Annotated in this window: 51 protein-coding genes and 2 pseudogenes (2 of these 53 running past the window's edge); 19 read left to right on the forward strand and 34 right to left on the reverse strand. The window is 64.7% G+C overall.

The genetic code is table 11. The features are described from left to right. Positions 1-1,014, reverse strand: the 5' end (the start) of a protein-coding gene (gene ligD, locus MTX21_RS17250; protein WP_280965972.1) for a DNA ligase D. The gene continues 1,680 nt to the left of window position 1, outside the view; the window shows 1,014 of its 2,694 coding nt (coding positions 1-1,014); it begins with the start codon at positions 1,012-1,014; its stop codon lies beyond the left edge, outside the window. Between the two features lie 121 nt (positions 1,015-1,135). Between ligD and MTX21_RS17255 the strand changes: the two genes are divergently transcribed. Continuing rightward, entirely contained in the window at positions 1,136-2,020 is an 885-nt protein-coding gene (locus tag MTX21_RS17255; RefSeq protein ID WP_280965973.1) for a Ku protein, read from the forward strand. A gap of 178 nt (positions 2,021-2,198) precedes the next feature. Here the strand turns inward: MTX21_RS17255 and MTX21_RS17260 are convergent, their stop codons facing one another. The 6 genes from MTX21_RS17260 to MTX21_RS17285 all read right to left on the reverse strand — a co-directional run bounded on the left by MTX21_RS17260 (position 2,199) and on the right by MTX21_RS17285 (position 10,496). Continuing rightward, a complete protein-coding gene (locus MTX21_RS17260) occupies positions 2,199-2,888 on the reverse strand; it encodes a response regulator transcription factor (RefSeq protein WP_280965974.1) in 690 nt (229 codons plus the stop codon). Next, entirely contained in the window at positions 2,885-5,608 is a 2,724-nt protein-coding gene (locus tag MTX21_RS17265) for a sensor histidine kinase KdpD (protein WP_280971082.1), read from the reverse strand. Before MTX21_RS17265 ends, MTX21_RS17260 begins: the two co-directional genes overlap by 4 nt. A 124-nt stretch (positions 5,609-5,732) precedes the next feature. Then, positions 5,733-6,338: a K(+)-transporting ATPase subunit C gene (locus MTX21_RS17270; RefSeq protein ID WP_280965975.1), complete on the reverse strand. Its 606-nt coding sequence runs from the start codon at positions 6,336-6,338 to the stop codon at positions 5,733-5,735. A gap of 110 nt (positions 6,339-6,448) precedes the next feature. Beyond that, entirely contained in the window at positions 6,449-8,566 is a 2,118-nt protein-coding gene (gene kdpB / locus MTX21_RS17275; RefSeq protein ID WP_280965976.1) for a potassium-transporting ATPase subunit KdpB, read from the reverse strand. 24 nt (positions 8,567-8,590) lie between these two features. Then, complete coding sequence (gene kdpA / locus MTX21_RS17280) at positions 8,591-10,294, reverse strand: potassium-transporting ATPase subunit KdpA (protein ID WP_280965977.1); 1,704 nt, start codon at positions 10,292-10,294, stop codon at positions 8,591-8,593. A 112-nt stretch (positions 10,295-10,406) separates the two neighbouring features. Then, positions 10,407-10,496 carry a K(+)-transporting ATPase subunit F gene (locus MTX21_RS17285; RefSeq protein ID WP_280965978.1) on the reverse strand — a complete coding sequence of 30 codons (90 nt, stop codon included), beginning with the start codon at positions 10,494-10,496 and terminating at the stop codon, positions 10,407-10,409. Positions 10,497-11,017: 521 nt separating this feature from the next. On the opposite strand from MTX21_RS17285, the gene MTX21_RS17290 reads away from it, so the two are divergent. The 4 genes from MTX21_RS17290 (at position 11,018) to MTX21_RS17305 (ending at position 14,080) form a co-directional block, all read left to right on the forward strand. After that, positions 11,018-11,476 (forward strand): hypothetical protein, encoded by a 459-nt coding sequence (locus tag MTX21_RS17290; RefSeq protein ID WP_280965979.1) that lies wholly within the window; start codon positions 11,018-11,020, stop codon positions 11,474-11,476. A gap of 100 nt (positions 11,477-11,576) precedes the next feature. Next, positions 11,577-11,705, forward strand: a complete 129-nt coding sequence (locus MTX21_RS17295) for a hypothetical protein (protein WP_280965980.1) — start codon at positions 11,577-11,579, stop codon at positions 11,703-11,705. A gap of 131 nt (positions 11,706-11,836) precedes the next feature. Next, positions 11,837-12,472, forward strand: a complete 636-nt coding sequence (gene upp / locus MTX21_RS17300) for a uracil phosphoribosyltransferase (protein WP_280965981.1) — start codon at positions 11,837-11,839, stop codon at positions 12,470-12,472. A 33-nt stretch (positions 12,473-12,505) separates the two neighbouring features. Continuing rightward, positions 12,506-14,080, forward strand: coding sequence for an AMP-binding protein (locus tag MTX21_RS17305; RefSeq protein WP_280965982.1), 1,575 nt, complete (start codon positions 12,506-12,508; stop codon positions 14,078-14,080). 6 nt (positions 14,081-14,086) lie between these two features. On the opposite strand, the gene MTX21_RS17310 is transcribed toward MTX21_RS17305, so the two are convergent. From MTX21_RS17310 to MTX21_RS17360, 11 genes are all read right to left on the reverse strand, one after another. After that, positions 14,087-14,998 carry a flagellin gene (locus MTX21_RS17310; RefSeq protein WP_280965983.1) on the reverse strand — a complete coding sequence of 304 codons (912 nt, stop codon included), beginning with the start codon at positions 14,996-14,998 and terminating at the stop codon, positions 14,087-14,089. A gap of 11 nt (positions 14,999-15,009) precedes the next feature. Then, on the reverse strand, positions 15,010-16,785 hold the full coding sequence (gene flgK / locus MTX21_RS17315; protein ID WP_280965984.1) for a flagellar hook-associated protein FlgK: 1,776 nt from the start codon (positions 16,783-16,785) through the stop codon (positions 15,010-15,012). A gap of 22 nt (positions 16,786-16,807) precedes the next feature. Continuing rightward, positions 16,808-17,269 (reverse strand): flagellar protein FlgN, encoded by a 462-nt coding sequence (locus MTX21_RS17320; protein WP_280965985.1) that lies wholly within the window; start codon positions 17,267-17,269, stop codon positions 16,808-16,810. 9 nt (positions 17,270-17,278) lie between these two features. Beyond that, a complete protein-coding gene (locus tag MTX21_RS17325; protein ID WP_280965986.1) occupies positions 17,279-17,539 on the reverse strand; it encodes a hypothetical protein in 261 nt (86 codons plus the stop codon). A 3-nt stretch (positions 17,540-17,542) separates the two neighbouring features. Further along, the gene (flgE, locus tag MTX21_RS17330) at positions 17,543-18,808 is read right to left on the reverse strand and encodes a flagellar hook protein FlgE (protein WP_280965987.1); all 1,266 of its coding nucleotides are present in this window, start codon (positions 18,806-18,808) and stop codon (positions 17,543-17,545) included. A gap of 30 nt (positions 18,809-18,838) precedes the next feature. After that, the gene (locus MTX21_RS17335) at positions 18,839-19,504 is read right to left on the reverse strand and encodes a FlgD immunoglobulin-like domain containing protein (protein WP_280965988.1); all 666 of its coding nucleotides are present in this window, start codon (positions 19,502-19,504) and stop codon (positions 18,839-18,841) included. A 394-nt stretch (positions 19,505-19,898) separates the two neighbouring features. After that, positions 19,899-20,171 (reverse strand): hypothetical protein, encoded by a 273-nt coding sequence (locus MTX21_RS17340; RefSeq protein ID WP_280965989.1) that lies wholly within the window; start codon positions 20,169-20,171, stop codon positions 19,899-19,901. Between the two features lie 173 nt (positions 20,172-20,344). Continuing rightward, positions 20,345-20,773, reverse strand: coding sequence for a flagellar export chaperone FliS (locus tag MTX21_RS17345; protein ID WP_280965990.1), 429 nt, complete (start codon positions 20,771-20,773; stop codon positions 20,345-20,347). Further along, entirely contained in the window at positions 20,773-22,464 is a 1,692-nt protein-coding gene (gene fliD, locus MTX21_RS17350) for a flagellar filament capping protein FliD (RefSeq protein WP_280965991.1), read from the reverse strand. The genes MTX21_RS17345 and fliD overlap by 1 nt, the downstream gene beginning before the upstream one ends. 78 nt (positions 22,465-22,542) lie before the next feature. Continuing rightward, positions 22,543-23,367 (reverse strand): flagellin, encoded by an 825-nt coding sequence (locus MTX21_RS17355; RefSeq protein WP_280965992.1) that lies wholly within the window; start codon positions 23,365-23,367, stop codon positions 22,543-22,545. A 141-nt stretch (positions 23,368-23,508) separates the two neighbouring features. Next, a complete protein-coding gene (locus tag MTX21_RS17360) occupies positions 23,509-24,204 on the reverse strand; it encodes an RNA polymerase sigma factor (RefSeq protein ID WP_280965993.1) in 696 nt (231 codons plus the stop codon). Positions 24,205-24,932: 728 nt separating this feature from the next. On the opposite strand from MTX21_RS17360, the gene MTX21_RS17365 reads away from it, so the two are divergent. The 3 genes from MTX21_RS17365 to MTX21_RS17375 all read left to right on the forward strand — a co-directional run bounded on the left by MTX21_RS17365 (position 24,933) and on the right by MTX21_RS17375 (position 29,067). Continuing rightward, entirely contained in the window at positions 24,933-27,131 is a 2,199-nt protein-coding gene (locus MTX21_RS17365; protein WP_341510023.1) for a hypothetical protein, read from the forward strand. Between the two features lie 66 nt (positions 27,132-27,197). Next, on the forward strand, positions 27,198-28,517 hold the full coding sequence (locus MTX21_RS17370; protein WP_280965995.1) for a hypothetical protein: 1,320 nt from the start codon (positions 27,198-27,200) through the stop codon (positions 28,515-28,517). 13 nt (positions 28,518-28,530) lie between these two features. Next, positions 28,531-29,067: a hypothetical protein gene (locus MTX21_RS17375; protein WP_280965996.1), complete on the forward strand. Its 537-nt coding sequence runs from the start codon at positions 28,531-28,533 to the stop codon at positions 29,065-29,067. Here MTX21_RS17375 and MTX21_RS17380 read toward each other — a convergent pair. The 6 genes from MTX21_RS17380 to dctP are packed head-to-tail and all read right to left on the reverse strand — an operon-like array spanning position 29,047 to position 36,012. Continuing rightward, on the reverse strand, positions 29,047-30,291 hold the full coding sequence (locus MTX21_RS17380; RefSeq protein WP_280965997.1) for an acetyl-CoA hydrolase/transferase C-terminal domain-containing protein: 1,245 nt from the start codon (positions 30,289-30,291) through the stop codon (positions 29,047-29,049). The genes MTX21_RS17375 and MTX21_RS17380 overlap by 21 nt on opposite strands. 6 nt (positions 30,292-30,297) lie before the next feature. Next, entirely contained in the window at positions 30,298-31,851 is a 1,554-nt protein-coding gene (locus MTX21_RS17385) for an AMP-binding protein (RefSeq protein WP_280965998.1), read from the reverse strand. A gap of 31 nt (positions 31,852-31,882) precedes the next feature. Next, on the reverse strand, positions 31,883-33,049 hold the full coding sequence (locus MTX21_RS17390) for an acyl-CoA dehydrogenase family protein (RefSeq protein WP_280965999.1): 1,167 nt from the start codon (positions 33,047-33,049) through the stop codon (positions 31,883-31,885). 42 nt (positions 33,050-33,091) lie between these two features. Continuing rightward, the gene (locus MTX21_RS17395) at positions 33,092-34,381 is read right to left on the reverse strand and encodes a TRAP transporter large permease (RefSeq protein WP_280966000.1); all 1,290 of its coding nucleotides are present in this window, start codon (positions 34,379-34,381) and stop codon (positions 33,092-33,094) included. A 12-nt stretch (positions 34,382-34,393) separates the two neighbouring features. After that, positions 34,394-34,948: a TRAP transporter small permease gene (locus MTX21_RS17400; RefSeq protein ID WP_280966001.1), complete on the reverse strand. Its 555-nt coding sequence runs from the start codon at positions 34,946-34,948 to the stop codon at positions 34,394-34,396. A gap of 32 nt (positions 34,949-34,980) precedes the next feature. Continuing rightward, positions 34,981-36,012, reverse strand: coding sequence for a TRAP transporter substrate-binding protein DctP (gene dctP / locus MTX21_RS17405; RefSeq protein ID WP_280966002.1), 1,032 nt, complete (start codon positions 36,010-36,012; stop codon positions 34,981-34,983). 227 nt (positions 36,013-36,239) lie between these two features. On the opposite strand from dctP, the gene MTX21_RS17410 reads away from it, so the two are divergent. The 4 genes and pseudogenes from MTX21_RS17410 to MTX21_RS17425 all read left to right on the forward strand — a co-directional run bounded on the left by MTX21_RS17410 (position 36,240) and on the right by MTX21_RS17425 (position 39,568). Next, positions 36,240-37,442, forward strand: coding sequence for a CoA transferase (locus tag MTX21_RS17410; protein ID WP_280966003.1), 1,203 nt, complete (start codon positions 36,240-36,242; stop codon positions 37,440-37,442). 24 nt (positions 37,443-37,466) lie between these two features. After that, positions 37,467-37,937, forward strand: a pseudogene (locus tag MTX21_RS17415) (MaoC family dehydratase); the annotation flags it as partial. Next, positions 37,937-38,788 carry a CoA ester lyase gene (locus MTX21_RS17420; RefSeq protein ID WP_280966005.1) on the forward strand — a complete coding sequence of 284 codons (852 nt, stop codon included), beginning with the start codon at positions 37,937-37,939 and terminating at the stop codon, positions 38,786-38,788. The pseudogene MTX21_RS17415 and the gene MTX21_RS17420, both read left to right, overlap by 1 nt. Positions 38,789-38,824: 36 nt before the next feature. Next, positions 38,825-39,568 carry an IclR family transcriptional regulator gene (locus MTX21_RS17425; RefSeq protein WP_280966006.1) on the forward strand — a complete coding sequence of 248 codons (744 nt, stop codon included), beginning with the start codon at positions 38,825-38,827 and terminating at the stop codon, positions 39,566-39,568. A 10-nt stretch (positions 39,569-39,578) separates the two neighbouring features. On the opposite strand, the gene MTX21_RS17430 is transcribed toward MTX21_RS17425, so the two are convergent. The 6 genes from MTX21_RS17430 to MTX21_RS17455 form a co-directional block, all read right to left on the reverse strand. Continuing rightward, complete coding sequence (locus MTX21_RS17430; protein ID WP_280966007.1) at positions 39,579-39,995, reverse strand: hypothetical protein; 417 nt, start codon at positions 39,993-39,995, stop codon at positions 39,579-39,581. Positions 39,996-40,151: 156 nt separating this feature from the next. Further along, entirely contained in the window at positions 40,152-40,943 is a 792-nt protein-coding gene (locus MTX21_RS17435) for a fumarylacetoacetate hydrolase family protein (protein ID WP_280966008.1), read from the reverse strand. 59 nt (positions 40,944-41,002) lie between these two features. Continuing rightward, positions 41,003-43,162, reverse strand: a complete 2,160-nt coding sequence (locus MTX21_RS17440) for a carboxypeptidase-like regulatory domain-containing protein (protein WP_280966009.1) — start codon at positions 43,160-43,162, stop codon at positions 41,003-41,005. Between the two features lie 318 nt (positions 43,163-43,480). Further along, the gene (locus MTX21_RS17445; protein WP_280966010.1) at positions 43,481-44,935 is read right to left on the reverse strand and encodes an MmgE/PrpD family protein; all 1,455 of its coding nucleotides are present in this window, start codon (positions 44,933-44,935) and stop codon (positions 43,481-43,483) included. Further along, positions 44,925-45,959, reverse strand: coding sequence for a 4-hydroxythreonine-4-phosphate dehydrogenase PdxA (locus tag MTX21_RS17450; protein ID WP_280966011.1), 1,035 nt, complete (start codon positions 45,957-45,959; stop codon positions 44,925-44,927). Before MTX21_RS17450 ends, MTX21_RS17445 begins: the two co-directional genes overlap by 11 nt. 6 nt (positions 45,960-45,965) lie before the next feature. After that, positions 45,966-47,258, reverse strand: a complete 1,293-nt coding sequence (locus MTX21_RS17455) for a cation:dicarboxylase symporter family transporter (protein WP_280966012.1) — start codon at positions 47,256-47,258, stop codon at positions 45,966-45,968. A 158-nt stretch (positions 47,259-47,416) separates the two neighbouring features. On the opposite strand from MTX21_RS17455, the gene MTX21_RS17460 reads away from it, so the two are divergent. From MTX21_RS17460 to MTX21_RS17470, 3 genes are all read left to right on the forward strand, one after another. Next, complete coding sequence (locus MTX21_RS17460) at positions 47,417-48,379, forward strand: LysR family transcriptional regulator (protein WP_280966013.1); 963 nt, start codon at positions 47,417-47,419, stop codon at positions 48,377-48,379. Between the two features lie 170 nt (positions 48,380-48,549). After that, a complete protein-coding gene (locus tag MTX21_RS17465; protein ID WP_280971083.1) occupies positions 48,550-48,768 on the forward strand; it encodes a hypothetical protein in 219 nt (72 codons plus the stop codon). Then, positions 48,765-48,941 (forward strand): hypothetical protein, encoded by a 177-nt coding sequence (locus MTX21_RS17470; RefSeq protein WP_280966014.1) that lies wholly within the window; start codon positions 48,765-48,767, stop codon positions 48,939-48,941. The genes MTX21_RS17465 and MTX21_RS17470 overlap by 4 nt, the downstream gene beginning before the upstream one ends. A gap of 106 nt (positions 48,942-49,047) precedes the next feature. On the opposite strand, the gene MTX21_RS17475 is transcribed toward MTX21_RS17470, so the two are convergent. From MTX21_RS17475 to MTX21_RS17485, 3 genes and pseudogenes are all read right to left on the reverse strand, one after another. Then, positions 49,048-49,380 carry a hypothetical protein gene (locus MTX21_RS17475; protein ID WP_280966015.1) on the reverse strand — a complete coding sequence of 111 codons (333 nt, stop codon included), beginning with the start codon at positions 49,378-49,380 and terminating at the stop codon, positions 49,048-49,050. Positions 49,381-49,469: 89 nt separating this feature from the next. After that, positions 49,470-49,958, reverse strand: a complete 489-nt coding sequence (locus tag MTX21_RS17480) for an Hsp20/alpha crystallin family protein (protein ID WP_280966016.1) — start codon at positions 49,956-49,958, stop codon at positions 49,470-49,472. A gap of 81 nt (positions 49,959-50,039) precedes the next feature. Then, positions 50,040-50,491 (reverse strand): annotated as a pseudogene (locus tag MTX21_RS17485) (Hsp20 family protein). Positions 50,492-50,781: 290 nt separating this feature from the next. Here MTX21_RS17485 and MTX21_RS17490 point away from each other — a divergent pair. Then, positions 50,782-52,314: a hypothetical protein gene (locus tag MTX21_RS17490; RefSeq protein WP_280966017.1), complete on the forward strand. Its 1,533-nt coding sequence runs from the start codon at positions 50,782-50,784 to the stop codon at positions 52,312-52,314. Positions 52,315-52,320: 6 nt separating this feature from the next. On the opposite strand, the gene MTX21_RS17495 is transcribed toward MTX21_RS17490, so the two are convergent. Then, on the reverse strand, positions 52,321-53,622 hold the full coding sequence (locus tag MTX21_RS17495) for an MFS transporter (RefSeq protein ID WP_280966018.1): 1,302 nt from the start codon (positions 53,620-53,622) through the stop codon (positions 52,321-52,323). A gap of 213 nt (positions 53,623-53,835) precedes the next feature. On the opposite strand from MTX21_RS17495, the gene MTX21_RS17500 reads away from it, so the two are divergent. The 3 genes in view from MTX21_RS17500 to MTX21_RS17510 are tightly spaced (at most 23 nt apart) and all read left to right on the forward strand, a layout consistent with a single transcriptional unit that may run on beyond the window. Further along, complete coding sequence (locus tag MTX21_RS17500; protein WP_280966019.1) at positions 53,836-55,050, forward strand: ABC transporter substrate-binding protein; 1,215 nt, start codon at positions 53,836-53,838, stop codon at positions 55,048-55,050. Between the two features lie 7 nt (positions 55,051-55,057). Next, positions 55,058-56,791 (forward strand): FAD-dependent oxidoreductase, encoded by a 1,734-nt coding sequence (locus tag MTX21_RS17505; protein WP_280966020.1) that lies wholly within the window; start codon positions 55,058-55,060, stop codon positions 56,789-56,791. Between the two features lie 23 nt (positions 56,792-56,814). Continuing rightward, positions 56,815-57,476, forward strand: partial view of an IclR family transcriptional regulator gene (locus MTX21_RS17510; RefSeq protein ID WP_280966021.1) — the 5' portion only. It continues 133 nt past the right edge of the window; the window shows 662 of its 795 coding nt (coding positions 1-662); it begins with the start codon at positions 56,815-56,817; the stop codon falls past the right edge of the window.

The raw sequence follows: 57,476 nt of genomic DNA on the forward strand, positions 1-57,476 counted from the left end.
GCCATTGTGGTCGAGCGCGACGATCTCGCCGTCGATCATCACGTCCGGCAGCGCACCGGCCTCCTTGACGATCGAGGTGAACTTGTCGCTCCAGTCCAGGCCCTTGCGGGTCTTCAGCGTCGCCTTGCCGTCCTCGACCCGAAGCTGCACGCGATAGCCGTCGAACTTGATCTCGTGACACCAGCCTTCGCCGGCCGCCGGACGCTCGACCGGCGTGCAGAGCTGCGGCGCGACGAAGTCCGGCATCTCCGAAACTTTCCTGACGTCCGCCGTCGTCGCCTTCCTTGCAGCCTTGCCACCTTTCAACGCCGTGCGGGGCGCCGGTTTGACGGTACGCCCCCTGGTTTCTTCGGCACGGTTGGAGTGCCACACCGCATCAGCCTTGCCTTTTGCGACCTTTGCGCCCTTTGCCAGCATGAACGGCTTGGGCGCGCGGCCCTTGCCTTCCGCAATCTGCTCCATGGCGCGCCCGGAAGCGACCGACTTGTCCTCGTCGAGGATGTCGTTGTCGGCACCCTCGCGGACATATTCGTCGCGGTGCTTGATCAGCAGCCAGTTGGTGCGCTTTCCGCCGGTGCGATCGTTGCGCATGCGCACGAGAACCCAGCTCCCGTGCAGCTTGTCACCGTGCAGGGTGAATTTAAGGTCGCCCTTCTTGAAGCCGCCCTCGGGATCTTCGGATTCCCAATAGCCGCGGTCCCACAGCATGACCGTCCCGCCGCCATACTGGCCTTCCGGAATCGTGCCTTCGAAATCGCCATAGTCGAGCGGGTGATCCTCGACCTCGACCGCCAGCCGCTTGTCGTGGGGATCGAGCGATGGTCCCTTGGTCACCGCCCAGGACTTGAAGACGCCGTCGAATTCGAGACGAAAGTCGTAGTGCAGCCGCGTCGCATCGTGCTTCTGGATCACGAACCGCCGTTGCTTCGACGGCGCGACCGCCGTTTCACCCGACGGCTCCGGCGTGATCTCGAAATCCCGTTTCTTTCGGTAGGTGGAAAGGTTTCTCAGCACGACCTGTCCCGCATGTTTCTCAGGCGCATTCAAGCCTATCACGACCTGTGTCCCACCCGGAACCAAAACCCGAAGCACGGGTTGGAGTTCCGAAAAAGCCCTGAAAACGCCGGAGATTGGAATGGCTCCCCGCGCCTACTGGAAAGGGTCGTTGAAACTGTCGCTGGTCAGTTGCCCAGTCGCGCTCTATCCGGCCGCGACTGCAGCCCAGAAGACGCGGTTTCACCTTATCAACCGGGAGACCGGAAACCGGCTCAAACAGCAGATGGTCGATGCCGAGACCGGCGACGTCGTCGAAAGCGATCAGAAAGGGCGCGGCTACGAGCTGCGCAAGGGCAAGTATGTCGAGATCGAGCCGGAGGAGCTCGAGGCGGTCCAGATCGAAAGCAATCACACCATCGACATCGAGAGTTTCGTGCCGAGCGACGAGATCGACCAGCGCTACCTCAACCATCCCTATTACATCGCGCCCGACGGCAAGGCCGCGATCGACGCGTTTGCCGTGATCCGCGACGCCATGGAGAATCAGGATCGCGTCGCGCTCGCCAAGATCGTGCTTACCAACCGCGAGCATGTCATGGCGATCGAGCCGCTCGGCAAGGGCCTGCTCGGCACCACGCTGCGCTACCCCTACGAGCTGCGCGACGAGGACCAGTTCTTTGACGACATCAAGAGCCCCAAGATCACCAAGGACATGGTCGAGCTCGCCGGCCACATCCTGCACACCAAGACCGCGCATTTCGACCCAAGCAAATTCAAGGACGAATACGAGGACGCATTGAAGGCGTTGGTGAAGCGGAAGGCCGCGGGCAAGAAGATCGAACTTCCAGAGCCCGAGGAGCGGCCGAGCAACGTCGTGAGCCTCATGGATGCGCTGAAGCAGAGCTTGAAGGGGCGCGGTGGAGGACGGACGAGAGCCAAGTCCCATGCACGCCGCACCACCGGACGGCATCGCAGCGCGAAGAAAGCGCACCGATCCACGGCCAGGCATCGCAAGGCGAGCTGATAGAATCGTCATTGCGAGCGCAGCGAAGCAATCCAGAATCGTTCCGCGGAGGGACTCTGGATTACTTCGCTGCGCTCGCAATGACGATGTTGAAGGAGATTCGCGCTCCAACCTCAGTCGTCATGCCCGAGGCTTGACCCGGGCATCCATGTCCATCCCCGCGCGGTGACGGCTCGCCTCAGTCCCCCGCCTTCAACCGATACCCGATCCCCGTCTCTGTCAGCACGTATTGCGGACGCTCCGGGTCGGCTTCGATCTTCTGCCGGAGCTGACGGACATAGACGCGCAGGTATTGTGCATCGGTCAGCTCGTCCCAGAGCTCCTTAAGGAGAAGGCGATGGGTGAGCACCTTGCCGGCGTGCTGGACCAGCACGCGCAGGAGGTCGTACTCCTTCGGTGACAGCTTCACCTCGCGCTCGCCCAGCTTGACGATGCGGCGCACGAGATCGACGGAGAGATCGCCGGTGCGGAACACCGGGCGCTCGCCCTTGACCTGGAGCTGGTGGCGCAGCGCCGCACGCAGGCGCGCCAAGAGCTCGTCCATGCCGAACGGCTTCGTAAGGTAGTCATCGGCGCCGAGATCGAGCGCCTGCACCTTGCCGGCCTCGTCGCCGCGGCTCGACAGCACCACGATCGGAACGTCCTCATTGCGGGCGCGAATGGTGCGCAACAGCTCGTGGCCCTGGATGTCGGGCAGGCCGAGGTCGAGGATGATCAACGCCGGCCCTTCAGTGAGCTTTTCCAGCGCGATTTTCCCGTTCGATGCCTCCAATATCTCATAGCCCTGCGTCGCAAGCCCCATCCGCAGCAATTTACGGATCGGCGGCTCGTCGTCGATGACCAGGACCTTGATCGAGGCAGCACTCATGCGGCGGTATCCAATGCGTGGGCCTGTGCCGGAACAGGCAGACGGATGGTCAGGACGGCGCCGCTCCGGTCGCTGCGGTTGGCGGCCGAGATCGTGCCGCGCATCGCCTCGACGAAGCCGCGTGAGATGGCCAGGCCAAGCCCGGTGCCGGGACGGACATGATCCCCCTTCTGCACGCGATAGAACTTGTCGAATACACTCTCGAGCTCGTCGGGCGGGATGCCGGCGCCTTCGTCGGCGACCTGGAGGAGCACCTGATCCGTGTCGCGTTGGCTCCTGATCAAGATCGTGGTGTCCTGTGGCGAATATTTGGCTGCATTATCGAGCAGGTTGAACAGCACCTGCTCGAACAGCACCGCGTCGAGCTCGAGCATCGGCAGATCGGCGGCCAGCAGCAGCTCGACTTTGTGCCCGGTGAGGATCTTGGCTGCCCGCCGCAGCGCACTGCCGACGATCTCGCCGAGATCGTGCAGCGCCGTGTTGGGCACGATGGCGCCGGATTCGAGCTTGGTCATGTCGAGGAGGTTGGCGATGAAGCGGTTGAGCCGCTCGGACTCGTCGATCACGGTGGCGAGCAGATCGCGCTTCTCGGTGGCGGAGAGCGCGCCGGCGAGATCGCGCATGGTCGAGGCCGCGCCCAGCACCGAGGCGAGCGGTGTCTTGAGATCATGCGAGATCGAGGTTAAGAGCGCCGAGCGCAGCCGCTCGGACTCGATGGTGCGCTTGACCCGGTCCATATCCTCGACCAGCAGCACGCGCTCGATCGCGAGCGCGCCCTGGTCGACCAGCGCGTCGAGCAGCCGACGCTGGTCCGGCGTCAGCAGCGGGCCGGTGCGGTCGTCGTCGATGCCGATGACGCCGATCGGCGCGCGCCCGGTGCGCATCGGCAGGAACAGCCGCCTGGCGCCCGGCAGCGTATCGGAGCCGCGGCCGGCGGGACGGTCGTTGCTCCAGGCCCAGTTGGCCGCCGCCAGATCGGCCTGGTCGAGCTGATCCTCGGGCGGATAGCCGGATTTCACCGCGAGCAGACCATCCTCCGGCAGCAGCAGCACCACGCGCACCTTCAGCATCAGCGCAGTCTGGTAGGCGGTGGCCCACAACACGTCGTCGAGCGTGCCGGTGCCGGCGAGCTTGCGGCTGAAGGCATAGAGCTGCTCGGTCGTCCTGATCCGCCCGATCGCGGTGTCGGCCTGCGTACGCACCCGTCCCGCAACGTTCGATACCAGCACCGCAATCAGCATGAAGAAGAAAAATGCCGCAACATTGGTCGGATCGGTGATGGTGAAAGTGTAGACCGGCGGCAGGAAGAAGAAATTATAGGCGAGCGAGGCCGCGATGCTCGCCAGCAGCGACGGCCACAGGCCGTAGCGCACAGCGACCGCCACCACCGCGGTCAGGAACACCAGGTCTACGTTTTCGACTCCAAACCGCGGCTTGATGACAGCCGCCACGGCAAGGCCGAGCGCAGTGATGCCAAGTGCCTTGAGATAGGGCAGCGCTTCGAATTGCTCGACGCGCGCCGCGGTCTGCACCGCCGTTTTCGGCGCGGGCCCGCCGGCGAGCTCGTCGCCCGGAATGACGTGAACGCTGATGTTGCCGGCTCGGCGGACGAGATCATGCACGACGGAGCCGCGCGTCATCTCGAACCAGCGCGAGCGCGTCGACTTGCCGATCACGATCTGGGTGACGTTGTTGCTTTGCGCGAAGTTGATGACGTCGTCCGCGATGCGACGGCCGACGGCGGGAATGGTCAGCGCCTCGCCACCCAGCGATTCGGCAAGCCGAAGCGTATCTGCCAGCCGGTCGCGCTCCTCGTCGGCGAGCTGCAGCGAGCGCCGGGTCTCGATCGAGATGGCGGTGAACGGCGCGTGCAGCCGGTCGGCCAGCCGCTTGGTGTAGCGCACGAGCCCGGCTGCGCGCGGATCCTCGCTGACGCAGACGAGGATGCGCTCGCCCGCAGCCCAGGGGCCAGCGATGGCATTCGCCTGCATGTGGGTGAGCAACTGCTCATCGACCCGCTCGGCCGTGCGCCGCAGCGCCAGCTCGCGCAGCGCAGTCAGGTTGCCCGGCGAGAAGTAATGCTCCAGCGCCCGCTCGGCCTGTTTGGGCACATAAACCTTGCCTTCCTTCAGCCGCTGGATCAGGTCGTCAGGCGTGAGGTCGATCAGCTCGATCGCGTCCGCACGGTCGAACACCGAATCCGGCACCGTCTCGCGCACCCGCACATGGGTGATCTGGGCAACGACGTCGTTCAGGCTCTCGATGTGCTGGATGTTGACGGCGGTGTAGACATCGATGCCGTGGGACAGCAGCTCCTCGACATCGAGGTAGCGCTTGGGATGACGGCTTCCGGCCGCATTCGTATGGGCGAGCTCGTCGACCAAAGCGAGCTGCGGCCGTCGCGCGATAACGGCGTCGAGGTCCATCTCCTCGATCATCTGGCCGCGATAGTCGAGCGTCTTGCGCGGGATCACCTCAAGCCCGCGCAGCAGCGTCTCGGTCTCGGCGCGGCCATGGGTCTCGACGAAGCCGACCACGACGTCGATGCCCGCCTTGCGCTTGGTGTGGGCGCTCTGCAGCATCTCGTAGGTCTTGCCGACGCCGGGGGCGGCGCCGACGAAGATCTTCAGCTTGCCGCTCGCGCTCTCCTCGCGGCGCGCGGTTTCCAGCAGCGCCTCGGGCGAAGGACGTTGTTCGGGATCACGGCGCTCTCGGACCATCAGGCGGCTTGCTATCAAATTACCAGTGCGCCCGCTCATCCCACCCCTCTCCCCGCAAGCGGGGAGAGAGAGCAACGGGCATCGCCTAGAATTATAATCATCAGAGCACCGCGAGCCTAGACCACTACTTCGCGGCAGCACGATCCAGTGAGAGATTCAGCGCCAGTACGTTGACCCGGGGCTCGCCGATCAGGCCGAGCAGGCGGCCCTCGGTGTGGGACGTCACGAGCTGCGTGACCTGATCCTCGGACATATTCCGCGCCTTCGCCACGCGCGGCACCTGGAATTGCGCCGCTTCCGGCGAAATGTTCGGATCGAGCCCGCTGGCGGAAGTCGTCACCAGGTCGACCGGCACAGCAGCCTTCGGGTTCTCCGCCTTCAGCTTCGCCACATCTTCCTTCAGCCGGTCGGCCAGCGCCTTGCTGGTCGGGCCGAGGTTGGAGCCGCCCGAATTGGCAGCGTTGTAGGGCGCTGGCACCGTCTTGGTCGCATCGTTCGGGTCCGGCGCCAGCGTCGCCGAAGGGCGGCCATGGAAATATTTGTCGTCCTTGAACTTCTGCCCGATCAGGGCGGAGCCGACCACCTTGCCGTCCTTCTCGATCAGGCTGCCCCGCGCCTGCGCGGGAAAGAGCGCGCTGGCGATGCCGGTGATCGCGAGCGGATAGGCGAGGCCCGTGATGGCGGTCAGCGCCAGCAAGAGGACGATGGCGGGGCGGATTTCTCTGAGCATGATGTCTCTCCCAATTCTTTCGTCATTGCGAGCGAAGCGAAGCAATCCAGAAATCTCTCCGGTGGCGGCAGTCTGGATTGCTTCGTCGCTTCGCTCCTCGCAATGACAGTTCAAGCCAAATGCAGCGCAGTCACCACAAGGTCGATCGCCTTGATGCCGATGAAGGGAATGACGATGCCGCCCAAGCCGTAGACCAACAGGTTGCGCCTCAGAAGCGCGCCGGCGCCGACGGCACGATAGGCCACGCCCTTCAGCGCAAGCGGAATCAACGCGATGATGATCAGCGCGTTGAAGATGATCGCCGACAGGATGGCGCTCTGCGGGCTCGCCAGGTTCATGACGTTGAGCACGTTGAGCTGCGGGTAGAACGCCAGGAACATCGCCGGGATGATCGCGAAGTATTTTGCGACGTCGTTGGCGATCGAGAACGTCGTCAGCGCACCACGTGTCATCAGGAGCTGCTTGCCGATCTCGACCACCTCGATCAGCTTGGTCGGGTTGGAATCGAGGTCGACCATGTTGCCGGCTTCGCGGGCGGCCTGGGTGCCGGTGTTCATGGCGACGCCGACGTCGGCCTGCGCGAGCGCCGGCGCGTCGTTGGTGCCGTCGCCGCACATGGCCACCAGCTTGCCCCTGCTCTGCTCGTCGCGGATCAGCTTGAGCTTGTCCTCAGGCGTTGCCTGAGCCAGGAAGTCGTCGACGCCGGCTTCCGCCGCGATCGCGGCGGCTGTCATCGGGTTATCGCCGGTGATCATGATGGTACGGATGCCCATGCGGCGCAGCTCCGCGAAACGCTCGCGGATGCCGCCCTTGACGATGTCCTTGAGCTGGATGACGCCGAGCAGCTTGCCGTCCTTAGCCACCGCGAGCGGCGTGCCGCCGGCCTTGGCGATCTCGTCGGCGATGGCCTGGATCTCACGGCCGATATCGGAAAGCGCCGCAGGCTGGATCGCCCGCGCTACATTGCCGGAGGCGATCGCCAGCGGCGCACCGCCACCGACATAGTTCAGCATGGCATCGACCGCCCCCTTTCGTACCGACGAGCCGCCGGCATCGACGCCGCTCATGCGAGTCTGCGCCGTGAACGGGATGAAGCTCGCACCCAGCTCAGCCATGTCGCGGCCGCGGATGCCGTATTTCTCCTTCGCCAGCACGACGATCGAGCGGCCTTCCGGCGTCTCGTCGGCGAGCGAGGCGAGCTGGGCGGCATCCGCAAGCTCGTGCTCGGTCACGCCGCGCACGGGGCGGAACGCGGTCGCCTGCCGGTTGCCGAGCGTGATGGTGCCGGTCTTGTCGAGCAAGAGCGTATCGACGTCGCCGGCCGCCTCGACCGCTCGGCCGGACATCGCCAGCACGTTGAAGCGCACCAGGCGGTCCATGCCTGCGATACCAATCGCCGACAAGAGCGCGCCGATCGTGGTCGGGATCAGGGTCACGAACAGCGCCACCAGCACGACCACCGAGATCGAGCCGCCGGCATAGGCCGCGTAGCTCGGAATGGTGACGGTAGCGAACACGAAGATGATGGTCAGGCCGGCGAGCAGAATGTTGAGCGCGATCTCGTTCGGCGTCTTCTGCCGCTCGGCGCCCTCGACCAACTTGATCATGCGGTCGATGAAGGTCGCCCCCTGCGCGGCCGTGATGCGGACGCGGATCCAGTCGGACAGCACCTGCGTGCCGCCGGTCACGGCCGAGCGGTCGCCGCCGGATTCGCGAATGACCGGCGCGGACTCGCCGGTGATGGCGGCTTCGTTGACCGAGGCGACACCCTCGATCACCTCGCCGTCGGAGGGAATGGTGTCACCGGCCTCGACCAGCACGATGTCGCCGACCTTGAGGCTCGTGCCCGACACGAGCTTGAACGTTCCGCCGGAGCCGGTCAGGAGCTTGGCCTGGCTCTCGGTGCGCGTCTTGCGCAGCGACTCGGCCTGCGCCTTGCCGCGGCCTTCGGCCACCGCCTCGGCGAGGTTGGCGAACAGCACGGTGAACCACAGCCAGAGGATGATCTGGAAGGTGAAGCCGAGATTCGCACTGCCGCTGACGAGGTCGCGCAGGAAGATCACCGTGGTGAGTGCAGCCACGATCTCGACCACGAACATCACGGGATTCTTGACCATGACGCGCGGATCGAGCTTGGTAAACGCCGCGCCGACGGCCGGCACCACGATCTTGGGATCGAGCATCGCCGAGACCGGCATGTGCTTGTTGGGTTTATGAACTGGTTCCATGGAGGTCACTCCGAAAGAGCTGGCTCAGAAGACGTTGCCGGCATTCATCGCGAGATGCTCGACGATCGGGCCGAGCGCGAGCGCCGGGAAGAAGGTCAGGCCGCCAATGATCAGGATCACGCCCACGACGAGGCCAACGAACAGCCCGCCCGTGGTCGGGAAGGTACCAGCCGAGGGCGGGATAGACTTCTTGCCGGCCAGCGAACCGGCGATCGCCATGGCAGGAACGATCATGAAGAAGCGGCCCACGAACATCGCGCTCGCGAGCGTCAGGTTGTAGAACAAGGTGTTGCCGGTCAGGCCCGCGAAGGCGGAGCCGTTGTTGCCGGTGGCCGACGTGAAGGCGTACAGCACTTCGGTGAAGCCATGCGGGCCGGCATTCGCCATCGAGGCGGCCGCCGCAGGATACACCACGCCGACCGCGGTCCAGCCGAGATACATCAACGGCAACACCAGGATCGCGAGCATTGCCATCTTGACCTCGCGGGCCTCGATCTTCTTACCGACATATTCCGGCGTGCGGCCGACCATGAGCCCTGCGACAAAGATCGCGAGGATGACGAACAGCAGCATGCCGTAGAGGCCGGCGCCGACGCCGCCGACGATGATTTCGCCAAGCTGCATGTTGATCAGCGGGATCATGCCGCCAAGTGCGGTGAAGCTGTCGTGCATGGCGTTGACCGCGCCGCAGGAGGCCGCCGTCGTGATCACGGCGAACAGGGAAGACGCGACGATGCCGAAGCGGACCTCCTTGCCTTCCATGTTGCCGCCGGTCAAACCAAGCGCCTGGAGCGTGGACGTGCCATCGGCTTCCGCCCAATAGGTGACGGTGACGCCGGCGACGAACAGCACACCCATCGCGGCCAGGATCGCCCAGCCCTGGCGCTGGTTACCGACCATACGGCCGAACACGTTGGTCATGGCTACGCCGATCAGGAGGATCGACAGCATCTGCACGAAGTTCGACAGCGCGGTCGGATTCTCGAAAGGATGCGCCGCATTGGCGTTGAAGAAGCCGCCGCCATTGGTGCCGAGCATCTTGATCGCGACCTGAGAGGCGACCGGGCCGACCGCAATGGTCTGCCTGGCGCCCTCGAGCGTGGTCGCCTCGACAGAGTCACCAAGCGTCTGCGGCATGCCTTGCCAGACCAGGAACAGCGCGTAGACAACGCAGATCGGCAGCAGCACATAAAGCGTGGTGCGGGTGACGTCGACCCAGAAATTGCCGATCGTCCGCCTCGAGGCGCGCGAGAAGCCGCGGATCAAGGCCACTGCGAGCGCGATGCCGGTCGCCGCCGACAGGAAGTTCTGGTGCGTGAGGCCGAGCATCTGCGCGAGATAGGACACCGTGCTCTCGCCACCGTAATTCTGCCAGTTGGTGTTGGTGATGAAGGAGATCGCCGTGTTGAATGAGAGGTCTTCGGCGACCGCGGCCTGCCCGGCCGGATTGAACGGTAGCATGGCCTGAACCCGCATCACGCCGTAGATGATGAGAAAGCCGCCGACATGGAACAGCAGCATGGCGACCGTATAGGTCAGCCAATGCTGCTCGCGCTTCTCGTCAACACCGGAAATCCGGTAGAGTCCGGCTTCGATCGGACGCAGCACCGGCGACACGAACGTCCACTCGCCGTTGAACACGCGCGTCATGTACCAGCCGAGCGGCTTGGCCAACGCGACGATGATGGAGCAATAGAGAATGATCTGGAGCCAACCGATCGCAGTCATGGAAATCAACCCTTCAGGCTTGGTGCCCGGCATAGCAACGGCAGCAGCACCGCGAGCAGGCAGGCGACGAGCACGGCATCCGCCAGCAACAATTTCACGACGAGCAGCACGGTCAGAACTGCTCGGGCCGCAGCAGCGCGTAGGTGAGGTAGATCAGGAGGCCGAACGAGACGGCGCCGGCGAGCGTATAATCGAAGATCATGATCCGCTCCGTCACAGCCGTTCGCAGGCGTAGGTGTAGCCGATCGCCAGCGCGAAGAAGGCCGCAGCCAGCGCCAGCATCAGGACGTCCATCATTGGATTGCTCCTCGTTGCGCCCTGACGTTGGACGCAACCGCTTCTCGGGGATCCGGCCGGTGGCGGAAAGCGGAAGGGCTCCGCGATACAAGGCGTACAAGCCGGATTTTCACCGCGCTGAAGTGCCATCGCGGACATAGGTTTTCGAGATGGGGGCTATGGCGAAGTTATAGGAATTTCATAAAGCTTGCGCCACAACGACGGCCTGGGGGTATGGGTCCCGGCCTTCGCCGGGACGACAGTGGAGAATGGGCGCGGCCGGTGCCTCCTTCCAGCACAATATTCGCACCTACGACACGACGCCCCATCCCACACTTATGAAATCCCTATATCTTCCGCCCTTCCCTCATCTCGTTTTCAAATGCCCATCCAGCCATCTTGGAGAGGCCGGCCGACTGACCGACGCCGAATTCCAGGAGGCCTGACATGACCACCGCTCTCCGACACTATGATCCGCTCGCGCTGAGCGAGGGGCTGCATCGTGCACATGCGATGACGCGGCCCTTGATGCTCGAAATCATCGACCACGCGTGCCGGCGCTTTCCGTCGCTCGGGCAGAGCGAGCGCATGATGCGGCTGATCGATGCGGAGGCCTGGGCCGACGCTGCGTTGGCACTGATGGCGCTCGAGCTGCCGCTGTGGCAGGTCCGGCGCGTCGCCTATGACGATGGCGAATGGTACTGCGCTCTGTCGCGCGAACGCGAGTTGCCGGATTGGCTGGACGCCGCGATCGAAGCCCGTCACGCCGACCTGTCGCTCGCACTGCTCTCTGCTTTCGTCGAAGCGCAGGTATCGGCTGCGGACGTGCCGCAGCCCAGCGTTCCCTTGGTGCGCCCTGCGCCGGATCTACGGTATCAACCTCTCGTCTGCGACAATTTCGGCTAGGCCAACATGATCGCGCTCAAGATCATCATGCTGGTCGCGTTGATGGGCGCGTTGCAGCTCGGCCTGCGCATCACCGCGACCCCGACCCCGGACGCCTAGCATGCAGCTCCTCAAGGGAAATCTGGAGCACGCGATCACGGTCACCATCCTGACCATGACGCTGACCTTGATCTGGGGCGCCGTCCTGACGCTCGTGATCATGCTTCTGGCACGCGGGCTCGGGGTTTAGCCCCCCTCACCTCTTCGCTTCCAAGCAATCGGGCACCACCCGCTGTCGCGATACCGGCGTGAACCACCTATCCGGCGGAAAAGACCCGGCCGATCTGGCGCAACTTCACGGAACCGTGTAGAGCGGTTTCCATGAGCAGCAGCAACGTCAACGTCGTCACCCACCCCCTGGTCCAGCACAAGCTCTCGCTGATGCGGGAGAAGGACCGCTCGACCAAGAGCTTCCGCGAAATCCTGAACGAGATCGGGATGCTGCTCTGCTACGAGGTGACGCGCGACCTGCCGCTGGAGCTGGTCGAGATCGAGACGCCGATCGCGCCGATGCAGGCGCCGAAGATCGCCGGCAAGAAACTCACGCTGGCGCCGATCCTGCGCGCCGGCGTCGGCTTCCTCGACGGTATGCTGGCGCTGATGCCCTCGGCGCGCATTGCTCATATCGGGCTCTACCGCGACCCCGATACGCTGCAGGCAGTCGAGTATTACTTCAAGGCACCGCAGGATCTGTCCGACCGCACCGTGATCCTGATGGACCCGATGCTCGCGACCGGCAACTCGGCCTGCGCCGGGGCCTCCCTGCTCAAGGCGCGCGGTGCCCGCGACATCCGCTTCGTGTGCCTTCTTGCAGCACCGGAGGGCATCGCCAAGTTCCAGCGGGAGCACGCCGACGTGCCGATCTGGACCGCCGCGATCGACGAACGACTCAACGACCATGGCTACATCGTGCCGGGCCTCGGCGATGCCGGCGACCGAATGTTCGGCACCAAGTAGACAGGTTTGCGCGATCGGGTTACTGCGGTAGCCATGCGCCAGAATGATCGATCGCTGCAATCGCTGATCGGCACCGGATCCGCCGCCGATGCCGCCTTCGTGTTCGACGGCACGCCGGTTTCGCGCGCGGAATTGTCCCGCAGGATTGACCAGACCGCTTCCTGGCTTGCGGCTCAGGGCATCGGCAAGGGCGACGTGGTCGCGGTCTGGCTGGTCAACCGGATCGAATGGGTCGCGCTTCTGTTCGCCGCCGCCCGCCTCGGCGCGATCGTTGCCGCCGTCAATACCCGCTACCGCAGCGCGGAGGTCGCCCATTTGCTCCGCCTGTCCGGCGCGAAGCTGATGGTCGTCGAGTCCGCCTTCCGCTCGATCGATTTCGCTTCCATTCTCGCCGATGTCGCCAAGGCCGACGTGCCCGAACTGCAGAAGCTTGCAGTGGTCGGCGCGGACGCGATCTCCGCGCAGTGGTCATGCGCGCGGTTCGATGCCTTCGACAAATCCTATCCGCCGATAGTGGCGCCGCAGGACGATGTCAATCTGCCGGTGCTGCTCTATACGACCTCGGGCACGACCAGGGGGCCGAAGCTGGTGGCGCATTCGCAAGCGACGCTCGCCACGCACGCGGTCTCCGTTGCCAAGGCGCTGGCGCTCTCGCCGCAGCGCCATTCGATGCTGGCGATGCTGCCGTTCTGCGGCACCTTCGGCATGACCGGCCTGCTCGCCTTCCTCGCCGGCGGCGTGACCATCCATGTACTCGACGCCTTCGAGGCGGCGCCGGCGTTGACGATCCTGGGCGAGCACGGCATCACCCACGCCTTCGGCTCCGACGAGATGTTCCGTCGCATCCTCGCGCTGACTGATGTGCCCCGGCCCTTCCCGCGCGTGGAAGTTCTCGGCTTCGCCGCGTTCCAGCCGGGCTGGCGTGAGCTCGCCGCGGAGGCCGAGGCGCGCGGGCTGCCGCTGTTCGGGCTCTACGGCTCGAGCGAGGTGCAGGCGCTGTTCTCGATCGGCCGCCCGAGCGACACTTTCGCCGACCGCATCGAGGGCGGAGGCTGGCCGATGTCGCCGGAAGCTTTGGTGCGCGTGCGCGACACCGAGACCGGCGCGCTCGCCACTCACGGCGTCTCCGGCGAGATCGAGATCAGCGCACCATCGCGGTTCCTCGGCTATTTCAACAATCCGGAGGCGACGCGCGATGCGATCACGGCGGACGGCTTCTTCCGTACCGGCGACATCGGTCGGCTGCGCGGCGACGGTTCGTTCGTCTATGAGACCCGCGCCGGCGATGCCATGCGGCTCGGCGGTTTCCTGGTCGCGCCGGGCGAGATCGAGGACGAGCTCAAGGCCTGTGCCGACGTCGCCGATGCCCAAGTGGTCGCGGTCGATCTGAAGGGCCAGGCGCGTTGCGTCGCCTTTGTCATTCCGGCCGGAGAGCCGCCACAGCACGACGCACTGGTGGCGCGCCTGCGCGAGCGGCTCGCCGGCTACAAGGTCCCGGCACGGATCTATGTCGTGGATGCGTTCCCCGTCACCGACAGCGCCAATGGCGTCAAGATCCAACGCACCCGGCTTCGCACCATGGCGATGGAACGGATTGCTTCCGAATAGGGCCGACTATTTCAGATAGCTTGCGAGATTCATGCTGAGAATCTTGGAGATGGCCGAATAAGACGCGGTGAGCTGCGCCTGATAGGTCGAAAGCTGCGCCGTGATGGCGGCGACGTCGACGCCGGTGAGATCGCCCGACAGCGTCTCGGCGTAACTCTTGTAGTCGCTCTGGCGGGCGCTTGCGGTCTCGATCGAGGATGCCGCGCTGGACAGCCTTGCCTGTACCGCCGCAGTGTCGTCGAGCGCCGTGCCGGCGAGATCGAGCGCGCTGGAGATATCGGAGGATGACAGCGAGGTGCTGTTGGCCACGAACTTCAGGACCCGCATCACCTCCTCGAACGCGGAGTTGTCCGCGGTGACGCCGTAGGACACGGTTTCATCAGCGGCGACGCGTACCGAGGCAACCTCGTCATCACCATTATAGTAGCTGGTATCGGCCGTGGTCGTGGAGCCCGCGCCGGACGAGAAGCTCGTGAGATCGACCGGCGCGGTGTCCGACTTGCCACCGGCGAAGACGTACTGGCCGTCATACTGAGTGTTCATGAGCGAGCCCATCTCTTCCAGCATCTGCTGCGCCGAAGAGATCACCGAGCTTGTCTCGGTCGCGCTGCCGGTCGAGGCGGCGCTGAGCTGGGAGCGGAGCTGGGTGATGATATCGGTCATCGAACCGACGGCCGAATACATCACCTGCACCTTGCTGTCGGCGAGCGTCGCCGCGTCGATATAGGATTGCGCGCGCGTCACTGAGACTTGAAGGTTGACGACGTGCTGCGCGGTCGAGCCGTAACCGCCGAAGTCCGTCGAGATGACGCCGGAGGATTCCTGGATCTGCTCGTTGGCCATTACCGACTGCACGCGCAGCGCGTCGGCGATCATCGCGTTCGACTGGGCGAAGGTGGCGACACGCATCGCGACCATGGCGCGGCTCCTTATGTCGACTGAACGGCGGTGAGCAGCGCCGAATACATGGAGTTGATGGCCTGGATCAGCGCGGAGGCCGCCGAATACTTGTTTTGCAGCGTGCTCAGCCGTGCCGATTCCTCGTCGAGGTTGACGCCAGATTGCGAGGACAGCGAGTTCGCATAGGTCGACTGCACAGTCTCCTTGGCCGTGTAGTTGGAGGACGCCTGCGACGACTTGCTGGCGACGTCAGCCACGATGGCCGAGGCGTAGTCGGCGAATGACCCGGTGGTGGCGGCGAGCCCGCCGGTCGAGGTAAATGTCCGGGAGGCCGTCAGCGCGTTGTAGAAGGCGTTCACGACGCTGGCCGAGCCCGACGACAGCACCGTGCTGCCGACGGTCAGGCTCGACGAGGAGTCCAGCGTCGCGAGCTGCAACCCGTTGGTGCCGGACAGGATGCTGCTGTTCACGGCGACGTCGGATGCGCTCGTCCCCGTCACCAGGTCGTTGAGGCCAAAATATTCCGAAAACCCCTCGCCCGAGCTGCCGACCGAGCTCGTCATCTCGTTGATCGCGACGCCGTTGCCGGAACCAGTCGCGGTGACCGAGAGATGGCCATTTGCATCGACCGAAGCGGACAATCCGGATATGCCGTTGATGGCGGTGACGAGATCGCCGACCGTGGAATAGGACGACAGATCGAGATCGCCATAGGAGACGAGATTACCGCTCTGGTCGGTGACGGCGATACGCACCGTGCCGGTGGCGGAAAGCGCCGAGGCGCTAGTGACGTCGGTCGTCCCGGTCAGGCTGGTCGGCGCCGGCACCGAGGAGGCACTGTTGGAGACGCTGTTCATCGCAGACGCGAGCTGCTGCGCGAGTTGGTCGAGCTGGGATTGCGCCGCCGGCAGCGTCTTGTCACGCAGCGTGACCAGCGCTCCGATGTCGCCGCCTGTGATCTGCGAGGTTACATCGACGCCATTCACGGTGATCGCGCTGAGCTCGCTCGACGACGAGCCCGCCGTGTAGGTGGTCGACGCCGTGACGTTGGCCGCGGCCGTGTAGCTGATCGTATGCGCCGTGCTGTCGACCAGCGCCTGGCCCGAGGTGGTGTAGATCTGGAGATCGCCGTTCGAGGCCGTGAAATAGCTGATGTTCATCTTGGAGGCTATGTCCTGGAGCGCCGTATTGCGCCGGTCCTCCAGGTCCGCGGTCGACTGGCCCGCCGCCGCCGTCTGCTTGATCTCAGCGTTGAGGTCCGCGATCTGCTGCAGGTCCGCATTGACGTCGTCGATCGAGGACGCGATGTCCTGGTCCGCGTTGGCGCGCAGCTTCTGGATGCCGCTCGAGGTCTCCCGTAGCTGGCTCGCGACGTCGTCGAGCGCGCTGACGACGTTGGATTGCAGGGACGCGCTGCTCGGCGTGCTCGCCAGCGACGACAGGGCCGATTCCAGCGAAGCAATGCTGTTGGCGAGCGAGGTCCCGGTCGAGGAGCTGTCGGAGCTGGAGGTCGAGCCGTAGAGTTTTTCGAGCGACGTCAGATAGGTGTTGGTGGTGTCGGCCGCACCGAGATCGAAGGTCGCGCCGATCAGCGACTTCAGGAGCAGCTTGTCGACGGTCGAGGTGATGCCCGTCACGGTGACGCCGGTGCCGACGCCATTGGTAACGCTGCTCGACTGCGTTGCGGTCTTCTCGGTATAGCCTGTCGTGTCGGCGTTCGAGATGTTCGACGACGTCACGCTGATCTGCACCTGCGTGGCCGAAAGCCCGCTGAAGGCGATCAACCGTGCGATGTCGAGCGACACGACGTGACTCCTCCCCGGCTCGTCAGGCGCTGCGGCTGGTACCGCTGGAGACGGCACGCGCCGCGACGCGGCCGGAGGCGCCGTAAGGCGACACCGCCGCGATCTGCTCGCGGATCGCCTGCATGACGGCCTCGATCCGACGATTGCTCGCCTCGATCGCGGCGCGCAGGCGCGCCAAATTCTCGTCCATCGCCACGCGCAGCTTCAGGATCCGCTCCATGAGCTGTTCGCGCAGGAGTCGGTCGCGCACGTGAAGGCTGGTCTGCCCCGCTGCACATTCGGCGACCGTACGCTCGAACACCTCCGCCAGCCGGTTCTTCTCGTCGACCTGCTTGAGGCGCGAGGCTGGCAGGCCCTTGGCGAGCTCCGCATTCTCCTCCGCGACCAGCATGGTCAGGGTGTCGATGAGTGCGATCAGCGATTTGATCCGCGCGTCGCCTTCGACGGCGTTGATCCTCTTGGTTTGAGCTAGGGTCATGGTCATCGCCTTCTTCTAATTGTGCCGCCGGCCACGGCTGGTCTGCGCGTTGCGCAGGTAGGCGCCGATCGCGGTCGTCCGGACGCTTGCCTGCCGCATCTCGCCCTCGATCGCCGCGCATTCCCTGAGCAGGCCATGGCGGGTGGTCTCGATATCGTCGAGCAGCGCGAGAAGCTCCTTGCGGTCGCTGCCCTCCACGGTGGCGGCGCGCGCCACCAGCCTGCGCAGCCGCCGCAGCAATGCTTCGCCCGCGGCCTTTGCCATCTCACCGCGCATCGCTCACCTCATCGCCGAGATCAAGGTGTCGTACATCTTGTTGACGGTCGAGATGACCTGGGAGGCGGCGGAATAGGCCTGCTGCGCCGAGATCATGCTCGAGAACTGGCTGCTGGTGTCGGTGGTCGATGATTCCAGCTCACTGCCGTAGATCGTGCCAGCACCGTTCTCGCCCGACGCCTGCAACGCGGCGTTGCCCGACGTCACGGTCGCGGAGTAGATGCCGTCGCTGGACGCGGAGAGCCCATTCGGGTCGGCAAAGGTCGCCACCGCGATCTTGTAGATCGCGATCGTCTCGCCGTTGGAGTAGGTGGCGTCGACCACGCCGTTCTTGCCGATCGAGATGCTGGACAGCTTGCCGTAAGACAGGCCGTCCGAATCGATGCTGGTGACGCTGACGGACGGCGTCGTCTCGCCCGAGGCATATTGCGTCAGGCCGTCGGTCTTGCCGGCGGTGCCGAGATCGAGCGTGATCGTGCTATCGGCGGCGCCGTCGATCCAGCCCGTCACCGCGACGGTGGCCGGATCCGGACTGGTGCTGGCGATCGAGCCGTCGCTGTTGAAGGTGATGTCGATGCTGCCGGAGGCGGTGCCCGTGGCGGTCGTCGTGTCTGAAGACGAGGTCAGATTGGCGAAGCTGGCGCTCCAGGTGTTGGAGCCGGTCTTGGTCCAGGTGATCTGCATCGTATTCGCCGCGCCGAGCGAATCGTAGACCGTCATCGAGCTGGTATAGGTGTCGCCGGTTGCGGCATCCGATGGCAGGTTGGCCGCGATCGTGGTCTTGGTGGTGGCGCTGCCGCTGGTCGAAGCGACCTGGGTGTTGATGGCCTCGAGATTGCTCGCCGACTGGCTGCCGACGACGTTGCCGTCCGCATCGGTGCGCCAACCCTCGAGGTAATAGCCGTTGTTCTCGAGATAGCCGGCATTGTTGATCGTGAAGGCGCCGTTACGGGTGTAGGACACGGTGCCGCCCGAGGTGGCGCTGGTCACGACGAAGAAGCCCGAGCCCTGGATCGCGACGTCGGTGGCGTTGGAGGTCGTAGCCAAGAGGCCCTGCTGGGTGATGTTGGCGCGGCCGGAAACGGTGACGCCGCCCGAGGCATAGGAGGTCGTGTTGCTCGAGGCGGTGACGAGCGCGTCGAACATCGCCGACGTGGTCTTGTAGGCGGTCGTATCGGAATTGGCGATGTTGTCGCTGATCATCGACAGGGACTGACTCTGGGCGCTGAGCGCCGAGATCGCCGAGGACAATGCACCGGTGAGACTCATGATGAACTCCGAGGAAATCAGGACGTAAAATCAGGAGGTGACGCCGATGATGTCGGCGGCGCTGACCGAGACGCCGTTCACGGTGAGCGATGGCGTCGAGGTCGAGGTGTCGATGCCGGTCACCGTGCCGGTGACGGTCGTGTAGTTGAGGACCGAGTTGCCGGCGGAATCCGTCGCGGTCACCGAGATGGTGTACTGGCCGCCGTCGGAGAGCTGGTTGCCGGCGGAGTCCTGGCCGTCCCATGTGAAGCTGTTGGATCCGGCATCCCCCGTTCCGGTGCCGGTCCACACCGTACTGCCGGAAGAGTCCTTGACGCTGATCGAGACGTTCGAAGCGGCAGAGGACAGCGAATAGCCGAACGTCGCCGAGCCGTTGCTCAGCGTGGAGGTGTCGGTCTTCGCCTCGACGGTATGGCCGATATAGTTCACCGAGTTGAGCGTCACGAGGCTCGAGAACGAGCTCGCCAGCGAAGAGAGGTTGGTATTGATCGACTGCTGCTGGCTGAAATTCGCGTAGGAAGTGAGCTGATTGATGAAGTCGGTGGTCGAGGTCGCGTTCAGCGGATCCTGGTTCTGCAGCTCGCTGACGAGCAGGCTCAGGAAGTCACTCGACGTCAGCGCAGACGCAGACGACGTGCTCGACGAGGACGTCGTGGTGGTAGCAGTCGAGACGGAGCTCGTTGCGGAAACGGTCATCAAGCACTCCGGTTCTCGTGCGCCCGGTCGTGACGATGTCGGCGGGCGGCACTTGAAATCTGTGTGCTGATGAAACGCGTGGGCCCGCAAATTCAGGCGCGGATTTGCGTAACGGATGCGAGCTGCACGCGATGCCTTCTCCTCGTCGTCCCGGACAAGCGCAGCGGAGCGGAGCGCCGATCCGGGACCCATAGCCACAGGATGCAGTTTTGGCGACGACTCGTGGTTACCAACCTCGCGCAACAACTGTGCCGTGTGGGTATGGGTCCTGGCTTTCGCCAGGACGACAGCGAGGACGAGTGGCCGTCGCGTCTCACTACGCGCAGGCGTGCGCGCGCATTCGATCGTTAAGGCGGGACGGCGATCTGTGCATAGTCAGGACACGCCGGAACCTTTAGCTCCCGGCCGTCTCGCCCTCGGTGCGCGGCTCGGCGGCGTCGCTGTTCAATCTCTTCGCAGCGGCGACGACGCGATCGGCGAGGCCTGCGGGGGCCCGCACGGGGGACGCTTCGAGCGCGCGGCGTAAGGTGCGCGCCTCTTCCAGAAGCGCCTGCGCGGCGGCAGAGCGGGCGAGCAGTTCCTCTGCAGGCAGACGCCGGTCGTCGGGCCAGAGCGAGAGATCCTCGCCCAGCCGATCAATCAGGTCCTCAAACTCGATGACGTCCATCGCCTGCCGGTCCCGTCTTCCGCGGCGCCCGTCATAAAGCATTGCGGGCGCGGCGGAAACCGGATTCCCGCGGGGCCCAGGCGCCAAAAGCGCCGGATGCACTGCGGAAAGCGTCCGAAACCGCGGCCCCAAACGACGGCCCTGCCCTTTCGGGGCCGGTGAGACCAGTGGCTTCAGCGCTTGCCGGCCGAATCGACCGGGCCCGCCTTGGCGCCCCGCACGGTCGCATCGACATGCTCCCAGGCCTCGCGAAGCTCTGTCAAGCCGGCAATGATGCGCCGGAAACTCTCGCGCGCATGCGGCCGGCCATAGGCCTTCAGGCTCGCCATGATGAGGGCGTTGTAGGTCTGGAACAGCCGCTCGGCCACCGCCCCGCCCTTGGCGAAATCGAGATTGTGGCTGAGCCCGCGCAGGATCGCGGTCGCCTTCATCAGGTGCTCGTGCCCCTCCTCGAAGCGCCGCGCCTCCTGCGCCGCAAGCGACTTCTGCAGGAAGGTGATCGTGCCACCGAGCAGCATCGACACCGCCTTCAGCGGCGGCACGGTGGTCGCGATTCCCCGATAGGCCTGATTGGCCATGTACGCCATCGGATTATGCATCATCAGTCACTCGAGCTGGAGTTGAGCAAGGCCTTGAGATAGGTGAGCGTGTTGTTGGCGCTCTCGATCGCGGCCTGATAATTCGCGTATTGCGTCTGGAGCTGCGTCTGGTAGGCGGACGCGGCGCTTTCGATATCGTCGACCTTCTGCTGGAGCTCGTTGTCGCGGTCCTGCAGGTTGGTGATCAACGTCTGCAATGCGCCCGTGCTCGACGAATAGGTCTTGGCGATCTGGTAGAGCTGCGTCGCGATGCCCGAGGTCGAGGTCACCGTGATCGATTGCGACGTCGTCCCCGAATAGGTGAAGGCCATGCCGGCATAGGCCGTTCCGGCGTTGCCGATGATCGTGGTGCCGCTGACCGTAAACAGCGAGGAATCGCCGCCGACCGAGGCCGAGGTGAGATTGCCGGAGGAATCGACGGTCAGGTCGAGCGTGAAGGATTGCGGCGAGGTTCCGGTGTTGACGACGCTGAGCTGGCTCGACGAGGTCTTGGTCTGCGCCGACAGCAGCGTGGTGACGCCGCTCAAATTGGTGTCGAGGATTTCCGACAGCGTCGAGGTGTCGAGCTCGAGCTCGTTTTTCTCGTTGAAGGACAGGCCGAGGTCGGCCATGGTCAGCCCGCCCACGGTGCTGTTGAGCGCGTTCTGGAGCGCATCCATGATGTCGCGCATGGTGCCATCGCCGAACAGCACGGCGCTCGATGACGCCGTGCCGTCCGAATCGGTCGCCTGCTGGGCTATCACCGCATCACGAAAGGTGTTGTAGTTGGTGACGAAGGTCTCGACCGCAGATTCGATCTGGCTGGTGTCGGGCTCGATGCTGATGTTCAATGTTGCTCCGTCGGGTGTCGCCTGGAGCAGGTTGAAGGTCACGCCGGTGAGCACGTCGGTGATGTCGTTGGTATCCCGGGTCATCGAGATGCCGTCGAGGGAGAATTCGGCGGCCTGCGCTTCCTGCAGCACATCGGTGAAGGCACCAGAGCTGTCGGTGACCCCGAGCTTGTTCAGGATGTCGTCGCCGGACGAGCTGGAATAGGTGATGTCGGCGGCATCCTCGGTTCCCGTCAGCACCATCTCGTAGGAACCGCTCGACACCTGGACGATCGAGGCCTGGACATTGGTGGTCGCGGTCTGGGCATTGATGGCATCGACGATGTCCTGGAGCGACATCGTGCTGGTGATGGTGATGTCGGCAGTGCTTCCGCCCTCGAGGCCGAGCGAAAAGGCTCCGGAGTAGCCGAGCTCGGCGGTCTGGCTCGACTGCGAGGTCCCGACCACCTTCTGCGCGGTGGCGATCTGGCTGATCGTCAGCGTATGGTCGCCGGTCGCAGCACCGTTGCCGACCGACATCGACAGCGCGGAGGACGCACTCACATCGCCGGTCGAACTGATCGTTGCCGCGCGAGTGGCAAAGGCGTTGGTCGCTAGTGAATTGACGACCGAGGTCGCGAGCGAGGAAAGCCCGCTGGACAGTGTCGAGAGGTCGGTCTGCAGCGCCTCGTAGGCGGAGACCTTGGCCTCGTTGTTGGTGATCGTGGTCGAGATCGTGGTCGCCTGGGCCAGCTTGGCATTCACCGCCGAGGTGATCAGCGCGCTCCAGTCGATGCTGGTCGACGTGGTGGTGCCGGTCGTGGTCACCGAGGAGGCGGTCGAACTGGTCGCCGCCGTGCTGGTACTTGAACTGACGCTGGTCACTTTGCTGCCCGCTTCATCCCAGTGAGAACCGGGCCGGCCTCAGGCCGGCCCGGCATGACGGTCGCTAGGCCAAGGGCCTTAGCCAAGCAGCTTGAGCAGATATTGCGGCATCTGGTTCGCTGCGGATTCGGCCGACACCGCCGCCTGGGTCTTCACTTCGGCCGAAGACAGCTTGGCCTGCTCGGCCGCGATGTCGACGTCCTTGATCGCGGAGTTCGCGGCCTGCAGGTTCTGGGTCTGGGTCGAGATCGAGTCGGAGGAGAAATTGAACCGCGACTCCTGCGCGCCGATGCTGGCGCGGGCGGCCGAGACCGTATCGATCGCGGTGTCCAGCGCGGTCAGCGCCGAGGTCGCATCCGACAACGTGCTGACGTCAAGCGAGGACACGCCGAGCGAGGACGCCGTGAGGCTGGTCAGCGTGATGGTGATGGTGTCCGAGCCGGAGGAGCCGACCAGCACCGAGACGCCGGAGGCGAACACGCTGGAGCCGTCGAGCAGGCTCTGGCTGGAATAACGCGTGCCGCTCGCGATCGAATCGATTTCGCTCGTAAGCTGCGAGAATTCCGAGTTGATGTAGGCGCGGCTGGAATCGGTCGTGGTGCCCGAGGCGGACTCCGAGGCCAGCGACTTCATGCGGGCCAGGATGTCGGAGATGTTCGAAGCGCCGCCGTCGGCGGTCTGGAGGATCGCGGTCGCCTGCGAGGCGTTGGTCGCGGCCTGCTGCAGCGTGGTGACGTCAGACGAGATGCGGGTGGAGATCGCAAGGCCTGCGGCGTCGTCGGAGGCCGAGGTGATGCGCGAACCGCTCGACAGTTTTGCGAGCGAGCTGCTCTCCTGCGCGGAATTGATGTTGAGATAGCGGACCGCGGAGTTCGCGGCGGTGTTGGTATTGATTGCAGGCATCGAAGGCTCCTGTGCTGATGGGCAAGACGTGCCGCATCGTGGAAGACGATTGACGACGCGGACCGCAGCCCCGTCCGTTCGCTCAAACGACAGAGCGCAACCAGATCAGGCGGGAAAACTTTCTAGGGCGCGATTTTATGGTTAGCAGTCGGTAAACGCGGTGCGGATGTCGCGTTCGTGCCTGCGCAGGAGTTGACGAAGCTGCTGGCGGCCGCGCTTGAGCAGCGACTCCACCGCGGCCACCGTCGTCTCCATCACCTGCGCGATCTCGCCGTTGCTCATGTTCTCGTGGTACGACAGGATCACTGCGATGCGCTGCTGCTCGGGCAGGCGCTGCATTGCCAGCTCCAGCATGTCGTTCAGCTCGTTGCGCTCGATGATCTCTGCGGCATCGGGCTGGCCGTCGGCGACTTCCGGCACCGTCTCGACATTCTCGGTGCGCGGCTTGCGGCGCAGGTCGATGCAGCGGTTGGAGATGACGCGATAGAGCCAGGTCGAGAATTTTGCGCGGCCGTGCTGCCAGCGGCCGCGATGGCTCCAGACCTTGAGCATGGTGTCCTGCACGACATCTTCGGCGTCCGCTACGTTGCCGATGATGCGCAGCGCGATCGCGTAGGCGCGATCGATATGCCGCTCGACCAGCATGCGGAACGCCGCCTCATCGCCGGTGGCAAGCCTGTCTAGGAGCTCGCTGTCCTCGTCGAAGATGATGTCTGCGACCGGCGGGTTGTCCGGCGCGAGCGTCGCTGATGGCATCACCGGCACGATCGCATCAACCGGCACCGTCGTCGCGACCTCGGCCTCGGCGGGAGCCCAGACATCCGCAATGTAACTCATCCCGCAATCTCCAACCCGCAATGCCGGCGGCGCACATGCCACGCGGCTTCCACGCGTTGAACGCGGCACGAAAGCAATCCAGGCGGAACATTTTCATTATTTTTCAAGATGTTATCAGGAATCTTTTGCCGGGCGACGGGCAATAATTGCCGACAGCGCGAGTTTTTCGCGTTCGTCCTGCAATCATCGACTTCGTCTCGCACCATTGCGGATCATCCATCCCGAACAGATGTGCTCTTTTGAAAACGCTGACATTACGCGGCACCAGGTGATCGAGCGCAGCACGCGCATCGCGCGCTAGGGGATCAATTGTGTCCGAGTGTGAATGAACGCGAGACCGCTTTCGCACTCGGCAATTTTTTCCGAATCACCTTTTTCGAACCTAGCGATTTTTTTGAATCTGTCAGTCGCGGCGAGCGCGATTTTGAATCGCGCGTGAACTTTTTTCATCGTCGCGGCGCCTGAGTTCGCTTGCGCGCACGTTAATCGCGTATTGGGCGGGGAATCTTGACATGACGATCGCGACGGCCGACGCAAAATGTCGGACGCAAAATGTTTCTGCTTGGTCATTCGATGTTTTCGATACGTTTCTCGTTCGCGCCTGTGCGACACCGGATGGCGTATTTGAAAGGACTTACCAGCTATCGAGCGTTTCGCGATCTTGTCCGAATGTTTCCGCGAGTTTCGTTCAGCATCGAATCCAGGCCGAAGCGCGGGCACGCAAGGCAGTGAAGGACAAGCGCGGCGCGAGCGAAGTCCACATCGGCCAAATCTATTCCTTTTTTCCGTTCAGGCTGTTCGGGCTCGCGCGCCGCGACCTGAACGCTCTGGTCGAGGCCGAGTTCGACGCGGAGCTCGAGCTCTGCCGCGCCAATCCCGACATGTTGCGGCAATATCTGGACATGAAACGTGCCGGGCACCGCGTCGGATTCATCTCCGACACGTATTGGGACTCCGACCGGCTGGCGCGGCTGTTGCGGGCTTGCTGGCCCGGCCTGACATGGGACTTCCTCTACGCCTCCTGCGACCATGGCAGCAGCAAGAGCGAAGCCCTGTTCGCAATATATCTGTCCGAGCAGGGCGTCGACGCCGCCACCTCCTTTCACGTCGGCGACAACGAGCAGGCCGACATCAAGGGCGCTCGGCGCCACGGCATTCGCCCACGCTACTATCCGCAGGCCACGCCGCAACTGGCGTCGACGTTTCAACGTGAGACCGCGCTGCTCGATTTGCTCTGCCAGAGCGCGCCGTCACGGTTAGATGATGGTGCGCGCACCTTGCGCCGCATGGTGGCCGCGCGCAGCGCCGAAAAGTCGCTCGCCTTCCATCTCGGGCTCACCGTCCTCGGACCGGTGATGACGGCTTTCGACGCCTTTGTGGCGCGGCGTTGCGAAGAGGTCGCGGGCCCCGGCCGGCAGGTTGCCCTCGGCTTCCTCGGCCGCGACGGCTTTCTGTCGCACCGGATCTGGCAGAACCTGCACGGCGCGGCTTCTACCTATCTCGAGATCAATCGCCGCGTCGGCCTGATCGCCTCGGCCGACACGATACAGCCGCTCATCGATCTCCTCAGCAAGGTCTTCAAGATCGACGCGCCGACCTTCCACGACATGATGAGGATCACGTCACCGAAAGTCGCGACGTTCTTTGCAAACTTTCCCGGCGGGATCGCCACCGGCGAAGAGCTCGCAGCCGCCCTTCCCGACCTGATGGACGCCGATGAAATCGTCGCGCTCGCTGCAGCCCTGCGCGCACGGCTACTCGCCCATCTCCGTCATGCGATCCCCGGCTTCGACGATTGCACCGATCTCGTGCTCGCCGATCTCGGCTATTCCGGCAGCGTGCAGAAGGCGCTGCGCCACGTCTTCGACCAGGAGAGCATCAACATCCGCCTGCACGGCGCCTATCTGATCTCACTCGACGATGCCTTCGACGATGTCGCCGAGAACGACAGCGCGCAAGGCTTCATCTCCGACCTCGTGGTCACGCCGCATGTCAAGCGCATGCTGATCCGCAACATTGCGCTGCTTGAGCAGGCCTGCTGCTCGGCCGATGGTTCGGTGCGGGACTACGAAGGCGGCACGGTGCTGCGCGAGATCAATCCGCGCCCCGCGAGCCAGATTGCGCTTGCCGCGGAGGTCCAGGCCGGCGCGCTGGCCTTTGCGCAAAACGCCGCGGGCGTCGCGGCCGACTATGGCTTGCATCCGTACGCCACGCCCAACGTCGCAGCGCGCTGGTCGGCGGCGACGCTGGCGCGGCTTCTGCTTCTGCCGGACGAGGACGAGCTGGCGCTGCTCGGCGGATTCAAGCACGACGTCAATCTCGGCACGCATGCGCTTGCACCGATGCTCGACGCCGGCTTCGTCCGCGACCAGATCACCGCGCGCGGCCTCTCCGCCGCCTGCACGTCGGCCGCGCCGCCGATGTGGCTCGCGGGCAGCTTTGCGCACCTGTCGCCGTCCTACGGCTATCTCTATGTGCTGTTCGGCGCCAACCGCCTGCCAGCCGACGTCTTCGAGGAAAGCCCCTGCGGCTCGGTTCAGATTGGACTGTTTCGCGCCGGCGGCGATGCGGCGCTGGAGACGGTGACCATCCATCGCACCGGCCTCGGCGAGTTGCGGCTGCGCATTCCCCTCTCGCGCGCCATGGCGATCGCCATGATCGCACTGCCGCTGGGGAAATTCGCAGCCCAAGGCCTTCTCCACGGCGTGACCGTGCAGCAGGGCGACGATGTTCGCGACGCCGCCGAGAGCCAGGACGTAGTCGGCATCGCCGACGCCAGCCTGGTCTATGCCGGCATGCGGCGGACCGGCGCGCACTATCGCGCCGAGACCGAGGACGGCTGCCTGCTGATCCCGGTCGTCCCGATGACACAGGACTTCGCGGTCTATTCCGTTGCGATCACGCCGCTCGGCACCAGCCTGAAATAGTGCGCCTGATCGCGCCTCCCCGGCCGTTGAAAACCAGGGGCCGGCACGACGCGAGGGGGCACGGAATTGACCGACGAGACGCACGCAAACCTTGATCGTCTGCTGCAATCCGGCGGCATCCGGCTTGGCCGAGCCCAACGCGATCGCCTGATCTGGCTGGTCGGCCAGTACGGTACGCCAACGCTGGATGCTAGCCCTGGGGGACGACACAGCGGCGTCGTCATCCTGAAGGAGCCGCCCAGCGGCGCGGCGGCCGAGCTGTTCTACCGTGCGCTCACCCCTAGCTGCGCCGTCGTCATACCCAGAAGCGAAAATCCGGGCTTCGATTTCCTCAAGTCCAAGCTGACCGAATTCGGCACAGTCGGCCCCTGCGGTGCGGACGGTCCGCACGAGATGTGGTGGGGCGGTATCGGCTGGTCGAAATTCCTGACCGCTGCCGATGCCTCCGCCGTCCAGCCGCGCATCGTTTCCTGCTATCCGCGCGGCACCGACGAGAACCGATCGCTCGCCCTGAGGCAGTCGCTCGAGCGCTTGCGGCTCGACAGTCATATCGAAGCAATCGAGACCCAGCTCGACGACCGCATCCTCTGCTTCGAGAAGGCCGAGTTCATGGTGCGGATGTGGAACAAATATCGCGAGCCGCTGCTGCTCATCGAGGCGGACGCCATATTGCGCGAGACACCGCTGCTGCCGTCCTTCCTCGGCTGCGACGTCGCGCTGCATAAATGGAACCGCTGGGAGATGTCGGCACGCACGCTCTATCTCGGCCGCACCAATCACGCCGAGCGCCTGCTCCGCACCTGGCAACACCTCGCCGCGTCCTATCCCGCGATCTGGGACGGCTATCTGCTCGACCAGGCCTGGAGCCTCACCTCGTCGCAGGTGCCGCTCGACACCGTGTGGCTGCCGCGGTGCTATCACGCGCTCAAGGGCGATCTCGGCGCGAGCCGCGCCGTCATCCTGCACGACCGGCAGACGACGACGCTGGAGCTCGGGCCCGATCCCGGCTTCGCCGGCCTCGTGCGCACCGCTCGCCGCGCCGGCCGCACCGGCGCCCGCGACGCCTTTATTGTGATGACCTCGAAGGCCGAAGCCGGCAACGGCATCGCCGTGATCCTGCGCGACATCTCAGCCACCGATGCGACCGCAGTTGCGGCGACGGTCGAAGCGGTGACTGGCGCCTACGCCGCCGATTGCGGCGGATACGGTCGGCTCGAGCTGTCGCTGTGCGCCTGGCAGGAGGACGTCGGCGCCGCGCGCGAAGCCGCCGCTCAGGCGCGCTACCGCATCCTGGAGATCTCGCCGGGCCAGCGCATCGCCAACGATTTCTTCGCCGCCCACACCTCCGACGATGCGGTCATGACCGCGCGCCACCTTTTCCCCTGACGGACGACACACGATGCTGAACACCATCATCCTGCTCACCAACACCGTGCAACAGCAGCAGCCGCTCGCCAACCTGCTCCGCGAGCACAATCTCAATCTGTCCTTCTGTTCGGCGCTGCGCGCCCGGGACCTCACCGCAATCTCGCCTGAAGTCCTGCGCAACGCGCGCCTGGTGTCCTTTGCCAACGATATCGCCGTCTCCGAAAAGTTCCTACTCCGGCTCGGCCATGGCGCCTACAGGTTCTACACGGCGCCGACGCAATATCCGGGCTTGCCGCCAGCGCCCGACGAGAGCGACGACGATCCGCGCTGCATCTCCGTGATCGCGCAGTCGATGACGATCTGGCCGGATTTCAGGAAGGTGGTCGGGCTCGAGACCGTGACGATTCCGGAAGGAACTGATATCGCCGAGCGCGACCGGCTGGTCTTCTCGCGGCTTGCCCATCTGTTCTGGCGGATGTCGGGCATGATCGCGGTCGAGGCCGCGGATCTTCCTGGCATCATCGACGCCGGCGAGAGCCAGCGGCCATCACTCGCGATGATGAACTGACGCCGCCAACGCGTCGCGGTGCTCGGGGGCGGCGATCGCGATCATGCGGCGCGCGCGCTCGGCAAGGCCGCAGCCGCGCAGCTCGGCAATGCCCCATTCGGTGACGATGGCATCGACGTCGGCGCGCGGCGTCGTCACCGTCTCGACATTGGCGACGATGCGGCTGGTGCCGTCGGACGCGGTTGCCGGCAGCGCGATGATCGCCCTGCCCCCAAGAGACGCGTTGGCGCCGCGCACGAAATCGAGCTGCCCGCCGATCGCGCCGATCGCAACGCCATTCAGCGTCTCGGAATTGACGGCGCCGTCGAGCCCGACCTGAAGAGCCGAGTTGATCGCGACCAGCCGGTTGATCCGCCCCAGCACGCTCTGGCCGTGCGTGTAGGACGTCGGCCGTACGGCGACCTCCCGGTTCTGGTGAACGAAGCGATAGAGCCGCGCTGTCCCGATCACCTGGTTGGTGACGGTGATCCCGTCATCGATGCCCTTCTCCGCATTCGTCACCGCACCGCGCTCGATCAAATCGACCACGGCGTCGTTGATCAGACCGGAATGAATGCCGAGGTTGCGTGCATGGGAGAGCGAGGACAGGATTGCGTCCGGGATCCGCCCCACCCCGAACTGGAGCGTGCTGCGGTCGGAAATCAGGCTCGCCGCATGCGCCGCAATCCGCCGCGAGACGTCGTCGAGCGGTGTTGAGGGCAGTTCGACGGGAGGGCGGCGGGCAGCCACGCGCACATGGATCGGCACGTTCGCTGGCCAGTCCGCGCCGAGTGTGAAGGGCGCATCCGGATTGATCTCGGCGATGACGAGGCGCGCCCCGCGCGCGGCGTCGATGACATAGTCGTTGGAGAGGCTCGCGCTCAGCCCGCCGTCGGCGGCTTCGGCGAGCTGCACCAGCACCACATCGGCTCGGTGACGGCGCGCGGCGAAATCGGCGCAGAAGGCACTGTAGTTGCCCGGGATCACATCGAGCCGCCCGGCTCTCGCGAGCCGCCGCGCATTGCCAATCACGCCATAGCTCAGGAACGACACGTTGGGCGTGCAGGCCGAAAAGGTTTCCGAGAACAGCGGGCCGACCATCATGCGAAAGGCCGGAAGCTGCGCAGCCTGCGCGACGAATGCTTCGGTCAAGGTGACGGGCTCCGCGGTCGCCTGCCCGCACACCACGAGGTCGCCGTCTTGGATCAGGCCGGTAAAATCGATCGGCGCTGGTTCTGCCGGCATTTTCGGCTAGTCCATCGGCGCAAGGCGCGCGGAGGACTCGTTCAGGAGCGTGCGTAGCTCCGTCTTCACGATCTTGCCGTAGCTGTTCTTCGGCAGCTCGCCGGTGACGTAATAATGCTTCGGTCGCTTGAAACGCGCGATCCAGGCATTGCAGATCTGATCGAGCTCGCTCCGCGTTACGCTCTTGCCTGTCACGGGAACGACGACGGCCACGACCTCCTCGCCCCATTCCGGATGCGGCCGGCCGATAACGGAGACCTCGGCAACGGCCTCGTGCCGCAGCAATACCTCCTCGACCTCGCGCGGATAGATGTTGGTGCCACCGGAGATGATGACGTCCTTGGAGCGGTCCTTCAGCGTGAGGAATCCGTCCGCATCGAACGCGCCCATGTCGCCGGTGTAGAGCCAGCCGTCGCGCAGGGTGTTCGCGGTGGCCTCCGGATTCTGCCAGTAGCCGGACATCACGGTATCGCCCCGTACGATGATCTCGCCGATCTCGCCCGGCGCGACATCCCGCCCCGCCTCGTCCACGGTGCGGACCTGCACGACACCCTGCGCGATGCCGACCGACGCCAGGCGTTCTTGGTGGCGCGGATGCCCGGCATCGACATGCATCGACTTGGGCAGATAGGTGATCGTCATCGGGGTCTCGCCCTGACCATAGATCTGCGCGAGCTTCGGCCCAAACACCGCGAGTGCCGCCTTGCAATCGGCGACATACATCGGGCCACCGCCATAGATGATGGTCTTCAGCCCCGGCGCGCTCGCGCCTGCCGCTTCCGCGGCGACCGTCAGGCGCCGCACCATGGTGGGCGCGGCGAAGAAGGAGATGTCGTCGCGCTTCGCCGTCAGCTCCAGAATCTCGTCCGGCTCGAAGCGACCGCTCTCTGGAACCACTTGCGCGCCCATGCCGAGCACATGCGGCACCATGTAGAGCCCGGAGCCGTGCGACATCGGCGCGGCGTGCAAGAGCGACTCGCCAGGGGCGATGGGGTTGATCTCGGCGAGATAGTTCAGCGCCATGGCGAGCAGGTTGCGATGGCTCAGCACCGCGCCCTTCGGCCGGCCTGTGGTGCCGCTGGTGTAGAAAATCCAGGCGGGATCGGTGATCCCGACATCGGCGATGGCGATGCCGTCGGCCTTCTCAAAGCTGCGATGCTCGGCTGAGCCGATCTCGATGACGTGCGGTTTGCGCGCGCCGAGCGCCAACGCCTCTGACGCAACGCTCGCCATGTCCTCGGTCACGAAGACGACCGCTGCGCCCGAATTGTCGAGGATAAACGCAACTTCGCGCGGATGCAGCTTTGCGTTGATGGGAACGGCGACCAGGCCGGCATGCCAGCATGCATAGAGGCAGGCGACATAGTCCGGCACGTTCTTCATCAGAAGCGCAACGCGGTCACCTTTGGCAAGGCCAAGGCGCTGTTGCATCGAGGCGGCCAGCGAGGCCACCGTCGCGGCGAGCCGGCCGTAATCGGCGACCGGCGTCAGTCCCTTGAATAGCGCCGGCGCGGAGGCGTCGGCTCTGGCGGCACGAAGCAGATGATGAGCGAGGTTCATGGCGATCCTGCCGAACGATCCGCGGGCAAGATTAGTACGATTTGGCGAGGCCGAGCACCTTTTCGGCGATAAAGCTGAGCGCGAGCTGCGGGCTGACCGGCGCAATGCGCGGGATCAGGATCTCGCGCAAATAGCGCTCGACGTGGAACTCCTTGGCATAGCCGAAACCGCCATGGGTCATCACCGCCTGCTCGCAGGCCGAGAAGCCGGCTTCACCCGCGAGATATTTTGCAGCATTGGCCGCGGCGCCGCAGGGCATGCCCTTGTCGTACTGCCAAGCCGCCGACATAACCATCAGCCAGGCCGCCTCGAGCTCGACCCAGTTCACCGCGAGTGGATGCTGGATGCCCTGGTTCTTGCCGATCGGACGGTTGAACACCACGCGCGTCTTGGCGTACTCGGTTGCGCGCGACAGCGCGAGCTTGCCGAGCCCGACCGCTTCCGCCGCGATCAGGATGCGCTCGGGATTCATGCCCTCAAGGATGTATTCGAAGCCGCGGCCCTCTTCGCCGATGCGGTCCTCCATCGGGATCTCGAAATCCTCGAAGAACAGCTCGTTGGAATCGACGATCTTGCGGCCCATCTTCTCGATCTCGTGGACCTTGATCTCCTTGCGATCGAAATCGGTGTAGAACAGGCTGAGGCCGTGGGTGGGCGAACGCACCTCCTCCAGCGGCGTGGTGCGCGCCAACAGCAGGATCTTGTGCGCGACCTGCGCGGTCGAGATCCACACCTTCTGGCCGTTGACGATATAGCGATCGTTCTTGGCGACCGCACGGGTCTTGAGCTGCGTGGTGTTGAGGCCGGTGTTGGGCTCGGTGACGGCGAAGCACGCCTTCTCGCGACCCTCGACCATCGGCGGCAGCATGCGTTTGCGCTGCTCCTCGGTGCCGAACACGACGACCGGGTTGAGTCCGAACACGTTGATGTGCACCGCGGATGCGCCGGACATGCCGGCACCGGATTCGGCGATCGTGCGCATCATGATCGCGGCCTCGGTGATGCCGAGGCCGGAGCCGCCATATTCCTCCGGCACGCAGATGCCTAGCCAGCCGGCGTCGGCCAGCGCCTTGTGGAAGTCGTGCGGGAAGCCGCCGTCGTGGTCTTTCTTCAGCCAGTAGGCATCGTCGAAGCCTTCGCAGATCTTGGCGATGGCGTCGCGAATGGCTTCCTGCTGATCGGTGAGCGCGAAATCCATGTTCTTGATCTCCTTGATTGGAGCCGCGGCGGCCCGGACGTGCTAGCGTCCCATCTGCGAGGGCAGCCAGAGAATGATCGAGGGAAACGCCACCAGGATCGCGATCGCGATCAGGTGCGCGATGAAGTGCGGGAAGGTGCCATGGAACACCTCCGCCACGGGCCGCTTGGCATAGCGGGCGACGATGAAGCAGTTCAGCCCGACCGGCGGCGTGATCATGCCGACCTCGGCGGTGACGATCTTGATGACGCCGAACCAGATCGGATCGAAGCCGAGCGTCTTGATCAGCGGCAGCACGATCGGCACGGTCAGCACCAGGATCGCGATCTGGTCCATGAAGGAGCCGAGCACGATATAGCCGCACAGGATCAGCGTGATGATCACCCAGCGCGAGGTCGGCAAGCTACCGATCCAGGCGACGAGGTCCTGCGTGACGTGGGTGAGCGTGAAGAAGTAGCCGAAGATCGAGGCGCCGACCAGGATCATGATGATCATGCAGGTGCCGTGGCAGGCGCGCAACAGCGTCTTGTAGAGGGACGACGGCGTGATCTTGCCCTTGACGATCGCGAGCAGGAAGGCGCCGAACGCGCCGAAGGCCGAGGCCTCCGTCGGCGTCGCAACGCCGAGATAGATCGTGCCTGTCACGATCGAGAACAGCACAACCATCGGCGAGACCTGCCACAGCAGCGCGAACTTCTCGCGCCATGGCACCGACTTGGCGGCGGGCGCGCGCGAGGGATCCTGCCAGACCAGGAAATAGATCGTGGCCATGATGGTGATGGTGACGAGGATCGCCGGGATGATGCCGCTGATCAGGAGCTTGCCGATGTTCACCTCGGCGAGCAGGCCGAAGATGACGAGCGCCACGCTGGTCGGAAGCAGCATCGACAGCGTGCCGGAGATGGCGACGACACCGGCCGCCATCTTCGGCTCGTAACCCTGGCGGATCATCGCGGGGAGGCTGGTCGAGGACAGCGTCGCCGCTGATGCCGTCGAGGTGCCGCAGATCGCGCCAAAGCCGGCGCCGGCGAGCGCCGTCGCCATGCCGAGCCCGCCCGGAACGCGGCCGACCCAGGCCGATGCCGTCTTGAACAGATCATCCGCGACACCCGACAGCAGCACGAGGTCGGCCATCAGCAGGAACATCGGGATGGTGATCAGCTCGTAAGACGAGACGGTCGAGAGCGGAGCCGTCTGCAGGATGCCTGACAGCGTCGCAAAGCCGCCGACCATGACGAGGCCGACCGAGCCGGCAAAGGCCATCGCGAAGCCGACGGGCGTGCCGAGTGCGAGCAGGGCAAAGAGAAGGGCGAGAACGATGAGAGGAGTCATGAGTACCCGCCGCTATTCAAAGGTTCGCGCTTCGCCGACGCCCGTGACCGGCGGCAGCGGATAGAGATCGCGGCCGCTGACGAGGCTCAGAAAATTGCCGACGAGCTGCAGCGCGAGCCGCAGCACCAGCACGCCACAGCCAAACGGCACCAGCGCCGCCGAGATCCAGGTCGGCCAGGGAATCGCGCCCGAGAGAACGTCGTGCTGCTCATAGTTCTCGAGCGCGCGCTCGAAGCCGACCTTGCAGATCAGGACGAACACGAACAGGCCGGTCAGTGCGGTGATGATCTCGGACAGCCGCCGCCCCGCCGGCGAGAAGCGCGACAGGAGGATGTCGACGCCGACATGAGCATGTTCACGCAGGGCGTCCGACAGCGTGAAAAAGAACACGCCAGCGAGGAGATAGAGCCCGATCAGGTCATAGGTGAAGGAGAACGGGCGGTTCAGCGCGTAGCGCATGAACACGTCGGTCACGACAAGCACCATGATCACGAACAGGAACACCACCGCGATCACCGTCAGCGCGCGTTCCAGCGCGCCGAGCACATCTGCTGCCCGCTTGATCACCTTTGGCGTCTCCCTTTGGCCGTGTCGTGCTATCAGTTCTTCTTGTCGCCGGAAGCGAGCAAGCCGTCGAACTCCTTCAGCGCGGCGGAGGCCTGCTTGCCACGGCTGTCGAGACCGCTCGCCCATTCCTGGCCGACGCCCTTCAGCTTGTCCCTCATCTCGGCGCGCTTCGCCTCAGGCAGCGGATCGAAGCTGACGCCCTCATCCTGGAGGTGCTTCTTGGTCGCGTCCGTTTCCTTGTCGACCTGGGCGCAGGCGGTCGGCTCGATCGCTTCGGAGGCCTCGTTCATCGCCTTCTTCACGTCGTCCGGCAGCTTGTCCCAGACCGACTGGTTGATGGAGTAGGCGACGATGAAGCTGCCGAAGCTGACGCCCTCGGTCGCATGCTTGACCAGCTTGTCGAGGCCGTAGGCGACGACGCTCTCCATCGGAAAGAGCAGACCATCCATCGTGCCGCGCGATAGTGACTCATAGGCATCGGGCGCGGCCATGCGCACCGGAACGGCGCTGAGCGCACGCAGCGTCAGGTCCTGCGCGCCGCCGGTGGTGCGCAGCTTCAGGCCCTGCATGTCCTTCGTCGCCTCGACCTTCGCCTTGGCGGTCCATACCTGATAGGGCGGCAGCACCACGGCCATCAGCAGCTTGATCTTGTTCGGCGCATATTCCTGCTTGGCCAGCACGCCTTCGCGGGCCGTCTTCCAGTAGGCCAGCGTGCCCTGGCAGCTCGTCTCGAACGCACCCGGCAATTGCGCGACTTCCGACAGCGGCATCTTGTCCGAGACATAGGACGGGCCGATGTAGCCGATATCGACAACGCCGGACTGGGTCAGCCGCAGCATGTCGGCGGCCTTGCCGATCTGCTGGTTCGGATAATAGGTGAAGGTCACCGCGCCGTTGGTGCGCTTGGTAACGTCGTCCATCCACGGCTTGAGCATCAGGCGGACGAGATAGTGGCCGGCCGGGAAGGAGTCGGCGACTTTCAGCTCCAGCGCCTTCGCCGACATCGTCGAGACCGGCAGCGACAGTGCGAGCGCCGAAACAGCCCAGGCCAATTTCTTCTTCATTTGCTTCTCCTTGACGCGTCCCCACGCCGGGGCGGCAGCCCGCTGCCGCCGAACGCCGGCCCTCACTCCATTTTCTTGCTTGAGAGAAATGTACATATATGTGAATTTCTATGTCAAGCATATGAACTATGCATGGAGCTATGCGTCCTGGCGTGGAGCAGCGCAAATTGACATCCGCGTTCTATGAACTCTAACTCCACATATATGAATAACTCCGACGAGGCCTTATGGGACCGCTTGCCGGCATCACCATTCTCGACCTGACCAGCGTGCTGATGGGGCCCTACGGCACCCAGGTGCTGGCGGACATGGGCGCTGACGTGATCAAGGTCGAAAGTCCCGAGGGCGACATCGTTCGCCAGATAGGTCCCGGCCGCACGCCCGGCATGGGCGGGATGTTCCACAACGCCAATCGCGGCAAGCGCAGCATCGTGCTCGATCTCAAGAAGCCGGAAGGGCGCGATGCGCTGCTGCGGCTCGCCAGGCGCGCCAACGCGCTCGTCTATAACGTGCGCCCGCAGGCGATGGCCCGGCTCGGCCTCGATTACGAAACGCTCGCCGCGAACAATCCCGCCCTCGTCTATGTCGGCGCGTTCGGCTACGGCCAGTCCGGCCCCTATGCGGCAAAGCCCGCCTACGACGACCTGATCCAGGGTGCGGCCACCGTCCCGACGCTGCTCGCCGCTGCCGGCGACGGCACGCCGCGTTACGTTCCCGTCACCATCGCCGACCGCATCGTCGGCCTGATGATGGTCAACGCGATCATGGGCGGGCTGTTGCACCAGCAGCGCACCGGCGTCGGCCAGCGCATCGACGTGCCGATGTTCGAATCGATGGCCGAGTTCGTGCTGGTCGATCATCTCGGCGGCCTCACCTACGATCCGCCGCTCGACCATGGCGGCTATGCCCGCCTGCTCTCGCGCTATCGCCGCCCCTACCAGACCAGCGACGGCTATCTCTGCGTGCTCATCTACAACGACAAGCACTGGCGCAGCTTCTTCGAGGCGATCGGACGGCCGGAATTTTTGCAGCAGCCGCGCTTTGCCAACCACGCCGCGCGCACCAAGCACATAGACGAGATCTACGAGGAGATCGGCCACATCTTCCTCACCCGCACGAGCGCGGCGTGGCGCGAGCTTCTGGAGCGCGCCGACATTCCGGTGATGCCGATGCATACGCTGGAGACGATTTTGGACGATCCCCATCTCAAAGCGGTCGACTTCTTCACGACAGTGGATCATCCCGCGGAAGGCCGCATCCGCCAGATGCGCGTGCCCTCCACCTGGAGCGTCACGCAGCCGGAGCCGGCCGGCCCCGCGCCGATGCTCGGCCAGCACGGCCGCGACATTTTGCACGAAGCCGGCTTCTCGGCGGACGAGATCAAGCAACTCGCAGAGCAAAAAGCAGTTCACCTAGCGGCGCCGCCTTAAGCGGACGCCGCCCAGAATCGCAACGACAGGGAGGAAGCCGCGATGGCCGGACTTTATTTCGAGGACTTTTCCGTGGGCCAGGAGTTCAGGCATCCGCTGACCCGAACCGTCACGGAGATGGACAACACCATGTTCAGCCTGCTGACGCTCAATCCGCAGCCGCTGCACATCGATGCGCATTTCTCTGAAAAGACCGAGTTCGGGCAGCGCATTTTCAACAGCCTTTATACCCTCGGCATCATGATCGGCATGACGGTCTATGATACGACCCTGGGTACCACCGTCGCCAATCTCGGCATGACCGACGTCACCTTTCCGAAGCCGGTCTTCCATGGCGACACGTTGCGGGCGACGACGAAGGTGCTCTCTGTGCGGGAATCCAAATCGCGCCCCAAGGCGGGCATCGTCGAGTTCGAGCACCACGCCTACAACCAGAACGACGAGATCGTCGGCAAATGCCGCCGCATGGCGATGATGCACAAGAGGCCGGTCTGATGCGTTCGATGCTGTTCGTGCCGGGGGATTCCCCGCGCAAATTCGAGAAGGCGAGCGAGGGCAACGCCGACGCGCTGATCATCGACCTCGAGGACTCCGTCGTCACCGAGAAGAAAGACGAGGCGCGCACGCTGACGCTTGAGATGCTGAAGGGCCGGCGCGGCCCGCACCAGCTCTATGTCCGCGTCAATGCACTCGACACCGGCATGACGCTCGCGGATCTCGCCGCGGTGATGCCGGGGGTGCCCGACGGCATCGTGCTGCCAAAATCGCGCGGCGGCGACGACGTACGCCAGGTCGCGACCTGGCTCGAAGCCTTCGAGGCGGCGGCCGGCACCACAGTCGGCTCGACCCGAATCGTCTGTGTCGCAACCGAAACCGCCGCATCGATCTTCGGGCTTGGCACCTACAAGGACTGCTCCCCGCGCCTCGCCGGATTGATGTGGGGCGCGGAAGACCTGTCCGCCTCGCTCGGCGCCACCGAGAAGGCCTCGGGCGGCGTCTTCCACAGCCCCTATCGCCTCGCGCGCGACTTGTGTCTGATGGCGGCGGCAGCGGCCGAGGTCGCGCCGATCGACACTGTCTATACCGACATCGACAATCTCACAGGACTCGAGCAGGAAACACGCGCCGCGCGGCGCGACGGCTTCTCCGCAAAGGCGCTGATCCACCCCAAGCATGTCGACATCGTCAATGCGGCATTCGAGCCGACCGAAGCCGAGCGCACCTGGGCGGAGAGGGTGATTGCGGCGTTCGCGAGCAATCCGAACTCCGGCACGCTGCGCCTCGATGGCATGATGATCGACAAGCCGCATCTTCGCGCCGCGAAGAAGATCCTCGGTCAGTCATAGATCAGGGTAACGCGTCGCGACAGACGGGATCGGATCATGATCGTTCGCCAAGCCGCAAACGTCCTGGAGATCATGGAGTTCTTCGCGCAAGTGAGGAAACCGGCGACGCTTGCGGAGATCGCAGATCATTTCGGCTGGCCGCGTTCATCGACCTTCAACCTGCTCGCGACGCTGTCGGAGAAGGGCTATCTCTATGAGCCGCGGCCGCGCGCCGGCTTCTATCCGACGCCGCGGTGGCTGGCGATGGCGCGCATGATCTCGGAGGTCGAGCCGCTACCGCCCTGGACGCATACGCTGGTCGCCGATCTCTCCGCGGAGACCGGCGAGACCGCCTCGATCGTGGCGCCGGCCGGCGTGATGGCGGTGTTCATCGACGTCGTCGAGTCCAAGGCGGCGATCCGCTATTTCGCGACCATCGGCCACCGCGTGCCGATCCACGCCACGGCCAGCGGCCGTGCATTGTTGTTGCAGTACTCGCAGGAGGAGCGCGACTCGGTCTATCGCAAGATCGAATTCAAACAGTACGGCCCGTCGACGCCGATCAGCATCGAGGCGGTGGAAGCGGAGCTGCGCAACTCGATCGAACGTGGCTATTGCCAAAGTTTTGGCGATTACAGCCGCGACCTCGCGGGCGCCGCGATTCCGCTGCCGATCGGCGACCGCCGCCTCTCCGTCGTCGTCGCTGGCCCCGAATTCCGGATCGGCCCGAAGGTCGGCGAAGTCGCCGCGCTGATTGCGCGGACGGTCGATCGGCTGCGGCCGAAGACCACCGCGGCTTAGGACCGTAGCCTCATTCGAATCCCTGAACCGGCGGCGTCGAAGTCTGCGCCGGCACCGCCGGAGCAGCTTGAACGGGCTCCGCCGCGGGCGCGGCCTGAGCCGGCGGATTGCCGGCAGTTCTCATCTGGCCATTGGCCTGCATCGCCTCACGCGTGGGCTGTGGCGCGCTGGTAGGGATTGCGCGGCTCGACTCGCGACGTGGCGGCTGCCGGTGTCTCGCCGACCGCGAACCTCTCACACCCCATGACCGGGCGATGGAAGGCCCGGCGGTGTAGCCGACCAATGCTCCGGCGACGGCACCGACCGGGCCCAGCACGATGGCGCCGGACACCGCTCCCAGCGCAGCATCGCCCGCGCGTTCCTGCGCAAAGGCGCTCGCGGGCACGCAGGCCAGCATCACGACGGCGGTAATCAGAGCTTTGTTCATCGAAGCGCCTCCCTCACGGGAGATCACTCTTACTCAAATATGGCGGCAGGAAGTTTGTTTGTCGCCCAACAAGCGGCAACGGCCTGCGGAACTCCGGCAATTCAAAGGCCTCCGCCGTGAACCGTGGTTCCGGCGGAGGCTGATCCGCAACGCCGATTAGACGATCTTGATCGACATGTCCGGCAGGCCCTCGAGCTTGCACAGGAGCACGTCGCCCTTCACGACGGGGCCGACGTTTTCCGGCGTGCCGGAATAGATGATATCGCCGGCCTTGAGCTCGAAGGCTTCCGAGAGCTTCGAAATCTGCTCGGCGACGCTCCAGATCATCTTGCTGAGATCCGAGCTCTGCCGCACGGTCCCGTTCACCGCCAGCGAAATCGCGCCTTTCTCGAAATGGCCGGTCTTGCTCACCGGATGAATCGGGCCGATCACCGCGGCATGGTCAAAGCTCTTGCCGATCTCCCAAGGCTTCTTCTCCGCGGCCATGCCGTTCTGGAGATCGCGCCGGGTCATATCGAGGCCGAGCGCGTAACCGTAGACATGGTCGAGCGCCTTCTCCGGCGGAATGTTGGTGCCACCGGACTTCAGTGCGGCGACCAGCTCGACCTCGTGATGATAATTCTTGGTCAGCGACGGATAAGGATGATCGGCAACCTGGCCGATCGCGACGTTCTGGATCGCGTCGGTCGGCTTCTGGAAGAAGAAGGGCGGCTCGCGGTTCGGATCCGAGCCGCGCTCGATCGCATGCGCCGCATAGTTGCGCCCGATGCAGTAGATGCGGCGGACCTGGAACACACTTGTCTCGCCGACGATCGGGATCGCGACCATCGGCACCGGGAAGATCGGCTTCGGCCCGGCCTGCGCCGCGGCTGGTGCCGCTTCGGCGATGCCCGCCGCGGTCATCGCGGCTGCGGCAGTGAGCAGGTTGCGTCGAGAGGTCTTTGTCATGGTTCTTTTCCGTTGCTTGGCCGCCCGTTAGCGGCGCGGTTATTCATAGGGCCAAACGTTCAATGGGCCAATGGATTTGGCCGCATCTGCACCTTGTAGACTTTGGGCGAGGCCTCCTTGCCGCCCTCTCCGTGGAAACTGGCGCGCGTTCCCGTCGTGGTCCACAAGCCGCGGCCTTTCCAGCCGGTGTCGGGATCATCGATCCGGCCATCGACATTCTTGGTGAAGAAGCCGAGCGGATATGGATTGCGCATGTTCACGAACTGGTCGTTGACCAGTGCGAGCAGCGACTCGCTGCCGTTGGCGCTTGCGATCGGCACGTTGGCGCCGAGTCCGAACGTGTTGTACCGATCCACCCAGACATAATAGGCGTGGTTGGCACTGCCGCCGGCATCGAGTCCCCTGAACTGCGGTCCGGGCATGCGCCAGGTCTTCCACCCCTCCGGACACTGCTTGCCGTCGGCCGTCGTCGGTCCGTTCAGCGGACCTTTGCACAGCTTGCGATCGAAGCGTGCGAGATGTCCGCTGGACAACACCGTCCACACCACGCCGTCCAGCCCGATGTCGAGGCCGCGCGGACCGAACGTGCCCTCCGGCGGCTGATACACTTCGGCCAGTGCGGTGTTGGCCGGGTCGGGTCCGGGCGTCACGCGAACGATGTAGCCGGGCTGATCGATGCGGGAGAAACCGCGGTCCATCGCCTGGCCCCAGATCGTATCGTCGACCGGGCTCGGCATGATGCCGTAGAAGGATGCGGCGATGCGCTTGTCCTTGGTCGGATCGACGGGATCCTTGTGCTCGACATAGGCATCGCGCTTGCCATTGCCATTGGTGTCGATGATCAGCGGCGTCCAGCCCTGCGATTTCACGTCGTCGAGAGTCTCACGATATTGTTTGGTGTTGAGCCAGCCGACGATGCCGCCGCCGAGGCCGGGACCGCCGGAGCTGGTCCACAATGTCTGGTTGGCATCGTCGTCGAAATAGAGGTGATGGGTCGTGAAGCAGGTGTTGATCAGGTCCCATTTGCCCGTCGCGGGATCGAAGCGCGACAATTGGCGCAATGATGTCGCTTGCGGCGCCACCTTCGCCGACGGCAGATCCGATCCCTGCTTGCAGTAGTCGGGATTGGCCGGCGGACGCAGACGCGCGGTGAACCAGACCTTGCCCTGCTCGTCCATCATGACGTTATGGATGCTGGTGTGGCCATCCCAGATCGGTTCGTCCCCCCAATAGGCCGAGGGTCCGCGCGGGGCATCGGTCGACGATGGCGTGTTCGGATCGAGATAGGGATGCTTGATGGTGCCGGCGACGTTCTTCACGGGATCGAGCGTCGGCACGAGATCGGAGCTCTCTTCCGACGATCCGTAGATCAGGCCATTGGCGTTGACGCGCGGGTTGCGCTTGTCGGTCGAGATCGCATCGTGCTGATAGCGCGTCGGCGCGGCCCAGTCCCACATCGTGAAGACGACATTGCGCTCGATGCCCTTAGGCCGCTCGGGCTTGTCGAACGGCAATTCGCCGGCCGCAATACGGTCGGTCCATTTCGAAAAGAGATCATAGACCTTCTCCGGGCCCATGCTGGCCAGCACCGTCGCCATGTATTCCTGCGCCTGGCCGGCCTGGGTGCGCATCGCCCATGCGGTGTGGGAGTCATAGCCCTCGGTGAACGCCTTCGGGATTTCGCGGATGCCGCGCGTGCCGAGCGCGTGGCAGGATTGGCACATGTTCTTGACCGTATCGACCCACTGGGCCTGCGACTTCATGGTCTCCGGCATCTTGTTGCCCTTGTCGCCGGTGCCCGGAAACTCCTCGGGCCTGGGGATGTCGAGCAGCGAATACCAATACATGCCGGGATAGTTCTGTGCGTCCTGCTTGGGCGAGGCCTGGGCGGCCTTGAAGTCCATCACCTTGCCTGGACGAGCGTCCTGCTGCGCCGTGTCTTGCAGGCCGTAGCCGCGGACCCAGACCTTGTAGTTGGCCGCGGGAAGGTCCGGGATGACGAACCGGCCCTGATCGTCGGTGACCACCACCTTCGCGTATTTGGTTGGCAGGTCCCTGGTCTCGGCAATCACCCAGACCCCGGCCTCCGCGCCCTTGTCGCTGGTCACCTGCCCGCCGATGTCATTGGCGGATATCTCGACAGTCGCCGCCATCGCGGCACCGGCATGCAACAGCGCCGTCGCGCCGAGATAGCCGGCAAGCATTCGCCTCAAGCTCATCGTTTTCTCCCATTCGTTCTACGTTTCGTCCGAGCCTCTTGGCAGGCTTATTCGGACTCGTCTCTCATGGTTTGAGCCGGTCGAAAAACTCTCGAACAATTCGCGCGCAAACGTCGCTCGGCACGCTGAATGGTTGTTGCATCACACGGCCATCAACTTGCCGACCTCATCAAGTCGTTCGAGATCGCCGATCTGTTCTATCAGCTTTTCGGCTCGGTCGGCACCCAGCACCGGCGCGCCCTTGCGATGCCGTCACGGCGGCGGTTGCGACTGCGGATTGCAGGAAACGTCGGCGCGACGGCTTCACTTTCTCCTCGATCAGGCCGGGACCGACATCTTTGCGATATCAGCCGCATTCGGCAGATGCTCGAGATTCCAGCAGGCATCCATGATCCGCCGGGTCGCCGCGGCCGGAAGGATGCCGTCGGCAAGGTCGGAGAACTTGGTCTCGAGCTGCTTGTCGGTCATCGGCACCTCGAAGCTGCCGATCGCGTGTTCGATATAGCGGTTCAGCTTGCGCCCGTCCTTGAGCACGATTGTCAAGTCGACCTGCTCCGGCTTGATGCCAGGGGTAATGACCGGAATCACCTGGTCACGCAGCGCGACCACGGTCGGATCCGTCACGGCACGGTCGCTGAATTGCTTCTCGCCGCCGGCGCCCTCGACGATCGCAACCGCGACCGCGTGATAGACGCTGAACTTGCCCTCGAGGCCTTGATGCGGCGTCTTCTTGCCGGTGAGCTCGAGCACGAGCGGATGGACCTTCAAATCGACACGCTCGATCTGATCGGCGGTCAGCTTGTTCTGGTTGCGAAGCTGGATCGCGGCGTCGATCGCCGGATGCAAGACGATTCCGCAGGCGAACGGCTTGTAGGTATTGAGTGCGGCCTCGTAGCGCTTGCCGAGGTCGCCCAGGATCTCGCCATAGTCCTGCTTGGTGCTGATCGTGTTGGCCCAGCCGCGCTTGGCCTCGATCATCGCGCCTGACGAGGTGAAATTCTTCGACGCCAGGATCGCCGCGAAGATGCCGTTCGCAGCGGCGCGGCCAGGATTGAAGCTCTTGTTCATCGAGCCGAAGGATTCGCGCAGACCCACCGGCTGGGACGCCGCAAGGCCGAGCGCCCAGGTCATCTGCTGCTCGTTCAGCTTGAGCAGCTTGCCCACCGCGGCAACTGAACCGAACACGCCCGCTGTGCCGGTGATGTGCCAGCCGACATCGTAGTGGTTCGGGTAGACCGAGTTGCCGATCCGGCACTCGGTCTCGACGCCGAGCACGAGCGCGTTCAGGAACTCCTTGCCCGAGACGGCTTGCATCTCCGATATCGCGAGGATCGCCGAGGCGACCGGACCGGCGGGATGGATGATCGTCTTCAGATGGGTGTCGTCATAGTCGAAGATGTGGCTCGACACGCCGTTGATGAAGGCCGCGTTCATGATGTCGAATCGCTCGCGCCGCCCGAACAGGGAGGCCTGCTGCGGACCCGAGAACGGACCGAGCGCCGCGACCGCGATGTCGACCGTCTCGTGACGCGATCCGCCGATCGCGACGCCAACCCAGTTCAACAGTGTGCGGACGCCTTCCTTCCGGACGTTTGCCGGCAGATCGTCATAGCTCGCCGTGACGAGATAATGCGCGAGCCTGCGCGTGACCTCTTTGGGCGGCGCTGCCGCTGGCGCCGCGACCGGGGCTTGCGCGAGAGCGGCATTGGCGCTGGCCGTGGCGAGCGGCAGCGCGGCGGCGGCCTGCAGCAGGGTCCTGCGATCAGTTGGCATAGGCTGCCTCCCGAACCTTCATCGAAACCAGTTTGGCCGCGAGGCGGACAGAGCTTTCGAGCGCGCCGGTGTTGGCCACGCCCTTGCCGACGATGTCGAACGCCGTACCATGCGACGGCGTGGTGAAAACGGTATCGAGACCGGCGGTGACGGTGACACCGCGGTTGAATCCGCGCAGCTTGGTCGCGATCTGGCCCTGGTCGTGATACATCGCGACCACACTGTCGAACTCGCCGGCGAAGGCGCGGATATAGACGGTATCGGCGGGATAAGGCCCGCTGCAGGCGATACCCGTCTTCGCGGCCGCCTCCACGGTAGGCCTGATCATCTCGATCTCGTCGCGGCCGAACAGACCGCCCTCGCCGGCATGCGGGTTGAGCGCGGCGACCGCGATGCGCGGCTTGGCGACGCCAGCCTTGCGCATCATGCGGTCGACCAGCTCGATCGCATCGGTGATGCTTTCCGGATTGATGCCCTCCAGCGCCTCGCGCAGCGATTGATGCCCGGTGACGCGCGACATCCACTGGCCGTCCAGCACGTTCATCTCGGAGAAATAGGAGGTGTGGCCGAGCAGGCTCGCGAACATCTTGTGCTCGTCGGGAAACTTCCAGCCGCCGTCGAACATCGCGCGCTTGTTCAGCGGCGCGAAGGTGATCGCATCGACTTCGCCGGCCTTGGCGAAGTCGATCGCGCGCGACAGCGTCTCGCCGGTCAGACGGCCGGACTCGGCGCTGGCCTTGCCGAGCGGGAATTTCGACGGGTCAGTGTTGCCGAGATCGGCGAGCTGCACCGTGCCGCGGCCCCAAGACGCGGCCTTCGGCGAAGCAATCCGCTCGATCTTCAACTTCACGCCGGCATGCGCCATCCCCATCTCGAGCACGCGGGCGTCACCGACCACGACGAGGCGCGCCACGTCGGCGAGGCGGTCGTCGGAGAGGATACGCACGGTCTGCTCGGGGCCGATGCCAGTGCAATCGCCCGGGGTCAGTGCGATGACCGGGAGTTCATTGGTGTTGGTAGCCATTGATCCTTACTTCACTGCTTGGGTTTGAGCGGCGGACTGGGCCCAGTCCTCGCGGTTGAATTCGCCGTCCCATTTGGCGACGACGATCGAGGCGACCGCGTTGCCGATGGTGTTGGTGATGGCGCGTGCCAGCGACATGAAACGGTCGATACCGAGCAGCAGCGCCAGGCCTTCCGCCGGCAGCCCGGCGGCCACCACGGTGGCCGCGAGCGCGGCAAAGGCGCCGCCCGTGACGCCGGCGGCGCCCTTGCTGGTGAACAGCATCACCACGAACAGGCTCAGTTGCTGCGCGGCGGTCAGCTCGATGCCGTAGACCTGGGCGACGAAGATCGTGCTGAGCGGCAGCGTCAGCGCGACGCCGTCGAGGTTGAAGGAATAGCCGGAGGGGATGACGAGGCCCGCCACCGCACGCCCGACACCCGCCTTCGGCAGCTTTTCCATCATGCCGGGGATGGCGGTTTCCGAAGACGACGTGCCGAGCACGACGAGCAGTTCGGTGCGGAGCAGGCGCAACAGGTCCATCAGGCGTATGCCGGCAAGGCGGCAGATCGCGCCGAGAACGACGAAAATGAAGAACGCCATCATCGCCCAGGCGGTGCCAACCAGCAGCGCCAGCGCATAGAGCGTCGCGGCGCCGAACTTCGCCACCGTAAAAGCCATCGCGCCGAAGGCCCCGATCGGCGCCAGCGCGACAACGACATGGACGACGCTGAAGATGAGCTCGGTAAGCTTCTCCAGCCCTGAGCGCAGCGGCACGGCCTTCTCGCCGAGCAGCAACAGCCCGATGCCACACAGCAGCGCGAGCACGAGAACCTGGAGCACATCGCCGCTCGCGAACGCGCCGACAAAGCTCTCCGGAATCATGTGCTGGATGTAGACCGAGAGCGAGCCGACATGGGCCTGCGAATAGCGGGCAACGGTCTCCGCCTGCTGCGCGGTGGCGTGGGCGACGCCCGCGCCGGGCTGGACCCAGCGCACGACCACGAAGCTGATCAACAAGCAGAGGGTCGTCACCGCCTCGAAGTAGGCGAAGGCCTTGAGGCCGATGCGGCCCACCGCCTTCATGTCGCCGACCTGCGCGATGCCGGTGACCACGACCAGGAAGATCAGTGGCGCGATCGTCATCTTGATCAGCGAGATGAAGCTGTCGCCGAGCGGCTTGAACTCGACCGCCACGGTCGGAAGCAGAAAGCCGAACAGCGCGCCGAGCGCCGCACCGGCCACGACCAGGACATACTGCTCGCGCCAGAGCGGCTTGCGCCGCCGCTCGGCGATCGACCTCGGGATGGGCTCAGACAACGGAGTTGCGGCGACCTGCAATTTGCTTTCCTCCAAGCGCAATCGTCGCGCCATGCGGGATGGCGCCTTGTTCTGGTTTTGCGATGCCATTTACATTGGACCAGCGGCGCATCAGGCGCTAATGCCGTATCGGAATGATTTGAGGACAAAACGTCATTATGGACCTGATCTGGCTGGAGGACTTCCTTGCCATCGCCGAGGAGGGCGGGTTCTCCCGCGCCGCCGAGCGCCGGCACGTGACCCAGCCGGCGCTGAGCCGCCGCATCAGGTCGCTCGAGGAGTGGCTGGGCACGCCGCTGTTCGAGCGTTCAACCCACACGATCACGCTGACGGCTGCCGGCGAAAGCTTTCGTCCCGTCGCCGAAGACGTGTTGCGCCGCGTCCTGGTCGGGCGGGAGGAAGCCCTCGAAGTGGCGCGGCTGAAAGCCGAGACCATCACCTTCGCGGCCACGCACGCGCTGTCGCAGACGTTCTTTCCGGAATGGATCCGCAGCTCGGACAGCGCGCGGGCCGGCTCCGCCGTTCAGCTCGTCGCCTCCAATTTCGCCGGCTGCGAAAAGCTGCTGCTGGATGCACAGGCGCATTTCCTGCTGGCGCACTATCATCCCTCCCTGGTAAGCCGGCTCGACATGGATCGCTTCCTGCGGATCGAACTTTCGACCGACATGCTGATCCCGATCAGCGCGCCCATGACGAAGCCGGGCCGCGGCGGACGGCGCAGCAAGGCAAAGCCGCGCTACGCCCTGCCCGGCGCATCCGGCGCGCCGCTGCCTTATCTCGCCTATCATCCGGGTTCGGGCGTGGGACGCCTCGTCACATCGTTCCTGGCGGCGAAGGATCCCGCCGCCTGGCTCGTTCCGAGCTTCGCAGCACCGGTCATGCTGCTGATCGACATGGCGCGCGAGGGACGTGGCGTGACGTGGGCGCCGATGGGCCTCGTCGGCGCCGATCTCGACAGCGGCCGACTGCTACGTGCAGGCGGTGCGGAGTGGGAAATTCCGATCGGCATCTCGCTGTTCCGTCCGCGCGCCCGCATGACCCGCGCCGCCGAGAACTTCTGGAATGTCGTGCGCAAGGGCCGGCCGGCCGGAAAAGCCGCCGCCGCGCCGCGGACCAGGTGACGGCGTCTCGTCCCAACCTCAGTCCGTTTGCTCCTTGTTTCGACCGTGGCGCAGCAGCGGCCTTGAACATCTTGACACCGACTTTCCGCTGAATATTTTTCTCGCCGAGAAATCTCTTTCTCACCTTCAATAATCAAAGGACTTGAACGCGACCGTCTGGAGAGACGATGATGCTCGATGAGAATTTGGCCCGTATTCGCGCGCACCGTAACAACATCCACCGCTACCGACGACTGCTGAAGACCAGGCTGGCAGAGATAGAACGCCAGTTCATCGAGAGACGTTTCGCAGAAGAGCAGTCGGCGCTTGATAGCCTGACCGCGGCGACCTTTCCCGTGACCTTCCGCTCTTCCAAGCCGCCGATTGACGCGACCGGAGCTGCGCAATGAACACAGACCGAGACCTGCTCATTCGAGGCAGCGAGAAGGTGATCGGGCATTACGAATTCCTTCTTGCAAACGCGAAAGCCGATCATGAACGCAAACTCTATCGCCAGCGGATCGAGCGTGAGCGGCGGCTGATCAGCGACCTACAGGGCGAGGCTCCACATCGCGCGGCTTGAGGCGAAGCTCGTCCCTGCGCGCTGGCGAAGCCTGCAAGAAGAACAAACAGCCCAGGCGCCTGGACTCGGCTGGGCAGCACGATTGCCAGAACGGCCGGCGACAGCGTCACACGCGCTTCCAGTCCGCGGCGGCCCAAGGCCGCCGCAATCGCATCGATACACCGCCGCCGCGCGGCGGGTCGTCGTCATTGTCGCCGTCGAGCTGCCGCAGGGCCGAAAGAATGTCGGCCAGTCGGATCGTGCAACGCATGCCCGGAATTTCGCGCAAGGCGGGATAGGATTCGACGGCGTACATGTCGGACGCCCAGGACGACAGGATGATCCGCTTCTCCGGCGCGGAAAGGTCCGCTGCATTCAGGACGTCGGTGGGGGATTCGTAATGGGCCGCGGGATGAAGCAGCGGGCCTAGGTTGCTGGCATTGGTGTTGATGTCGGTCATCGGCAATGCCTCCCTCAACGCTCCTTTCCAAGGGATGGGTTTGGGTGACGATTGGACGGCGGCGCCGACGCCGCCGTCTGTGATTTGTGCTAGTGCGTGCTGATGGCGATGCGCTTGACGGCTGCCTGCGCCTTCTCCGATTTCGGCAACGAGATAGTCAGGACACCGTCCTTAAACGACGCCTCGGCCTTGTCTTCGTCGACGTCCTCAAGCGGAATCTGCCGCTCGAAGGCGCCGTAGTAGCGCTCGGTGAAGTATTTGCCTTCATCCTTGTGCTCATCCTTCTTCTCGCCGCGGATCGTCAGGACGCCATTGGTGATTTCGATCTGGACGTCCTTCTCCGTCATCCCGGGCAGCTCCGCCGAGATCGTCAGCGTCTTGTCGGTGTCGCTGAGTTCGATCCTTGGCCAGCCGAGGCGCCCCTTCATCAGCGGCAGGCCGGATCCGCCGAAGCCCCGGAACACGTCGTCGAACAGACGGTTCATCTCGCGATGCAGCGTCATGAACGGATCGTAGCTGTCCCGCGCCTGCGCAAGCTCCTGGTTTCTCGACCAGGGAATAAGATCGCGAATAGCCATGGTGTTCTCCTTCGTTCAACGGTCTCGAGAGCGCCGAGGCCACATGCCGTCCACGCTCCTAAGACAACGCTTTGGACGAGCCTAAGCTGCTTTCTGCTGCTCGATCTGCGACGTAGGAGACGTGCCGCTCGCAATCTCGATGCGCCGCGGCTTCATGGCCTCCGGAACCTCGCGGACGAGATCGATGATCAGGAGCCCGTCCTGGAAGGATGCCTGCTTCACCTGAACATAGTCGGCGAGGTTGAACACGCGCCGGAACGGACGCGCGGCGATGCCGTGGTACAGATATTCGTGCGCGCTGGTCTCGGGCTTCTGGCCCTCGATGATGAGCGCGTTCTGTTCCGCCGTCACGGTGATATCGCCAACGCCACGGCAAGGCTGATCCGGTAGTGATCCTCGCCGGAACGCTCGATGTTGTAGGGGGGATAATTGTCCTCGGTCGCCTGACGCAACGTGCTGTCGACGAGATCGGCCAGATGATCAAAGCCGATGGTCGAGCGCCACAGGGGGGCGAAGTCAAAGGTGGTCCTCATAACCAAGTCCTCCAAAGAGCAAGCTGGATACGAAGGGACGCAAGACAGGGTCTCAGACGGGGTCCGAAGACACCAGTCCGGCGCCCGCGCCGGACCCGATCTGGCGTCCGGCACGCCGCTCTCGCGGCGAAAATCCACTTAGAAAACCGGAAATCGATTTCAAGAGGTCCGGCGAAGATTTTTTTGACGCCAGGTCAGCAAGGAGTAAGCCGATCGGCACCCCGTTGCGGGTCGCCCCCAAGGGCAGCGGCTGGCGGGGGATCGTGCGAAGCCAAGACCGGGAGCAAGAGATGCGCTGCACAAGAAGGCGAGGACAGGGTCTTGCAGCCATCGAGATGACCATCGCGCTGCTGATTGGGGCACGGTTATGTGCGGCGCACGCTGATGAGGTATCGATCGCGCCCGCGGAGCTGAAAGCGGTCGGCACGATCGATTCGCGCTTCCAGTCCTACAACATCGAGATGGTGGAGGTGACCGGTGGACGGTTCTGGAAACCTTATCCGCGCTGGCAGCGCGCATTCGATGCGCGCAATCGTTACAGCTATAGACCACCGACTGATCTCGCCAGCCCGCGTCTGCGCATGCTCGCAGCCGCGCTGTCGCCGGCCTATATGCGCGTCAGCGGCACCTGGGCCAATGCGACCTTCCTTGCCGACACGGAAACCCCTCCCGCGAAACCGCCTGCCGGATTCGACGCCGTGCTCAGCCGCGCGCGGTGGCGCGGCGTCGTCGATTTCGCGCGTGCGGCCGATGCGGAAATCGTGACTTCCTTCGCAGTCAGTCCCGGCAGCCGCGATCGCAACGGCGTGTGGACGCCGGATCAGGCGCAACGCCTGGTCGATTTCACGCATTCGCTCGGCGGCCACATCGCGGCGGCCGAATTCATGAACGAGCCGACGCTTGCGGCCGATAACGGCGCACCGCCGGGATATGACGCGAACGCCTATGGCCGCGACTTCAGGATGTTTCGCGCGTGGATGAAGCGCGCCGCGCCGGAGACGCTGATCGTCGGTCCCGCCTCGGTCGGCGACACCGCCTCACAATCCGCATCGGGCATCACCACGCGCGATCTGCTCGCCGCGTCCGGCCCCGGCGTCGATCGCTTCTCCTATCATCACTACAACACGATCTCGCCGCGCTGCGGCGGCCGTGATGATCCGAGGCAGGCGCTCAAAGAGGAATGGCTCTCCCGTACTGATGCGACACTGGCGGTCTACCGCGCCTTGCGCGACGCGTTCGAGCCGGGCAAGCCGATCTGGCTGACCGAGACGGCGAATGCGGCCTGCGGCGGCGACCGCTGGGACAAGACGTTTCTCGACACGTACCGCTATCTCGACCAGCTCGGACGCCTCGCAAGAGCCGGCGTCCAGGTGGTGATGCACAATACGCTCGCGGCCAGTGATTACGGCCTGCTGGATGAGACGACCTTCCGCCCCCGCCCGAACTACTGGGCCGCGCTGCTCTGGCACCGCCTGATGGGAACGACGGTGCTCGATGCGGGCGCGGCCGCCGCGCCCGGTCTTCACGTCTACGCGCATTGCCATCCCGCTTCGCGCGGCGCGGTCACGCTGCTCGCGATCAATATCTCGCGCGACACCTCGCACTCGCTGGTCCTGCCACTTCCGTCCGAACGCTACACGCTTCGCGCGGCGCGGCTGCGAGGCGCGACGGCGCAACTGAACGGCGGGACGCTCGCGCTCGCGGCAGGCGACCGATTGCCTGATATTGCGGGTCTGCCGACGGCGCCAGGTGCAGTCCGCCTCGCGCCGGCAACCATCACCTTCCTGGTGGTGCCGGGCGCGGCAAACCCAGCATGCCCTTAGCGGCGCTCACGACCTGAGCGAATCGCGCGCCGTCTCCGGTGCTATTAGGGTCGCGATGATGGTGATCACCGAGAGCGCGATGATGTAGAGCGAGACCGCCCAGTACGAGCCGGCCCAGGCGAGCAGCGCCGCTGCGATCAGCGGCGAGAAGCCGCCACTGAGTGCGGCCGCGACATTAGCCCCTAACGAAGCGCCGCTGTAGCGCACCTGGGTGCGGAACAATTCGGGCATGAACGCCGCCTTCGGTCCGAATAGCAGCGCATGCGTCAGCGTCATCGTCACGACGAGGGCGAGTGTGATCAGGGCCGGCTCCCTTGTGTCGAGGAACCAGAACAGCGGAAACGCGAGCGCGACGGAAAAGACGCCGCCGGCCAGGTAGAGCGCCTTGCGGCCAAAAATGTCGGAGAGCCAGCCGGCGAGCGGGAGTGTCGCGAACTCGACGATCGCGGCGTAGACCACCGCATCCAGGATCACCTGGCGCGGCAGCCCGAGCTTGGTCGTGGCGTAGACCACGGTGAACACGGTGAGCAGATAGGCCAGCCCTACTTCCGAGACGGTGATGCCGATCGCGAGCAGGAAGCTGCGCCAGTCGCGGCGCAGCACTTCCCACACCGGCTGCGCCAGGACCTTCTTGCGCTCGACCACCTCCTTGAAGTGCGGGGTCTCCGCGAGCTTCAGCCGCACGATGAAGCCGATGCCGACGAGCAGGATGCTGATCAGAAACGGCACGCGCCAGCCCCAGCTCAGGAAATCCGCTTCTGGCAGTTTCGTCATGAGGGCGAAGATGCCGGTGGAGGCGGCTACCCCGACGGGAAACCCGATCTGAACCAGACTGCCATAGAAGCCGCGGCGGTTGCCGGCATGCTCGATCACCATGACGACCGCCCCGCTCCATTCGCCGCCGAGCCCGATGCCCTGGATGAAGCGCAGGATGACGAGGAAGATCGGCGCCCAAACGCCGATCTGGCTGTAGGTCGGCAGGCAGCCGATCAGGAAGGTGCCGAGCCCCATCGCGATCATGGTCACCACCAGCATGGCTTTGCGGCCGAGCCGGTCGCCGTAATGTCCGATGATGGCGCCGCCGATCGGGCGCGCGACGAAGCCGACCGCATAGGTCGAGAACGCCGCGAGTGTGCCGACGAAGGGATCGAAGCTCGGAAAGAACAGCTTGTTGAGCACGAGCGCTGCGGCCGTGCCGTAGATCAGGAAGTCGTACCACTCGATCGCGGTGCCGAGCGCGCTCGCCCAGACCACATGCGCCGTCGTCGATTTCTCCGTCGCGGCGGCGACCTCCGTTGCTGCCGTCATGCCCTGCCCCAGATTGCCGGCAGGCATCATGGCCAATCACGAAGTTGGTTGCAACTTGCTCAGGCATCGACGTCTGGTCGTCCTAGCGGCAGCCGTCTGCTCGCGCACCCCGGAACCGCCCGATTCGCCATTGACAAACTAATTTGCCAATATCTAATTTACCGCCAACTCCATACCTGCCGCAAGACGCGGACATAAAGAGAGGGAACGACGATGAGAGGGCTTTTGGCCTGCGCCGTGGTCGCGGCCATGACTTCGACGGCGATGACGACGGCGGCACATGCGCAGGTCTCCGACGACGTGGTGCGGATCGGCGTGTTGACGGATTTGTCGAGCTGGGGCCGCGACAACAGCGGGCCGGGCTCGGTCGAGGCCGCCAAGATGGCGGTGGAGGAATTCGGGCCGACCGTGCTCGGCAAGCCGATCGAGATCATCAGCGCCGACCATCAGATGAAGACCGACGTCGGCGTGCAGATCGTGCGCGGCTGGTTCGACAACGGCAAGGTCGATGCGGTCGTCGACATCCCGAACTCCGGCATCGCGATCGCCGTCCACAACATGGTGCGCGAGCGCAACAAGATCGCCCTACTCTCCGGTCCGGGCGCAAGCTCGCTGACGGACGAGCTGTGCAGCCCGAACACCGTGCATTTCACCTACGACACCTACGCGCTGTCGAAGGTGACCGCCTCTGCCGTGATCAAGGAAGGCGGCAAGTCCTGGTACTTCATCACCGCCGACTACGCCTTCGGCCAGCAGCTCGAGAAGGACGCGACGCGCTTCATCAACGAGATGGGCGGCAAGGTGCTCGGCGGCGTGCGGCATCCGACCAACACGGCCGACTTCTCCTCCTTCGCGCTGCAGGCGCAAAGCTCCAAGGCCGACGTGGTGGCCTTCGCCAATGCCGGCCAGGACACCGATAACGCGATCAAGCAGTCCGGCGAGTTCGGCCTGGTGCAGGGCGGCCAGAAGCTCGTCGGCCTCTTGATGTTCGACACCGACGTGCACGCGATCGGCCTCAAGGCCGCGCAGGGCACCTACATGACCACGGCCTCCTACTGGAACATGGACGAAGCGACCCGCGCCTGGTCGAAGAAATTCTATGAGCGCACCAAGGTGATGCCGACGATGATCCAGACTGGCGTCTACGGTTCGGTGCTGCACTATCTGAAAGGCATCAAGGCCGCCGGCACCGACGATCCCGCCAAGGTGATGGCGAAGATGCGCGAGCTGCCGATCGAGGATATCTTCGTCCATGGCGGCAAGTTGCGCGAGGACGGCCGCGTCATCCGCGACATGTATCTCGCCAAGGTGAAGTCGCCCGAGCAGTCCAAGGAACCCTGGGACTACCTCGATATCGTCAAGACCGTGAAGGGCGAGGATGCCTTCCGTCCGGTCTCCGAGTCCAAGTGTCCGCTCTTGAAGAAGTGAGGCCCGCATGACCGGCAACGAGCGCAGCGCAATTGAGACTTACGAGTGCGATGTGCTCGTGGCCGGATCGGGTGCGTCCGGCATGTCGGCCGCGATCACCGCCCGCTCCCGCGGCCTCGACGTGCTGATCGTCGAGAAGGAGCCTCGCTTCGGCGGCACCACGGCCCGCTCCGGCGGCTGGCTCTGGATCCCCGGCACCTCGCTGGCGAAGGCCTACGGCATCGAGGAGACGCCGGAGCAGGCCTGCACATACCTGCGGCACGAAGCCGGCAACAATTTTGACGCCGCGCGGGTCGATGCGTTCTTGAGCGCCGGCCCCGAGGCGGTCGATTTCTTCACCACCAAGACCGCGCTGCGCTTCGACATGCCGCTGGTGTTTCCGGACTATCATGCGGAAGCACCCGGCGGCGCCCAAGGCGGCCGCTCGATGGTGACGCGCCCGTTCGACGGCCGCGAGCTCGGCGACCAGATCAAGACGCTCGGCATGCCGCTTCCGGAGCTCACCGTGTTCGGCATGATGCTCGGATCGGGCAAGGAGATCATCCATTTCATGCGCGTGACGAAGTCGCTGACCTCGGCGGTCTACGTCGCAAAGCGCCTGTCGCGGCACTTTATGGACGTGCTGCGTTATGGCCGCGGCATGACGCTGACCAACGGCAATGCGCTCGCGGGACGCCTCGCGAAATCCGCGCTCGACCTCAAGATACCGATGTGGCTGTCCTCCCCCGTGCGCGAGCTGACGATCGAGAACGGCGCAGTGACCGGCGCGATCGTCACGCGCGAGGGACGCGATGTACGTATTCGCGCGCGCCAAGGTGTCGTGCTCGCCTGCGGCGGCTTTCCGCACGACGTAGAGCGGCGCAAACAAATGTTTCCGCACGCGCCGACCGGCAACGAGCACTATTCGCCCGGACCGGCCGGCAATACCGGCGATGGCCTGCGTCTTGCGGAAAGCGCCGGCGGCCGCATCGAGGATCGCCTGCCGAACGCGGCGGCCTGGGTGCCGGTGTCGCTGACCACGCGCAAGGACGGCTCAAAGGGCGTGATGCCGCACTTCATCGACCGCGCCAAGCCGGGCGTGATCGCCGTGATGCGCGACGGCAAGCGCTTTGCCAACGAAGGCAACTCCTATCACGACTTCGTCCAGGCCATGGTCAAGGCGGCAAAGCCCGGCGAGGAGATCGCCGCCTTCCTCGTCTGCGATCACAAGACGCTGCGCAAATACGGCCTCGGTTGCGTGCCGCCCTTCCCGATGCCGCTCGGCCATCACTTGCGCACCGGCTATCTCATGCGCGGCGATACGCTGGAGGCGCTCGCGGCGAAAGCGGGCATCGACGCCAAGGCCTTCGCCGAGACCGTGGCGCAGTTCAACGCTACCGCGCCGCAAGGCCATGATGGCGCCTTCGGCAAGGGCTCGAAGGCCTATAATCGCTACCAGGGCGACGCGCTGCATGGCCCCAACCCCTGCGTCGCGCCGCTCGAGACCGGCCCGTTCTACGCCATCAAGATGGTGGTCGGCGATCTCGGCACCTATGCCGGCATCGTCACCGACGAGAACGCCCGCGCGCTCGACGCCGAAGGCCGCGTCATCCCCGGGCTCTATGCCGCCGGCAACGACATGGCGAGCATCATGGGCGGTAACTATCCGGGCGCCGGCATCACGCTTGGGCCGGCGCTGACCTTCGGTTACATTGCCGGCCGTCATCTCGCCGACAGCGCCGCCAAGCGCAGCGCGGCGTAACCGAAACACGCGCTAGGAGGCGCATGAAGAGAGAAAGCCGCGGCATCCAGTCGATCGAGGTCGGCGGAGAATTGCTCCGCGCGCTCGCCAGGAGCGGCGAGCCGATGATGCTGCGCGATCTCGCGCGCGAGGCCGGCATGACGCCGGCCAAAGCACATCCCTATCTCGCCAGCTTCTCCCGCATCGGGCTGATCGAGCAGGACGAAACCACCGGCCGCTACGAGATCGGCGCGCTGGCGCTGGAGCTCGGCCTGATCAGCCTGCGCCGGCTTTCCGGCGTGCGCATCGCAAGGCCGAAGATCGCGGCACTCGCGAGCCAGATCGGCCACGCGGTCTCACTGGCGGTGTGGGGCACGCATGGTCCGACCGTGGTGCAGCTCGAAGAGCCCGGCCAGCCGGTTCACATCGTGATGCGCGCCGGTTCGGTGATGGCGCTGCTGGAGACCGCGACCGGCCGCGCCTTTGCCGCCTTCCTGCCGGAGAAGACGATCAGCGCCGCACTCGAAAGCGGCCTCGACCGTCATGGGGTCGGCTACAATCCGAAGCGCGCAATCAAGAGCGCGAAGGTCACTGAGATGCTCGCCGAGGTCCGCAAGCACGGCCTCGCACGCGCGCTCGGCGATCCCCTGCCCGGCGTCAACGCGTTCTCCGCGCCGGTTTTCGATCATTCCGGCCATGTCGCGCT

Origin of the sequence: Bradyrhizobium sp. ISRA430, assembly GCF_029909975.1 — a bacterium.
Taxonomy (GTDB): Bacteria; Pseudomonadota; Alphaproteobacteria; order Rhizobiales; family Xanthobacteraceae; genus Bradyrhizobium.

Coding starts and splice junctions, on each gene's coding strand:
- MTX21_RS17255 (WP_280965973.1), top strand. CDS start 1,136: ATGGCTCCCCGCGCCTACTGGAAAGGGTCGTTGAAACTGTCGCTGGTC.
- MTX21_RS17260 (WP_280965974.1), bottom strand. CDS start 2,888: ATGAGTGCTGCCTCGATCAAGGTCCTGGTCATCGACGACGAGCCGCCG.
- MTX21_RS17265 (WP_280971082.1), bottom strand. CDS start 5,608: ATGGTCCGAGAGCGCCGTGATCCCGAACAACGTCCTTCGCCCGAGGCG.
- MTX21_RS17270 (WP_280965975.1), bottom strand. CDS start 6,338: ATGCTCAGAGAAATCCGCCCCGCCATCGTCCTCTTGCTGGCGCTGACC.
- kdpB (WP_280965976.1), bottom strand. CDS start 8,566: ATGGAACCAGTTCATAAACCCAACAAGCACATGCCGGTCTCGGCGATG.
- kdpA (WP_280965977.1), bottom strand. CDS start 10,294: ATGACTGCGATCGGTTGGCTCCAGATCATTCTCTATTGCTCCATCATC.
- MTX21_RS17285 (WP_280965978.1), bottom strand. CDS start 10,496: ATGATCTTCGATTATACGCTCGCCGGCGCCGTCTCGTTCGGCCTCCTG.
- MTX21_RS17290 (WP_280965979.1), top strand. CDS start 11,018: ATGACCACCGCTCTCCGACACTATGATCCGCTCGCGCTGAGCGAGGGG.
- MTX21_RS17295 (WP_280965980.1), top strand. CDS start 11,577: ATGCAGCTCCTCAAGGGAAATCTGGAGCACGCGATCACGGTCACCATC.
- upp (WP_280965981.1), top strand. CDS start 11,837: ATGAGCAGCAGCAACGTCAACGTCGTCACCCACCCCCTGGTCCAGCAC.
- MTX21_RS17305 (WP_280965982.1), top strand. CDS start 12,506: ATGCGCCAGAATGATCGATCGCTGCAATCGCTGATCGGCACCGGATCC.
- MTX21_RS17310 (WP_280965983.1), bottom strand. CDS start 14,998: ATGGTCGCGATGCGTGTCGCCACCTTCGCCCAGTCGAACGCGATGATC.
- MTX21_RS17320 (WP_280965985.1), bottom strand. CDS start 17,269: ATGACCATGACCCTAGCTCAAACCAAGAGGATCAACGCCGTCGAAGGC.
- MTX21_RS17325 (WP_280965986.1), bottom strand. CDS start 17,539: ATGCGCGGTGAGATGGCAAAGGCCGCGGGCGAAGCATTGCTGCGGCGG.
- flgE (WP_280965987.1), bottom strand. CDS start 18,808: ATGAGTCTCACCGGTGCATTGTCCTCGGCGATCTCGGCGCTCAGCGCC.
- MTX21_RS17335 (WP_280965988.1), bottom strand. CDS start 19,504: ATGACCGTTTCCGCAACGAGCTCCGTCTCGACTGCTACCACCACGACG.
- MTX21_RS17340 (WP_280965989.1), bottom strand. CDS start 20,171: ATGGACGTCATCGAGTTTGAGGACCTGATTGATCGGCTGGGCGAGGAT.
- MTX21_RS17345 (WP_280965990.1), bottom strand. CDS start 20,773: ATGATGCATAATCCGATGGCGTACATGGCCAATCAGGCCTATCGGGGA.
- MTX21_RS17355 (WP_280965992.1), bottom strand. CDS start 23,367: ATGCCTGCAATCAATACCAACACCGCCGCGAACTCCGCGGTCCGCTAT.
- MTX21_RS17360 (WP_280965993.1), bottom strand. CDS start 24,204: ATGAGTTACATTGCGGATGTCTGGGCTCCCGCCGAGGCCGAGGTCGCG.
- MTX21_RS17375 (WP_280965996.1), top strand. CDS start 28,531: ATGCTGAACACCATCATCCTGCTCACCAACACCGTGCAACAGCAGCAG.
- MTX21_RS17380 (WP_280965997.1), bottom strand. CDS start 30,291: ATGCCGGCAGAACCAGCGCCGATCGATTTTACCGGCCTGATCCAAGAC.
- MTX21_RS17385 (WP_280965998.1), bottom strand. CDS start 31,851: ATGAACCTCGCTCATCATCTGCTTCGTGCCGCCAGAGCCGACGCCTCC.
- MTX21_RS17390 (WP_280965999.1), bottom strand. CDS start 33,049: ATGGATTTCGCGCTCACCGATCAGCAGGAAGCCATTCGCGACGCCATC.
- MTX21_RS17395 (WP_280966000.1), bottom strand. CDS start 34,381: ATGACTCCTCTCATCGTTCTCGCCCTTCTCTTTGCCCTGCTCGCACTC.
- dctP (WP_280966002.1), bottom strand. CDS start 36,012: ATGAAGAAGAAATTGGCCTGGGCTGTTTCGGCGCTCGCACTGTCGCTG.
- MTX21_RS17410 (WP_280966003.1), top strand. CDS start 36,240: ATGGGACCGCTTGCCGGCATCACCATTCTCGACCTGACCAGCGTGCTG.
- MTX21_RS17420 (WP_280966005.1), top strand. CDS start 37,937: ATGCGTTCGATGCTGTTCGTGCCGGGGGATTCCCCGCGCAAATTCGAG.
- MTX21_RS17425 (WP_280966006.1), top strand. CDS start 38,825: ATGATCGTTCGCCAAGCCGCAAACGTCCTGGAGATCATGGAGTTCTTC.
- MTX21_RS17430 (WP_280966007.1), bottom strand. CDS start 39,995: ATGAACAAAGCTCTGATTACCGCCGTCGTGATGCTGGCCTGCGTGCCC.
- MTX21_RS17435 (WP_280966008.1), bottom strand. CDS start 40,943: ATGACAAAGACCTCTCGACGCAACCTGCTCACTGCCGCAGCCGCGATG.
- MTX21_RS17440 (WP_280966009.1), bottom strand. CDS start 43,162: ATGAGCTTGAGGCGAATGCTTGCCGGCTATCTCGGCGCGACGGCGCTG.
- MTX21_RS17445 (WP_280966010.1), bottom strand. CDS start 44,935: ATGCCAACTGATCGCAGGACCCTGCTGCAGGCCGCCGCCGCGCTGCCG.
- MTX21_RS17450 (WP_280966011.1), bottom strand. CDS start 45,959: ATGGCTACCAACACCAATGAACTCCCGGTCATCGCACTGACCCCGGGC.
- MTX21_RS17460 (WP_280966013.1), top strand. CDS start 47,417: ATGGACCTGATCTGGCTGGAGGACTTCCTTGCCATCGCCGAGGAGGGC.
- MTX21_RS17465 (WP_280971083.1), top strand. CDS start 48,550: ATGCTCGATGAGAATTTGGCCCGTATTCGCGCGCACCGTAACAACATC.
- MTX21_RS17470 (WP_280966014.1), top strand. CDS start 48,765: ATGAACACAGACCGAGACCTGCTCATTCGAGGCAGCGAGAAGGTGATC.
- MTX21_RS17475 (WP_280966015.1), bottom strand. CDS start 49,380: ATGACCGACATCAACACCAATGCCAGCAACCTAGGCCCGCTGCTTCAT.
- MTX21_RS17480 (WP_280966016.1), bottom strand. CDS start 49,958: ATGGCTATTCGCGATCTTATTCCCTGGTCGAGAAACCAGGAGCTTGCG.
- MTX21_RS17490 (WP_280966017.1), top strand. CDS start 50,782: ATGCGCTGCACAAGAAGGCGAGGACAGGGTCTTGCAGCCATCGAGATG.
- MTX21_RS17495 (WP_280966018.1), bottom strand. CDS start 53,622: ATGACGGCAGCAACGGAGGTCGCCGCCGCGACGGAGAAATCGACGACG.
- MTX21_RS17500 (WP_280966019.1), top strand. CDS start 53,836: ATGAGAGGGCTTTTGGCCTGCGCCGTGGTCGCGGCCATGACTTCGACG.
- MTX21_RS17505 (WP_280966020.1), top strand. CDS start 55,058: ATGACCGGCAACGAGCGCAGCGCAATTGAGACTTACGAGTGCGATGTG.